This is a genomic window from Aquibacillus kalidii, from assembly GCF_014280935.1.
Lineage (GTDB): Bacteria > Bacillota > Bacilli > Bacillales > Amphibacillaceae > Aquibacillus_D > Aquibacillus_D kalidii.
In genome coordinates, this window is sequence record NZ_JACLZI010000016.1 from 57672 (window position 1) to 102148 (window position 44477).

The window sequence follows — 44477 nt, forward strand, 5'->3', positions numbered from 1 at the left end:
AGGATCAACCTTAACGTACATAAAACAAGCACTCCTAGATAATGGGTATAATATTGCTACATTTACATCTCCTCATGCAGAAATGAATGAGCACATTCAGATCAATAACCAAGCTATTGACGAACATTCTTTCATTCAATTAATGAACCGATTACAACCTATTATAGATATATTAGATAAAGAAGATAATCCTCCAACTGAATATGAATTATTGTTTATGATTGCTCTACTCCATTTTGAGGATAAAGTAGATTTCGCCATAATCGAAGCAGGCATGGGTGGTAGAGAAGACTTCTCTAATTGTCTAATTCCATTGTTGTCTATTATAACAAACATTGGCAAAGATCACGTTCGATTTTTAGGGGAAACGTATGAGGAAATAGCTTACCATAAGGCTGGTATCATAAAGCAACATGTACCTGTAGTTGTTGGGGAATTAAATCAAGCATCTGCAGAAGTTATCCACTTAGAAGCAAAAAAACTAGATGCCCCAATTAAGCAGTATGGGGTGGATTTTAGTAGTGTAAATGTAAGGATAAGCAGGGACTTAGAAGAGGCTTTTACTTTTGTAAGTGATGAACAGGAGACAGATATTGTGATTTCGATGAAAGGCAAGCATCAGGTAATTAATGCATCTGTTGCCTATATGTCCCTTTTAGAGTTAAATCGGATAATTCCGAATCAACTTGACTTGGTTAAAACAAAAGAGTCCATTCGTAAAGCAACGATTTCTGGCAGATTTGAGCGGATTCTAGAAAATCCATCTGTCTATGTTGATGCTGCACATAATCAGGAAGGAATCACGTCTTTTATTAATACTGTAAATCGTTATTTTCCAGATAAAAAGAAACATCTAATCTTTGCTGCATTCAAGGATAAGCCACTACAGCCAATGGTTGAACACTTTGATGACACCTTTATTAAAGTTTCATTTACTAGCTTTGATCACCCTCGGGCTTCTAGTTCTGAGTCATTATATCGCTTATCCAAGCACCAAAATAAACAAATGAATAATGATTGGTATAACGTTATTCAACAAGAAATAATGGAACAACAATCAGAAGATAGAATTACCTTTATCACGGGGTCCATTTATTTTATTCAATTAATTCAAAACTATTTTGAGAATTTACAGAAAATATGATATCTTTGAACTATTAGATTTCTTTTTCTTCATGGTTAATAAGTCATATATCAAAAATAGAATATTGTGTTTAGGGGATGTCGTAAGCATGGTGCCAAACTATAAAAAAATAGCTCTATGGGTAGCTTTATTGTTTATTTGGCCACTAACTATAGCTTTTATATACCAAACATCTTTCCCGGATATTGAAGGAGAGCTGTTGGCAATTATATCGTATGGATTAGTTGCCTGTATTGTTGCGTTCTTTCCATTTATCGTAAGCAACACGCCTATTTTCTTTGTGCACGGAATAGGGTTTGCAGTGTTTCTTAGTTATGGATTATTTATGGAGGTAATGCTAACGCAATTAGCTGTACTTATTGTGCTCGCTAAGGTTAAGATATCACGTTCTGACTCATACAGAATTCCGCTGAATTTATTGATGTTTTTATTTGTTTCGTTGGCTGCTGCAAGTGTGTACAAATGGTTAGGAGGTACGGTGGGTGAATTTCATCTATCTACATTCCGTGAAGTTGTACCATTGCTTGGTTATGCTATTACTGTTTTTGTGACGAATCATTTATTATTATATTGTTTCCGCAGATTCTTAGTAGGATCACAGGTCAAATTTTTGAATAAAAGTGTTATTTGGGAATTTTGTACAACTTTGGTTGTCCTTCCGGTAGGATTTGTGTTGTTTATGATGTACAGAGATTTTGATGTAGCTGGTATATACTTTGTTAGCTTTCCATTTATCAGTATTTCTATCATTTTAAAACTATTTCATTCTAGTCAACAAGTTAATGATTATCTACAGGAAACGAGTGAGATCGGACATGAGTTAACTGGGGAGCTTGAAGTTAATGAGGTAATCGACTTGTTTGTGCAACGTGTGACTAAATTGCTGGCTGTTGATTACTCGTATGTATATGAGGTAGTAGATGCAGAAACGTTAAAACTATCCAGATTATATGATGTGGAAGGTAAGATAGAATTCCCTGCAAATGATAAACTAAGGAAATTTGAAGCGGTAAGCGGTAAGGCTTGGGGAGAAAATAGGACGATTACCTATAAAAGTCAAAAAGATTGGGCACAATTTGCGGAAAGTTATTTGCCAGTACAAGGGGAAAGTATCATTTCTGTACCAGTGCAAAGGAACAATAAAATCGTTGCCGTTATAACGTTAATTTCGAAACGAAAAGGTGGCTTCGAAAAGTATCAGTTTATGATTCTTGATATTCTAGTAAATTACTTAGCGGTCGCGCTAGAGAATGCACGTAACTATGAAGAAACAAGAAAGCGCAGTGAACGTGATCAGTTAACGGGCTTGTACAATTACCGATTTTTTGATAATTACATCCAGAATTATTTTGCAAACATAAGACTGACTAAAAGGCACGAACATATCTCCTTAGTTTTATTAGATTTAGATCGTTTCAAGCATATTAATGACACTTATGGGCATCAAAGTGGAAATGAGATCCTACAAGAGTTGTCGAATCGCTTAAAACTATTAATGGATGATAAAGGAATTGTTGCAAGGTACGGTGGAGAAGAATTTGTTGTCTTACTACCTAACTGTACAAAAATGGAATCATTAAGAATCGCAGAACTCATCCGTAAAGAAATAGCAAGTAATTCTTTTGTCCTCAAACAGCACATTTTAGATAAAGAAGATCCAATACTCGTTAATGTGACAGCGAGTGTAGGCGTTGCCACTTATCCAGATAATTGTGAAGATCCAATTGATTTAATCCGACATGCTGACCGTGCCATGTATATTGGTGCCAAACAGCAGGGGAGAAATAAAGTAGCCATGTATGATAAATTGATCGGTGCTCAATTACAAGCAGAGTGATAAAAGAAGTAGATAAAGCCACCTTTTACTTGGTAAATAGTACAAAGGTAGGCTTTTTTTGTGGAGTGAATACAACTTTTGGTCATTGATGGTAGGTCAATAGTTATAATTATAAGATTTACATATTCATAGATAAAATTTATACTAAGATTATATACTGATTTGAACCGTAAATTTATGAATGAAAGGGTGAAGAAAGTAATGGGAACATTATTGAAGAGTAACAAAGGTTTCACGTTAATAGAGATACTTGCTTCTATTACAATCCTATCTATTGTGATCCTTTCTTTTCTTGCTTTCTTTGTCCAATCTGCCAAGACGAACGAAATCACAGAAGACATTTCAGACGCGACCTATTTGGCACAGGAAGAAATGGAAAAAATGTATCATATTACAACACAGTACACCTTTTCTAAGGCATTAACGGAGCTGGTGGAAAATACCGGTTATGTTGCGGGGCAAAATAATGGCGCTACAATGGAATACACATTTTCTAAAGATACAGATGAATACAAGATTGCTTTAACTTTGGATAAACCATCTTCTACTAATATCGGAAACGTTCTAGTGAAAGTATATGAAAGCAAATCAAACAAACTAGAAGCCCAAATGGAAACGATATATAACTGGAAAAAGTTAGAGGGTGAATCTGATTGAACAACGAAAAAGGGATTACTTTAGTGGAGTTATTGGCCACACTAGCAATTATGTCAATGATTATCCTCTTAATAAGCTCCGTTCATATATTTGGTCAAAAACAGTTTACTAGTCAAACAGAACAGATAGATAATCAAGCAAATGTTAGACTTGTTGTTAATACGTTGACAAAAGAGATTAGAACAGTAGGAGAAAATACTGTTTTTGTGAATGAGGGAACTCTTACTGTTGGCACAGATTCTTATAAACTAGTAAATAATGATCTTCTAAAAAATGATGTTTTATTCGTAAGTGATATTGACGAATTCAATGTAGAGAAGGATGGTAATAAGTTAACCATTTCAGTAGAAAGTTTACCGAATCAGTTTAATAAGACATCTTCCTTATCTACAGTAGTTTATATAAGAGAGTAGGTGAAGATAGATGAGGATAGTTAAAAGTCGCGGTATTGGTAACGAGCGCGGTGCTACGCTAGTTATGGTGCTTATGGTTTTTACTGTGCTAACTGTACTTGGATTAGGATTATTAGGGGTAGCAGTGAGTAATACAAAGCTTAGTACGGTGGATAGGGAATATCAAGCAACTTATTATATTGCAGAGGCTGGTATGACCAAACGATTCAGTGAAATACAAGAATGGATACAAAATAATAAAAATGCAGGTGATTTAACTGTTGAATTATTAGAAGAGAAAACTTTGCCGGCAAATACATTTGAAAAGCACTTTAATGATACTCCAACAGCAACTGTAAAAGTAGAAAAAATAGATGATGAAAATTATAAGATAGTATCAGTAGGTCAAATTGGTAAACGATCAAGAACGGTGGAAAAAGAGTTTAAGGTTAATTGGGGATCATCATCTGGCGGTGGAGGTAGTTTCCCAGTGGATATGGCCGTTTATACAAATGAGGATATTATCATGAGTGGAAGTGCAACGATTACTGGTGACGCAGGTACTAACTCAATAAAGTCAAATAGTGTAGAGCTAAATGGAAAACCAGTCATTACTGGCAATTTATATGTTCCACACCAGGCAGTAGATATAGCGTTAAAAAAGCCTAATGATGTAAATATAAACGTAGTCGGAAGAGCGACTACAATGTTGAAATTACCACAGTTTCCTTCATTTCCTGAATTTGATCCACTAGATAGTAAAGAGGTAGTGAAAAGTGATTCAGAGCGGTATTACGTAATACAAAATCATGATCTTAGAATTGATAGTTACCTAACAGATGGCTATACATTAGAATTAACTAAAAATGTAGCTTTTAATGAGATTATCGTACAGAGTAATTACTCATTAAATATTGACACAAATGGACAGGATAGATCCATGGTAGTAGACTACCTGAATATTAAGAATGGGCACATAAATATTTTGGGCGGAGGAAGCCTGACGCTCTATGTTAAAAAATCAATTGAATTAGGTTCAAGTAGTTCAATCAATAATGGAGGTATTGTTCATGATTTAAGAATCTATTTAAAGGGGGATAATGAAGGTAAAGAGTTGATGATGTCAGGAGATCAGAGAATATTTGGATTTGTATATGCAGAAAGTGCAGATTTTCAAATAACTGGAAGTGCTGGTTTAAAAGGGTATTTATTAACTGCTGGAGACGAAGTGAAAATTAGTGGTGGAACATATAGTCCATCTTTTATTTTCGCTCCAAATGCTGAAGTGGATCTTAATGGCGGTGCTCAAATTGTGGGAGCTATTATTTCCAATAGTTTCAAAGGAACAGGTGGTACAGAAGTAACCTATCAAAAAACAGATCTTGATTTTCTATCAGGTGATGAAGATGAAAATACAGGTGGAGACTTAATTGTGCCTGCACCCCAAAAAGAAACTACGAATTGAGTATCCGCTCGCTGGGAGGAAATAATATGGCTACTACAAACAGAAAAAGAAAACTCGGAGACCTACTCAAAGATGCAGGGATCCTAACCGAATTTGAAATTGTCGAAGCTTTAGAACGGAAAAAAGACGGACAGAAGCTTGGGGATGCTCTTCTTGAACAGGGCTATATTACAGAACAACAATTGCTAGAGGTTCTTGAATTACAGCTAGGTATTAAGAGTGTTTCGTTATATCGCTATCCAGTAGACAGAACATTGATGGAATTAATACCAAAAGATGTGGCCCAGAGAAATCTATTATTACCTTTAACACAACAAGATAATACGATTCTAGTAGCAATGAACGATCCTATGGACTACTATGCTATTGATGATTTAGAACTATCTACTGGGTTTGAAATCAAGCCAGTTATCGCTTCAAAAGATGATATATTACAAGCGATTAACAAATTTTATGACCTTGGTGATAGTGAGTTGGAAGAGGAAGAGGCTGAAGCACACGATGATGCTCCGGCTATCCGTATTATGGACCAGATTCTTCAAACTGGTGTACATTTAAAAGCTAGTGATATTCATATCGATCCGAATGAAGTAAATCTTTCCATCCGGTATCGAATTGATGGTGTACTTAGAACAGAGCGGACGATTCCGAAAAGGTTGCAAAACTCCTTAATTGCTAGAACGAAAATTTTGTCTAACCTAAATATTACGGAAACTAGATTACCTCAAGACGGAAGAGTAAGATTAGTTTTAGATGATAAGCCAATAGATTTACGGGTATCTACGTTACCAACCGTATTTGGTGAGAAAATTGTTATCCGTATATTAGATTTAAGTAATGTTTTTAAAAAGCTTTCCGAGCTAGATTTAAGTCCAGAAAATTTAGCTAAGTATGAAAAAGCTATTTCACAGCCCTCTGGCTTAGTGCTTTTAACTGGACCAACTGGATCTGGGAAAACCTCTACACTTTATGCTTCGATTAACAAGTTGAATCGAGAAGAAGTAAATATAATTACCGTAGAGGACCCGGTAGAATATCAGTTGGATGGTATTAATCAAGTTCAAGTTAATACTGGGATTGGGTTGACATTTGCGAAAGGATTACGCTCAATTTTGCGTCAGGATCCAAATATTATTATGGTTGGGGAGATTCGTGATCGAGAGACAGCAGAAATTGCTATTCGCTCAGCGTTAACTGGGCACATGGTGTTTAGCACGCTGCACACGAATAGTGCAGTTGCGGCAATACCAAGACTATTTGATATGGATATTGAGCCATATTTAGTTGTTTCCTCTTTATCAGCGATCATGGCTCAGCGGTTAGTTAAAAAGGTATGCAAAGATTGTAAGCATACCCGACCTGCTACGGAAATGGAAAAAAATCTATTTCATAAGTATGAGATTGAAATCGAAGAGGTTGCAGAAGGTAAGGGTTGTAATAGCTGTAAAGATACGGGATATAAAGGACGAATGGCAATTAATGAATTACTTATTATTGATGACTTTATGAGACAGATGATGATGAACAATAATTCTATGCCAGAAATTCAAAGATATATTAAAGAAAACGGAATGAAATTTTTAATAGATGATGGATTGGCTAAGGTAAAACAAGGACAAACAACTATCGAAGAAGTTTTACGAGTAGCAACGGAGGAATAGGGGAGAGCATTATGAATCGTTTAGAATCTTTGTTAAAAGCAGCTTTTTATCAAAACGCATCTGACATCCATTTAACTGTAGGAACACCTCCTGTATTCCGTATTCACGGCGATTTATTACCACATGGCGAAGAGGAATTACATCCGGTTGATACAGAAGAAATGGCAAGAAGCGTTTTAACCGAAGCACTATGGGAAGAATTTCGTACTAAGCGTGAAATGGACTTATCACATGGGATAGCTGGTGTTTCACGATTTCGTATGAATATCTTTTATCAACGAGGTTGTATTTCGCTTGCGATAAGAATTGTACCAACTGACATTCCGAGTATTGACCAACTAGATTTGCCTGATGTACTTAAAGATATTGCGGCACGCACACAAGGTCTTGTACTTGTCACTGGGCCAACAGGTAGTGGGAAAAGTACGACGTTAGCAGCAATGATTGATTATATGAATAAAACGATGAATAAACACATTATAACGCTTGAAGATCCAATCGAATATTTGCACTCTCATGGGAAATGTATTATTGATCAAAGAGAAGTAGGCTTTGATACGATCAATTTCCAAAATGGGTTACGTGCCTGTCTTCGCCAAGATCCTGATGTCATTCTAGTAGGCGAAATGCGAGATTTAGAGACAATATCAACAGCTATTACGGCTGCTGAAACTGGGCACCTTGTACTTGGTACCTTGCATACTACTGATGCATCGTCGACGATGGATCGTATTATAGATGTATTTCCGAGTCATCAAAAAGGTCAAATTAGAATTCAATTGGCCAATGTGTTACAAGCAATTGTTTCACAAAGGTTGTTCCAAACTGCCAACCGAAAAGGTAGAGTAGCAGCAACGGAAATTTTAATTAATACACCTGCTGTGAAGAATTTAATCCGAAATGAGAAAATGCACCAAATACCGAATACAATGCAAACAGCTCGCGATCAAGGTATGCATACGATGACAATGGACATTAAAAAGCTAGTTAATAATGGAGTTATTACTCAAGAGCACGCACTTCCTTATTTAAGGGAAAGAGGGTGAATAAATGACCTATTTTCGTTATAAAGGGAAGAACCGACTTGGAAAAACACTTAAAGGAAAGATTGACGCTGAGTCTAAACGGGAAGCAATTACGCTGCTAAGACAAGAAGGTACGACTGTTTTTGATATTCATGAGCTCAATAGTTTTCTATACAAAGATATCTACCTAGGAAAAGCTATTAAAAATAGGGATTTTGTTATTTTTTTAAGACAGTTTTCAACTCTCGTTGATGCGGGTATATCCTTAGTAGAAGCAACATCTATTTTAGAGGATCAAACTGCTAACAAGCAATTGAAAAATGCTTTAGCTAAGGTACAAGATTCTTTAGAAGAAGGGATTGCACTCTCAGAAGCACTGGCAGAATTTCCTAAACTATTCCCTGAGTTACTAGTAAGTATGATTAATGCAGGTGAAGTAAGTGGTAATTTAGATGAAATTTTAGAAAATATGGCAAGCTATTATGAAAAACAATACCAGTTAAAACAAAAAATCGTGACCGCCTTAACGTATCCAATGGTGATAGGAGCTATTTCAGTTTTAATAACCATTTTCTTATTAGCTTATATTGTTCCTATTTTTACAAGTATGTTTATTTCATTTGATCAAGAAATTCCGGCGTATACTGCTTTTATTTTGAATATCAGTGACGTTGTTCAGAAGTTTTGGTGGTTATTGTTACTATTAGTAATCACAGCAGTATTTGTTTACAAGTATTTAGAACAGAAGCCACATTTTGCGTATAGCTTTGACTTGGCCAAGCTTCGAATTCCAATTTTCGGAAAGTTTATTCAAAAATCATTGCTTGCACGAATGACCCAAACATTGAGTTCATTGTTAAATAGCTCAGTTCCAATCTTACAAGCAGTAGAAATTACCGAACGGGTTATTAATAATCGTGTGATTAAGAAAGTATTAAAAGCGAGTGGACAATCATTAGAGCAAGGGGAATCACTTGCTGCCCCTATGCAAGAGAATTGGGTTTTTCCGAAGCTAGTAACGCAAATGATTGCAGTTGGTGAAAGGACAGGTTCACTAGATGCCATGTTAAAAAAAGTAGCAGACTTTTATGAGCAAGATTTGGACGAAGCTTCAGATAAACTAAAGTCATTAATAGAACCTGTAATGATCGTTTTCTTAGCAACTGTTGTTGGTGCTATTGTAATGGCAATCGTTATCCCAATGTTTTCATTATTTGAAGGTATTTGACAGGAATAGTAGAATTTATAGTAAAAAAGTTATAGACAACGATGTGACTTATAGTATAATAGACGTAAGTAGAATGTTGTGAAAAACAACGAATAAATAAAATAGGACAGGATGCTATGAGCGATTATCTATATTTGGGCACTTGGATAATCAGGAGCAATTAGTGCAACCGACTGACTAGCATCATGAATCTTTATGCCTTCATGTTGGTAGTCCTTTTTTATGAAAATTTTAAACAAGGGGAGAGTGTTGACATGTTCAAAAAAGCACTTAAGAAGTTGAACAATGCGAAAGGTTTTACGTTGGTTGAATTACTTGCAGTTATCGTTATTTTGGGGATTATTGTTGCGATTGCTGTGCCTGCGATTGGTGGAATTATTGATAATGCACGAAATGATGCTAATGATGCTGAAGATGAAATGATATTAGAGGCTGCACGCCTAGCTAATGCTGCAGGAGATATAACTGGAAACACAACAGTTAATGATTTAATTACTGAAGGTTATTTGGTGGATGAAGATGTAGATAGACCTGGAACAGACAGTATTTTCTTAGATAATGGAGAATATACATTTACTAATCCTACACAATAATTTACCATTATGGATAAACTATTCTAGAGATCCCTCCCTTGAGGGATCTCATTACATATACAGGAGATAAACCATGCAAACCTTTTACCTCATCTATTTTTTTATCATCGGAATTATATTTGGTTCGTTTTTTAACGTCGTTGGGTTACGTGTGCCTGAGAAAAAAATGTTTGAATCCCAAAGATCATATTGTCCTCATTGTCACCACACACTTTCATGGTATGAACTAATACCAGTCTTCTCCTATTTGATTCAAATGGGCAAGTGTCGCCATTGTCGAAAATCTATTTCTCCTATTTATCCAGTTATGGAGTTAGTGACAGGTGTTTTATTTGCTTTTAGCTTTTATACACTTGGCTTCCAATGGGAGCTATTAACTGCTTTATTCATGTGTTCCCTTTATTCCATTATTATAGTAAGCGATTTAAAGTACATGCTAATACCAAATCGAGTATTACTGTTCTTTCTGCCTTTCTTTATAGTGATGAGGATTATTGTTCCTCTTGATCCGTGGTGGTCTCCCGTTATAGGCGCTGTATCGGCATACCTTTTACTTGCACTAATTATTATCGTAAGTAAAGGTGGTATGGGTGGCGGTGATATGAAATTATTAGCGTTACTAGGCATAGTATTAGGATTTCAAGGAGTTTTACTTGCTTTCCTTTTAGCTACCTTATATGGAACAATTATTAGTATTGCTCTATTAAGTATGAAAATCATTAAGCGAAAAGAGCCGTTCCCATTTGGTCCATTTATTGTTTTAGGGAGTTTAACGAGCTACTTTTTTGGTGAAAACATGATTCATTGGTATATAACAACTTTTTTCTAAGAGGGTGACAGCAGCATGTTGATCAATTTAAACAAGCAGGTTAATTTTGTAATTAAAGACCGAGTAGTACGCTATGTAGTGAGCAGTCAGCCGACTATTGAGGGTATCACGGACTATGGAGAGTTAGTACTAGAACCAGGTGTAATGGAAGATGGGAAAATAATCGATAACAAAAACTTCCAAACAAGCCTGGAGCAACTTGTGAAAAACAAAAAATGGAGAAACGCATCGCTTTCTTTTTGTGTTCCAGATTCTTTTGTTACAATACGTGAGCAATTGGTTCCAAAAGGACTGTCAAAGGAAGAGACGAAAAGCTATATCCATATGGAGTTAGATGCAAGTATCCGTCTGCCTTTTCAAGATCCAGTCGTTGATTTCGTTCTAACAGGGGAAGAGAAGGATCAAAGTAAAATATTACTTTTTGCTTACCCAAAAGAAAGAATAAACGAATTTCTAAAAGTATTTCATCTTTCCGGTTTGAAGCCAAAAGTTGCAGATTTATCATCGTTATCGCTTTATAGACTGTATTATAAATTAGATTTACCTAACGAAAATGAACATCTGCTTACTATACAATGGTGTAAGGATGCTACTGTTCTAACTGCTTTCAAGCAAAACAAACCAATCTTTACTAGGCACATCAAATCAAATTTAAATCGAAATAGCTGGGTTTGGGATGATACGAAAAATGAATTAGTTTGGACAGGAGAAATGGAAGATTTGGAACAAGTAATTAGTGACCAGATCGTGACAATTGAACGGTTTATGGATTTCTATCAATATTCTGTTATGGATGGAACGGAACAAATCACAAAAATACTATTATCGGGAGACTTTCCGAACTTAAATCAAGTGATTACTGCAATGAGAGAACGATTTACATTGCCGATCGAATCCATGAATAAACTAGAAGAAGCGATTCATCATCCAGCAAGGTTTGCCGAAGTAATTGGTTTAGCTATTAAAGCAAAAAAATAGTAAAAGGAAAGGAACAAGAAGATGGTAGAAATAAATTTTATAGAAAAACAGAAGATTAATGTAGTTCCTTACATAATCGCTATTGTTTTTGTCCTTTTACTCGTCGTTGCGGCTTCCATTTTATTATGGCAGCATAGTAGCAAAGAGGAACAAATAAATTCACTAGAGCTTGAAATACAGCAGAACCTAGAAAAACAACAGGAGCTAACGAGCTTAAAAAACATAAAGGAACAAAGGTTGCAATTGAAAGAGCAAGTAGTAAGTGTGGAAAATTCTATTTTTCCTACTCTTCCATTACTAGATCGGATGATAGCGTTATTACCTGAAAACACTTATTTTAGTCACTTTGCCTTTTCGATGGAAGAAGGATTATCGATCGACATACGTGTAGAAGATATGACACAAGCTGCAGCATACTCCTATGCTATTAGAGAACAAGCATTTGTTGAAAATGTTACATTTGCTAAGATGGATAGAGTTCAATCAGATGATGCGTATTACTTAGCTTCTTTTCAAATTGAAATTAATGAACAAGCATGGATAGAGGAGGTAAGGCAGCAATGATCATACAATGGAATAGAATTCATATCATTATTGTTACTGTTGCTGTGTTGCTACCTTTCGCCCTTTATTTTATAGGTCGATCTTATTATGTAGGCCCTCTTTCTGACCAAGTTAAAAGCGCACAAAATCAATTACAGATCCAGAAAAATCTATTAGCTAAAGCACAACAAGAATTGGATGAAAATGCAACACCAACAACTGAACTACAAAAACAATTACCAGTTGAGCAGGCAACAGATCAACTGTTACTTTTACTTAGTGACATCGAAACGAAAGCGAACAGCACCATTAACCAACTAGCTTTAGCGGGGCAAGACAAGCAGAACGAGGCTACGGATACGGAGCAGACTGGGATCTCCAGTGCTGTGAAAGAAGTTCAATATCAATTACAGGTTACGTCTGAAAATTACGTTGGCATGTACAACTTTATCCAAGGATTGAGCGCTGCTGAAAGACTAGTAACGATTGAACAATTGGAATTTAGCGAGGCTGCGGAGGATAGTATAGCTTTTTCTGTTACTTTTTCAGCTTATTACAACCCTGATCTAGCTGCTTTAAAAGTAGAGGCCCCTACTTACGAATTTAAACCATCGGCAGAAAAAACAACACCTTTTGCACAATAGGTGTTGTTTTTTTGCGAATATGAATAATTTGTTGAAAAATTGGGGTTTGCATTAGACAAAACTCGTCTTACTTTTTATACCTAATGTGATAGAGTGAAACAAACTCTATTAGAAACGAGGGAACAAAGTGGACAATCGTAAACCTATCTCAGTAAAAATGAACGGGAAAGAAACATTTATTCGTGACCATTCACAGCCACAACCAAAACCAAGACCACAGAAAGACTCTTGGACTAGTTCGTTTGAGGAACAAGCAGCCGCCGTTGACAAAAGTTTTAACCCTGAAGATTTAATAGAGTATGAGAAAACAGAGCATTCAGATGAAGAGGATTGGTTTAGTCAACTTCAATCAAAGAAGAAAAAGAAACCCAAAGTGCCAAAAGCCGTTAAACTATTCGGAGTAGCAGCTGCAGCCGCAGCTATTATTGGTATAACCTTAGGATTTGTCATGTTAAGAATGTTTGTCGGAATTGATAATGACGGAGAAGTTGCCCAAGGATCGGGTGCAATGCCTGCAGTTTCTTCTACTAATAATGATAATAAAGGTGGACAAGCTAGCACAACCTCATTCTCCACAGCCAGTTTAAGTGCATTTCTCATCCAAGGTGGTGTATTTCAATCGGAAGAACAGGCGAAAGCAACGCGACAAAGTTTTACGGATGCTGGATATGCATCGATGCTTTGGCAGAATGATGGTAGTTACCATGTATTTGTTGGTGCTGGTGCAACTAGTCAGGATTTAGATACACTAGAGGCAGAAATGATTGATAAGGGTCTAGAAATTTATGCTGGTAAGCCTTGGCAAACAGAAGCAACAGAAGTCTCGGTAACATCAGCGGAAGCAGAATGGCTTAAAGGTTTTGCTGAAAAATGGCAAGCGGCACTATCGATGAATCAAGCTGATCTATCCAGTGGCATATCTAGTTGGGAAGAGTGGTTAAAAACCGCTCCAAAAGATGCTTCAAAACAAGTCTCTGCACTACAATCAGTGGGAAACACTTTTGTCAAGGATGTAAAAGATGGTGCAAGTTCAAACAACATTCAAGTACACTTGCTAACTATGTGGAACAAATATGAGCAAATAGGGAAAGAATAAGTAGGGAAAATTACCTTACTTATTCTTTTTTGTTTATAGGAAATAGAAAGTTTTTATCATGTGTTTACGGATAATATAGATTTTGGACCTACTTCTCTTAATGATTTTACAAGTTTGCCTATTTGTTGAAATACGTTAAGACAAGTAAAATATCAATTATAGAAAGGGAGATAAGACAATGAATCAGTTAATATTGGCTTCCGGATCACCCAGGAGAAAGGAACTGCTAGAATTAGTTAATATTCCATTTCGTGTTACATTCAGCGAAATAGATGAATCAAAAATGGTAATAAAGGATCCAAGGCAACTCGTTGAGCAATTAGCTGTAATGAAAGGGAACGAATTGGAAATTAAACAGGATGAGGTTATTTTAAGTGCCGATACAGTAGTAAGCTTTGAAGGTGAAGTGTTAACAAAACCACAGAGTAAACAACATGCCAAAGAAATGTTAACACAACTAAATGGCAAGAAGCATAGTGTCTATACGGGCGTTATGATTAAATCTAGGGATCGTGAACAAGTATTTTCAGTTAAAACAGAAGTGTCGTTTTGGCATGTGTCTGAAGAAGAAATTGATCAATATGTAGAATCAGGTGATCCTATGGATAAAGCTGGTGGATATGGGATTCAATCGAAGGGTGCGTTCTTAGTAAGAGAAATTAAAGGTGACTATTATAATGTAGTTGGCTTACCAGTTTCAATAGTTGTTCGTTATTTACGTGATTTTAATATTTATCCTAAATAAAGGAATTAGGGAGGATGCATGATATGACTATAAATGTGATGATGAAGAATATTCCGAAGCAGGATCGACCGCGTGAAAGACTTATTAAAGCAGGCCCTACTAATATTTCTAACCAAGAACTGCTTGCCATTTTATTAGGTACAGGGACAAAGGAAGAGTCTGTCAGTGAGCTTTCACAGCGTGTGTTGATGCATTTTGAAGGCTTGAATTTACTGAGAGACTCCACTATAGAAGAACTTGTTGCAATTAAGGGAATTGGCCCAGTAAAGGCTGTCGTCATTTTGGCTGCAATTGAATTAGGTAAAAGAATGCATCAATTGAAGCCACAGGAGAAATATGTCATTCGTAGTCCTGAAGACGGTGCAGACTATGTGATGGAAGAGATGAGAATATTAAAGCAGGAGCATTTCGTTGTTTTGTTTTTAAATACAAAAAATCAAGTTATTCATCGTCAAACCATCTTCATCGGAAGTTTAAACGCCTCAATTGTCCATCCTCGAGAAGTCTTTCGTGAAGCCGTTAAACGTTCAGCTGCTTCCATTATCTGTGCGCATAATCACCCCTCTGGAGATCCTTCCCCTTCACAAGAAGATATTCATGTAACGAAACGGTTAGCGGAATGTGGTAAAATGATCGGTATTGAGTTACTTGATCATTTAGTTATCGGGGATCACAAATTTGTTTCTTTAAAAGAAAAAGGATATTTATAATACTATCTATTTTCTTTTTTTTTTCGTATAATTAATATCAACAAAGATTTGTTGGCGCCTTCTACAAGTTTAGCCTTGTATTTGGCGCTTATTCTCATTAGTTGTAAAATTTAGTCTGATTAACGTGAAAAAAGATTATGGGTTAATTTTCATGTTATGATTGAAATATAAAAGCACAACGTACATATAACTAACTGTGCAAACAACATGAAATAGTTCTAGGAAAGGGAGATTTAGTTGGCAAGATTTAGTTTATCTCAGGATTTAGGTATAGATTTAGGAACAGCAAATACGCTGGTTTTTGTTAAAGGTAAAGGAATTGTAGTTAGAGAGCCATCTGTTGTGGCTATGAACAAAACAACCGGGGAAATTGAAGCAGTAGGTAGCTCTGCTAAAAATATGATTGGACGAACTCCAGGTAATATTTCTGTTATCAGGCCTATGAAAGATGGTGTAATTGCAGATTACGATACGACTGCTGCCATGATGAAATATTATATTAAACAAGCTCAAAAAAATCGATCTTCTTTTGCGAAAAAGCCAAATGTAATGGTTTGTGTTCCATCTGGCATTACGATGGTAGAGGAACGCGCTGTCATCGATGCAACTAAACAAGCAGGTGCAAAGGATGCATTTCCAATAGCAGAACCTTTTGCAGCAGCGATTGGTGCAGGCCTACCTGTCTGGGAACCAACTGGAAGTATGATTGTTGACATTGGTGGGGGAACGACAGAAGTTGCCATCATTTCCCTAGGTGGAATTGTAACTAGTCAGTCTATTCGGGTTGCAGGGGATGATATGGATGAATCAATTACCCAATATGTGAGAAAGAAATATAACCTCATGATTGGGGAAAGATCTGCCGAGTCAATTAAGATGGATATTGGATCTGCCGGAGAACCATTTGAAAATGAAGAAATGGACATTAGGGGTAGAGATCTACTGACAGGGCTACCAAAAACGATTACAATATCAGCAGGGGAAATTGCTTCTTCATTAAAAGATACCGTTACTGCTATCGTTGAGGCAGTAAAAAATACATTAGAAAAAACTCCACCAGAGCTTGCAGCAGATATTATGGATAGAGGGATTGTATTGTCAGGTGGAGGAGCACTTTTAAAAAGACTAGATCAAGTGATCAGTGATGAAACGAAGATGCCGGTATTTGTTGCGGAAGAACCTTTAGATAGTGTTGCAATCGGTACTGGTAAATCGCTTGAGTATATTCAACATTTTAAGTCTCATCCCAATATATCCACTCGTTCCACATTGGAGTAAGTAGGTGTTTATATGTTATTTTTCCGTAAAAAAAGACTATTTATCATTCTAATTGGTTTTATCCTTCTTGTTGGACTAATCGGTTTTTCTTTACGAGATAGAGATGAACTTACAACTGCCGAACAATTTCTAAAGGACACCGTTGGGTGGATACAAGGAATTGCTCACGTTCCGGTAGAATTTACGACGACTATTTTTTCTAATATTGATGAGATAAAAAATGTTTATAAAGAAAACCAAGTGCTCAAAGAACGTCTTGGTAAATATAAACTACTTGTTCATGAGAACCAGGAATTAAAAATAGACAATGAAGAGTTACAAAGCATTTTGGATAAAACGGAGAGTATTAAGGACTTTGTTCCAATCCAAGCATCGGTAGTATCACGTAGTCATGAGCAATGGTTTAAGCTTATTACTATAAACAAAGGAAAACAAGATGGCGTAGAAGCCAATATGGCAGTTATAACAGGGGAAGGTATGATAGGGAAGGTACAAACTGCTTCTCAATTTACATCTACCGTTTTACTATTAAATGGTTTTGATCGTTCAAATAGGATTTCTGTCTCTATTGATGTAGCTGATCAGGACAAAGATCCTTCAGGCTTTATTGTTGGATATGATGAAGAAAGTGATTCTTTGCTATTAGAATTAACAGAGTATGACTCGAAAGTTAACAAGGATGACCTAGTTGTATCCTCTGGGCTAGGCGGTTTGTTTATATCAGGCTTAGAGATTGGAAAAATAAAAGAGGTTAACCCAGATCAATATGGATTAACACAAGTGGCATATGTAGAACCCTCTGCAGATTTGTACGCTATGAACCACGTAATTGTAGTGGATCGTGTTATGCCAACACCTGACGAAGAAAAGCTGGAGGAGGAAGAATAATGCAGAGATTCTATCTCCCTTTCCTTCTGTTAATGATTCTTGTTTTTCAAGGGGTTGCCCTAGATTTTTTGCCAGAAAGTCTAATCGCGGACAAATGGATTATTGTTCCGCATTGGATCCTTATTTTTCTTATCCTTATTAGTGTTTTTTACGATCTAGAAAGTACATATTACTCTATTCTATATGCAATTCTCTTCGGTTTAATGCTAGATATTGTATATACTAATGTAATAGGGGTGTACATGTTTACTTATGGGATCGTTACTTATGCTATACATGGGATCCGAAAAGTTCTACACACGAATTACTTTGTTGCGTTATTGTTAGGAATAGTTGGAGTAACAGCAGCAGATATAGGTATTTACATTGTATATTGGTTTATTGGGATTCATGCCATGTCATGGAATTTATATTTGATTGATAGGCTGGTTCCGACTATTATTTCTAACGTTATTTTTCTGATTTTGCTTTATCCAATCGTTAAACCAAAATTATTAAAATGGTCACAAGGTAAATTTGATCGTAAACAGTGAAGCTGTTCCCTTAAGAAGCTGTTAATGAATCTTTGTATATCAACACCGATCGAATTATTGTGCAGTGGAAAAATTCATAACAATGACAGCTTATAAAAACTATGGGAACAAAATATTTTTTTGGGGTGAACCTATCGTGATAGTCAACAAACAACTGATAACGATTAAAGGTACTCGAGAGGGTCTTACTTTATATATAGATGACTTATGTTCATTCGATGACGTTAAAAAGGAATTGGAAGAAGTTTTGTCTACGAAATACACAGACAAGGATGAACCAATGATCACTGTTACCATTCAACTTGGTAACCGGTATTTACATAAACATCAAGAAGATGAACTTCGTGATATAATAAGAAAAAAGAATAAACTAGTTGTTCAATCGATTGAATCGAATGTGATTTCAAAAAAGCAAGCACTGGAATGGAAAGAGGAAAGTGAAATAAAAACCATTTCAAAAATTGTGCGTTCTGGTCAAGTAATCGAAGTAAAAGGAGATTTGTTACTAATTGGTGACGTAAATCCAGGTGGGAAAGTAACGGCGAGTGGTAATATCTTCGTTTTGGGAGGTCTTCGCGGTATAGCCCATGCTGGTATTGATGGTAATAGGGAAGCTGTAATTATCGCTTCTTATATGCAACCAAGCCAATTAAGAATAGCCGATTATATTAGTAGGTCACCCGATTATGAGTCAGAAGGTGTTTATATGGAATGTGGGCTCATTGACGAGGAGAAAGCTAAGATAATCATTGATCGTCTTCAAGTACTTTCGCAAAAGCGACCAGACCTTAGCGGATTTGAAAGGAGAGTTTTAAATGGGTGAGGCAATCGTTATTACCTCTGGTAAAGGTGGGGTTGGTAAAACAACCACAACAGCTAACTTAGGTACTGCATTAGCGCTATTAGAGAAAAAAGTATGTTTAATAGACACAGATATTGGCTTGCGTAATTTAGATGTTGTAATGGGTCTAGAAAATAGAATCATCTATGATATCGTTGATGTGATCCAAAATCGTTGTAATTTGAAGCAAGCACTAATTAAAGATAAGCGATTTGAATGTTTATATTTGTTACCTGCAGCGCAAACAAGTGATAAGTCTGATTTAACTCCAGAAGGCATGGTACAGATTATTGCACAGTTAAAGCAAGATTATGATTACATATTAATAGACTGTCCCGCTGGAATTGAACAAGGTTTTAAAAATGCAGTAGCTGGTGCTGATAAAGCAATAGTTGTTACTACACCTGAGAAATCTAGTGTTCGTGATGCTGATAGAATAATAGGTTTGTTAGAGCATGAAGATGTAGAACCACCGCATTTAATTGTCAACCGTATTCGTAACCACATGGTTAAAAATGGTGACATGCTTGATGTCGATGAGATTGTTCAAGTATTATCTATTGAATTGTTAGGTATAGTAGCGGATGATGATGAAGTAATTAAGGCTTCTAACTTTGGGGAACCAGTCGCTTTTCAACCGAACACACGAGCATCTATTTCATACAGAAATATTGCTAGGAGAATTTTGGGAGAATCGGTACCTTTAATGTCTCTTGAAGATGAAAAAGGAATGTTTTCAAAGGTAAAGAAATTCTTCGGAATGAGATCATAGAATATAATGAAAAAGGGAAGTTTTATCATTTGATAGAACTTCCTTTTTTTGTGCTTAGGAAAATCTTACTAGCGTAGAATGTATGGTACTAAGAATTTGATAGGAAGCGATTGGGCCTTCTTTACTCTATAGTTAGAATAGTAATGTAAAACTGATGCATCGGACGGAATATACTCGATTATTCTGGAATACTTCTACCTTCTGGTTCGAGCAGGTTATAATCAGCTACTACTTTATGCTAAAAAACGCAAACGTTGCAGAGAATAGAGCAGATATTTAAATTGGATGGAAAAAAGCGGCAACGATTGAAGAAGAATAGAGCAGATATTTACATGCGATGAAAGAACCGCACAAATGAAACGGATTAGAAGAGATATTTTTCATTCGATGCGAATAACATACGAATGGAGCGGAACAGATAACATGCTACGGTCCATTTATAATTAACTGCAAAATATTTGCAATGAAAACAATAACCTAAATTATACATATACAGCATATCTCTACTGTTTTGTTCATAGACTTGTACAAATACCAGGTGAAGGAATGTGAAGTGCTATGAAAAAAGATATTAACCAAATAAGAAGAGATATTGCGAAAAGAAAAAAAGAAAAAACACTAGCAAGCAATCCACAAGCACCTAAGAGATACACAGACGCTATGTTTCCACAAGAAGAAGAGAAACATGGATATATGCCAACACCTACTGGTTCTGGTTCAACTAGTAACTTGAAAGACACATTTGTAGCGTCTTTCGTAATGAAATTAATCCTTTCTGCTGTATTGTTTTTTGGCGTAGCAATCTTCTTTCGAGTTGATAATACGTCGTTACAAGCGCCAAAACAATGGACAAGCCAAGCATTAACAGAAGAATTTCCTTTTGCTACGGTTAATCAGTGGTACCAGCAGAAATTCGGTTTCCCACTTGCTCTGACACCGAACCAAACGAAGGATGAAACGGAAAAAGAGCAATTAGCATTGCCTGTTAATGGTACGATAAGCCAAACATTTCAAATGAATGGACAAGGTATTATGATTTCTTCTGATAAGAAGACAGATGTGTTGTCAATGGAGAGTGGGATCGTTATTTTTGCAGGAAATGATCCAAAAACAGATAAGACAGTAATTATTCAACATCCTGACCATAGCAATACCATTTATGGTAATTTGTCTTCTATAAATGTACATCAATATCAATTAATCTCAAGCAACCAAACAATCGGAGAATACGACCCAGCTACGTCCAAGGCTAAAACCGTATATTTTGCGATTGAGAAAGATAACCAATTCTTAGACCCAGTAAAGGTGATGCAAGTTGACGAACGTCCTTAAGAATCTTCCACCATTGTATATACATCCAATTTTATGGTTTTTTCTTTTAGTCTCTGTAATGACAGGTACTTTTATGGAAATTACTATTATATTTCTTATTGTTATTATTCATGAGCTTGGACATTATAGTGTTGCAAAATTTTTTAATTGGCGAATTAGGAGAATAAGTTTATGGGTTTTTGGAGGGGTAATGGAGACGGATGAGCATGCTAGTAAACCAATTAGCCAAGAGTTTTGGATAACATTAGCAGGCCCCCTTCAACATGTTTGGATTCACGGTTTGTTACTTTTTTGTTCAACCAATCAATTGCTCCCAGACTATTTGATTTCGTTAGGGTTCCAATATAACACGACTATCTTATTATTCAATCTACTACCAATCTGGCCATTGGATGGTGGTAAATTAATGCACTTATTATTATCATCTATTTTACCTTTTAGGAAAGCCCACACCACTATGGTGCAGCTTTCTATCTTTTTTGCTTTAATAGCTACCGTTCTATTTCTCATTTTTTATCCATTTACATTAAGTACAGTAATGCTTGTGGGTTTTATATTGTGGGAAAATCGTCTAGAATGGAAACGAAGATATTATGTGTTTATTCGTTTTCTGCTTAAGCGTTATACGGAAAAACCTAATATTAAAAGAGTTAGACCTGTAGTGGTTGACTACGATATGCCTCTTAAGCAGGTTTTTTCTATGTTTAGGCGAAATTATTACCATCACATCCATGTAAAAGATGGTGCTGCTATTACAGAGTTAGTGGGTGAAAACGAGTCACTTCATACATATTTCCAATTAAAGCATTACCAATCTACAATTGGTGAACTTACAAGCCAGCGTAATTAATGGAAAAGAGGAAAATAGATGGTCTCCTTATACTTACAAACGTTGACTACAGAGCAAACAGCTGTCGTAGTGGAAAATAAAACTGTAAGAGACGTAATAATTAACCGACCTGGTTCTGACTTTCAGGTCGGAAATGTCTTTGTAGCAAAAGTAGTCAAGGTTGATAAAGGACTTCAAGCTGCATTTGTTGATATAGGAGATGAGAAACCAGGTTTCTTACAACGGAAAGAGTTACCGAAAGCAAGGCAGGATCAGCAATTAGCTATTGAATCTCTTATAACAGAAGGACAGCGAATAATTGTCCAAATTGAAAAAGAAGCATACGGCAATAAAGGAGCGCGGCTGACAGCTAATATTACTTTGCCAGGACTTGATGTTGTCTACCTTCCTTATAGTAACTATGTTGCAGCGTCAAGAAAACTTCCTAGTGAAAGTAGGGAAAGGCTAGTAAAAGAGTTTGAAGCATTTAGAGAGGGTACAGAGGGTGCAATTATCCGAACCTCATCTAAAGATAGGCAATTATCTGATGTGGAAGAGCAGTATGCCAATTTGAGAAAGAGATGGCAGGAATTAGAACAATCTGCCAAAAGGCAAAAGGTTCCCTCAAGCTTATGGATAGATGATATGCTATCTGATAGGTTGATAAGAAAGATATCCCCAGATAATATTGAGGCTATCTATGTTGATCGTAGTGATTTAGCTATGCGTATTCGGACCACCTTCCCAACTATTCAGGATAAAGTTAGCTGGGAAAAATTAATCGATCAGCAATTACCAATTACAATCGAGCAGCTGTTTGAATCGATCATGAATCCTGTTGTGTTGGGACCAAAGGGAGTCGAATTGTATATTGAAGAAACAGAAGCATTGACGGTTATTGATGTCAATACTGCAAGGTTCATTGACAAGGGCGACAAACAACAAACCGTTACAAAGGCAAATTGTATTGCGGCTATAACAGCAGCTGAACAAATTCGATTAAGAAATATTTCTGGTATAATTATCATTGATTTCATCGGGATGAAAACGATCCAACAACAAGAGCTTGTGTTAAAGGCGTTGCGCGATGAGCTAAAAAAGGATAGTACGCGGACAGAGGTTTACGGGTTTACTAAACTAGGATTAGTGGAAATGACAAGAAAACGTGAGTCACAATCACTTACTCATTTAATTGGTGACAAAACGACAATCACTACTCCGATGTCACAAAAAACCAATGCTTATATGTTGGAACGCACTATACTAGGATTTCAGAATAGTAAGGTGGAAGCTATTCTAATCGATGTAAATGAATCTTTATACCGTACATTCAAAGGTTGTATAAGTTTCGAAAAGCTAAGAGAAATACTCTCGCAAGAGGTTTATTTTCATATTGTAGATGACATAGCTTCCTATCAGGTAAAATTAACTGGAACAACAACATTAATCGATCAACAAATTGCTTCGATTTCTGCTGATAGCATTGACAAAGTCTAATGATTCATGATAACATCAATACGTTATTCATCGTAGCACCTGTTGCTACAACCGCACAGAACAGGTATGTATAAGCCTAATGGCACCTGTATGGCGAGTCTTAGTCTATGAGGAGGTGCAAGAGTATGTATGCTATTATTGAAACTGGTGGTAAGCAAGTAAAAGTAGAAGAAGGTCAAGCTATCTACGTTGAAAAACTAGAAGGCGAAGCTGGTGAGTCTATCACATTTGATAAAGTACTTTTCGTTGGTGGCGATGACGTTAAAGTCGGAGCTCCTTACGTTGATGGTGCTTCTGTTACAGCTAAAGTTGAAAAACAAGGCCGTGGCAAGAAAGTAACTGTTATCAAATTCAAAGCTAAGAAAAATTACCATCGTAAGCAAGGTCACCGTCAGCCTTATACAAAGGTTACGATTGAGAAAATCAACGCGTAAGGATTTGTATCATGATTAAGGTGATTATTTACCGCAATAATAAAAGTATCTATGCTTTTGAACTGAGTGGTCATGCTGAAAGTGGCCCTGTCGGACATGATTTAGTTTGTGCCGGCGTTTCTTCAGTTTCTTTTGGAGCTGTAAATGCAGTGATTAAGCTTTGTGAGATCGAGCCTATCATTGATCAAGGTGGCGAAGGTGGTTACTTACGTGTAGAACTCCCGACACAGTTGGGGAAAGCTACACGAACCAAAGCGGAATGGCTATTGGAAGGGATGTTAGTATCCCTAGAAACCATTGAGCGAGACTATGGTCAATATATATCCATCTCTGAAAAATAAGGAGGTGCAAACCAATGCTACGTCTAGATTTGCAATTTTTCGCATCTAAAAAAGGTGTAGGTAGTACAAAAAACGGTCGTGATTCAGCTGGTAGACGTTTAGGTGCTAAACGTGCTGATGGACAATTCGTTACTGGTGGATCTATTCTTTACCGTCAACGCGGTACAAAGATCTATCCGGGTGAGAACGTTGGCCGTGGTGGAGACGATACACTATTTGCTAAAACAGATGGTGTTGTAAAGTTTGAGCGTTACGGACGTAATCGCAAGAAAGTTAGCGTTTATCCAGTAGCTCAAGAAGCTTAATTTGACTTTCTTAAGGACTCTAGCCTTTTGGTTAGGGTCCTTTTTTACCTTTAATCAGTAAATCATACGTTCAAGCCGAATTATTATGACTATTTATGAAGCAATTTATCAATAATAAGCTAAGAATCTTACAGAAATTTTTCTTATGTTATTTTTTTTGCTATAATTTGCTTAATGCTTTAGGGGGAACGAGAAATGATGAAGGAAGAAGATATGGTTGAACTTTTACGTCATTATCGCCACGATTGGATGAATCAAATCCAGTTAATAATGGGATATGCATCCATGGGGAAATTAGATAAAGTTAAAGCAAAGCTAGATGATTTTGTAGCGGAAGCTGAGAACGAACGAAAACTACAAAACTTAAATATGCCAAAAACGATAATATGGCTAATGAGCTTTAACTGGCGATATGATAATTTTAGAATCAACTACCAAGTTGACTTAGAAGATACGACGATCCCAATTAATGATGATAAGATACATACAAGATTAAACAAAATGATGGGGATATTAATAGATCATAGCTCTAAGATGGAGCTTTATAATGGAGAATTCACGCTGAAAAAACAATTAGAAACAGGAAACGTGCAAATTTTCGTTTCGTTTCAGGGTGATTTTCAGAATGTTGATAATTTGCAACAATTACTATTAGAAGATCAAGCAATTCAAGAAGTAAAAATAGAACAATTAGCAAATGCTAACTACCAATGTACGATTACATGGATTAGCAGCTAAAGAGGTGAACAAAAATGTTTGTCGATCAGGTTAAAGTATATGTGAAAGCAGGAGACGGTGGAAACGGTCTCGTTGCTTATAGACGTGAAAAATATGTTCCAATGGGTGGCCCAGCCGGCGGTGATGGTGGAAACGGTGGGGATGTTGTATTTGAAGTAGACGAAGGATTAAATACCTTAATGGATTTCCGTTATCAACGTCACTTTAAAGCGAAACGTGGAGAAAATGGGATGAGTAAAGGACAACATGGAAGAAACTCAGAACCATTGGTCTTACCTGTTCCACCGGGTACGACAGTACGTGATGAGGATAGTGGTCAAGTCCTTGCAGATCTTATTGAACATGGTCAACGTGCGGTAATTGCTAGAGGAGGACGTGGAGGACGTGGAAACATACGTTTTGCTTCGGCAAGAAACCCTGCCCCTGATATCGCTGAGAATGGTGAACCGGGTGTAGAAAGAGATATCCAAATTGAATTGAAACTTATTGCGGATGTAGGGTTAGTAGGTTTTCCTAGTGTTGGAAAATCAACACTTTTATCTGTTGTAAGTGCGGCTAGACCGAAGATCGCTGATTATCATTTTACAACCTTAGCACCAAATCTAGGCGTTGTTGAAACAGAGGATCAAAGAAGTTTCGTCATGGCTGATTTACCTGGTTTAATTGAAGGAGCCCATGAAGGAGTAGGTCTAGGTCATCAGTTCTTACGTCATGTTGAGAGAACGCGTGTTATTGTTCATGTTATAGACATGGCATCAACAGAAGGCCGAGATCCATATGAGGATTATGTAACCATTAATAAAGAATTATTCGAATACGATGAAACGATGAAAGATCGTCCACAAATTATTGTGGCAAATAAAATGGATATCCCTGGATCAGAAGATAATCTGGAGATGTTCAAGGAACAGTTAGAGGAAGATTATCCTGTTTATCCGATTTCAACTGTAACGAGAGAAGGGGTAAGAGATCTTCTATTTGCAGTGGCTGATAAATTGGCTACGATTCCAAAACACACCAAACCAATCGAAGAAAAGGAAGAACGTGTCGTTTATCGTCATCAAGAAGAGGAAGCACCTTTCCAAATCACAAGGGATCCGGATGGAGCTTTTGTGCTATATGGACATCGCATCGAAAAGTTATTTAAAATGACTGACTTCAATCACGATGAATCTGTACAACGTTTTTCAAGGCAGCTTCGAGGAATGGGTGTAGATGAGCAGTTACGTGAAAAGGGAGCCAAAGATGGCGATACCGTCCGCTTACTGGAATATGAATTCGAGTTTATTGAATAGGTTTACAAGACAGTCAATCTAAAAGGGGAATGCGAGATGGCTGAGGAAAAAGAGGGAAAGTTTTATCTAGTAAGAAGTGATTTTTTACCAGAAGCAATGAAAAAAACAATTGATGCGAAAGAGCTTATTGAAAGGAAAAAAGTTGACTCCGTGTTTGATGCAGTGAAACAAGTTGGATTATCGCGAAGTGCCTTTTATAAGTATCGGGATGCTGTCTTTCCGTTTCAAGCAATGGTTAAGGAAAGAATGATTACACTTTTCTTCCACCTCGAAGACCGAACCGGAACGTTATCGAACCTGTTAGCTACTGTAGCTAGTGCCGGTGGGAATATTCTTACCATTCATCAAACGATCCCGTTGCAGGGTAAGGCTAATGTAACCATTTCACTCAATACATCCGGGATGTCTACAGATATCGAAACACTACTTCATGATTTGCAGCAATTAGACTTTGTTGATAACGTTGAGATATTAAGTTCAGGTGCATAGTTAGAGGGGGAGGGGAAAAGCTTTGGCTAATAGAATAGGCTATTTAGGCCCTAAAGGTACATTTACAAAGATTGCGGTAGATGCCATGTTTAATGGAGAAGAAAAAGATGGCTATACGACAATACCAGAATGCATGGAAGCGGTTGGAAACGGTGAAATTGATTATGGTGTCCTACCATTAGAGAATGCAATAGAAGGAACTGTTAATTTAACGTTGGATTACTTAATACAAATGAAGGAACTGCAAATTGTCAGTGAGGTTGTCGTACCAATCCGGCAACATTTAATGGTACATCCTGATAATGAAAGTGATTGGGAGAGTATCGATACCGTATATTCCCATCCTCATGCTATTGCCCAATGTTATCATTTCCTTCATAGTGATTTAAAGCAAGTGTCTGCAGAGACCATGACATCTACTGGGGCAGCAGCTAAATTTGTTAGCGAACATCCTGATAGGAAAATTGGTGCAATTGCTAATCACTTGGCTGCAGAGGAGTATGGACTATCAATTGTTCAAAAGGACATTCATGATTTTACAAACAACCATACTCGTTTTGTTGTACTTCACAAGGATGCTGGCGAATTCTACTCTAAAAAAATAGAGTTGAAAGGATATAAGACAACGTTGATGATTACTTTACCTTCAGACCATGCAGGTGCCCTTCATCAGGTTTTATCCGCATTTGCTTGGAGAAAATTAAACCTTTCTAAAATTGAATCGAGACCGATGAAAACAGGATTAGGTAATTACTATTTTCTAATAGATGTAGAGCAAAAAATAGACGACGTGTTGATCCCAAATGCCATTGCAGAAATGGAATCACTTGGCTGTACGGTGAATATATTGGGGAGTTATCCTTATTATCTATATAATGGACTTTCTTTAAAAGTTTAGTGATAAGTGTTAGAAGCTTGAGGTAATTCCTCAAGCTTTTTTAATGAGATGACCTAGTAGATTTTGATAAAAAAGGATGGCGGTTAGAATAGGAAGCTTATGAAGCAAAAAAAGAAAATTCGCGAAGTGAGAAGTAAATAAAAAACAAAAAGCTCTGCATAACCATTTCAACATTAACAGACTATATAGAAAACAACTGAGGTGATGAATGTTGAAAAAGGTATTGTCAGGTTTATTTGTTACGGCACTGCTGCTTATGTCCAATCCACCATTTTCATTTGGGATTGAAACGGTACATGCACAGAAACAAATCCCTTCTTATGCTAAATGGGGAATTGTCGCTATCAAAGAAACAATGAAGAAGTATCCGACATCAAGAATAGAAGATTATAGCTATATGGGAAAGAAAACAAAAGATAGCAAAACGGAAGAGAAGTTTAAATTATGGTTGAAAAACTACAATAATGAAGATGAATTTGGTGTCATTGTCAGGATTAAATATGAAACGAAAACAGAAAAAGTGTTGGAAGTTAAAATAGACGAAACTAGGATATAAATTAGAAAAGCACATTCCCTCTCTCTGACATGGTTGAGAGAGGGAATGTGCTAATATAAATGATTGACTTTATTCGATGATAAAGCTAGCTTCTTGTAAAGATTGATAGGCCAATGCTAATTTTTCCTCTGAATCAGATTCAAGAGTGTGAAGGTGAATCCCACCAGTAAGTTGCAACAAATAAGGAGAATTAGTTTCATTAATTTTGTTAATGAATTGATCAACTTCCCTACGATTACTTACCATCACGGAAGCCGTTAAATCACCATATACAGGATGTTCAATGAAGACGTTTTTTACTGTAACACCATGATCCACAATAATATACAGCTCTTCCACTGTTTGTTCCGGTGTATGGATGCAAGCAATTACACGCTCAAACATCTTTTGCTCCTGTTCTGCTTGTAAATACAAATAGCCATTAGACGTTGCTATAATAGGCTCTTTTCGTGCTTTCAAAAGGGAAATGTCTTGGACGATCACTTGACGGCTTACATTTGTTCGATCTGCTAACTCAGCTCCTGTTATCGGTTTCTTACTTTCTTTTAACCAAGTGAGGATTTGTTCCTTTCGGTTATTGCCTTGAATCTTACGTTTATCACCCATATCATTCCATCCTCTTTCTTTTACAAAATAGTTATAAGGGCATCAAGTACTTTGTCTAATTCATGTTTACTAGTATGTTTTCCCATTGATAATCGTATAAACCGTTTTGCTTCTTCTTCTGTATAGCCAAGAGACAAAAGTGTTTTTGACGGTTTTTGTTGACCAACACTACAAGCACTTCCAGTAGAAACAGCAATATCAAGGCGATTGAGCTCGAGCATCGCATAATCTCCTTGGACACTATCTAGCACAATACCAATAATATTGGGCAATTGCTGTGGACTTGCTACTATTTTTCCCTTTATACCCAACTCTTTAAATTGTTTGGCAAACTCTGCTTGTAATTGAACAAGATAATCATGCGTATCACTATATGACTCACAGATCTCTTGTGCTGCAGTGACAAAAGCTGCGATTCCAGGCGTGTTAATGGTTCCTGGCCGAAATCCATTTTCCTGACTTTGATTGAATGGATCGGTTTTCCATGAAAGAAGAGGATTAACGTAAGCAGCGCCTACACCTTTAGGACCGTATATCTTGTGACTCGATATAGACAAACTATCCAGGTTTAAAGCTTGAATATTGATTGGTAATTTACCAAACGATTGTACACAATCACTATGAAAAAGTATGTCATGCCGCTGGAGTATCTCACCTATTTCGCTTAATGGTTGAATGACACCTACCTCTGAATTGGCATGATGGATGGAAGCAAGGATTGTATTGTCCTGGATCGCATCCCTCACAGCTTGTGTACTTATCTGTCCCTCTTGATTTACTTCTAAGTACGTAACTTCAAAACCCCATTCATTCTCCAAATACTGAAAATAATTGTATAAAGAGGAATGTTCCATGGTTGTTGTAATTAGATGATTCCCTTTATGTTGTCTCGCTCTCAATAATGCTCGAATGGCAAGTATGTTTGACTCCGTGCCACCACTAGTAAAGTAGACACCCTTTGTAGGAGCGTCGATTAAATGTGCTAAACTTTCTCTGCAGTGATCAAGTAAGCCCTTAGCTGAGCTTCCAACATCATGTAAACTACTAGTATTTCCATAAAAATTGGTTGAAACTTCTGTAAACACTTTAAGTGCACTTTCACTTACTGGAGTTGTTGCAGCGTGGTCCAAATAGATCATTATTCCTTCCCCTTCCATCTGGTAGCAAGCTTATATTTTTCTTCCCTATCATACCATTTACAAAAAAGTCTTGTCATCTATATACTTATGTGTAAATATATGTGTAAAGACACTTTGGATAGGTGTGAGAAAAAAATGAATAAAGAGAATGTAATCATTATCGGAAGTGGATTGGCTGCTTTAACACTTGCCAATCGTTTAGTAAACTTTAAAAATGTGATTCTTTTAACAAAAGGAAATAGGGACCAGAACAATTCGTGCAAGGCTCAAGGTGGAATAGCGGCTGCTGTTTCAAAATCTGATAACTGGAAGAGCCATATGGCAGATACAATGACAGCTGGTTGTCAATACAATAATAAACAAGCGGTTAGGGTGTTAGTACAAAAGGGACCTAATTTGATAAGGGACCTAGTCGAACAAGGTCTTGAATTTGATCATGATGCACAGGGTAATTTTTTGTTAGGTAGGGAAGGTGCCCATCATGAAAGAAGGATCCTTCATGCTGGAGGCGATGCAACGGGTAAGGTACTAATGGAATTCATGCATGCACAATTAGTTGATAAGGTAGCGATTAAAGAAGGGGAAACAGTAATTGACCTGCTTGTTAACAATGGACGGTGTATTGGTGTTATTACTAGTAATCAAGAAGGAGAAAGATCAACCTACTATGCTCAACATACCATCCTAGCAACAGGAGGCTGTGGAGCATTATATCAAGTTACATCCAATGACTCCTCAGTAGCTGGAGACGGGCTGGCATTGGCTTATCGTGCTGGTGCTTCACTTTCTGATCTGGAGTTTATTCAATTTCACCCTACGATGTTATATATCAATAATCAGTGTTATGGTCTTGTATCGGAAGCTGTTCGAGGTGAAGGGGCAATTCTTAAAACAGGGAATGGTCACAACATCATGAAGGGTGTTCACGTGTTAGAGGATTTAGCACCTAGGGATGTAGTAGCTAGAGAAATACAAAAACATATTTCCAAAGGGGAGAATGTTTATTTAGATATTAGTATGATTGTTAATTTTGAAGAAAAGTTTCCAACTATTACTCAGTTATGTGAATCTGCAAACATAGATTTGGCAGAAGCAAAAATCCCGGTTGCTCCAGGTGCCCATTTCCATATGGGTGGGGTGAAAACAAATCAATTGGGAGAAACAACATTGCCAGGGCTCTATGCTATAGGCGAGGTTGCATGTAATGGGGTACATGGAGCCAATCGACTTGCTAGTAATTCCTTGTTGGAGGGGATTGTATTTTCGAATTTACTAGCTGAGCATTTGTTAACACAGACAAATGCTCAGCTAGTACGGTTCAAGATCAAAGATCCATCTACATCCGCTAAGAATAAGCAGTTAGTTCTCCCGAATGCCAGTGATTTAAAAAAATTGATGACTGATTATGTTGGGATCGAGCGGAATCAATCAGGATTAATGCATGCCAAACAATGGTTGGAAAAGTACGATTTCCTGGATGTTAATAGTCTAGATATCCCATACCTGACTAATGAGGAGATAGGAATAATAAATCGACTAACTTGCTGTTGGCTAATCGTCACCTCAGCACTCTCAAGAACGGAAAGCCGTGGTGGACACTTTCGTAGTGACTTTCCATATAGGGATTCAAGTCGATGGGGTGATCAACAAATTATCCGTAATAACAAAGAAGTAACACGTTTTGAAGAAATGAAATATATCGAGGTGGGCAATGGATGAATTCTATTAAATTAAGAAGTGAGCTACAACGTTTTTTGCTAGAAGATATCGGTGATCAAGACATTACTAGCTCAACAATTTTTCCTATAAAAGAGCAGGGAACGGGACATTTTAAAGTCAAAGATGAAGGTGTTTTAGCGGGTACTCAAATAATAGAAGAGGTTTATCAGATTCTTGATCCCTTCATAGAAATTAACTTGTACAAAAAAGACGGAGAACAAGTCAGTAATGGGGATCTAATTGCGACGGTAAATGGTTCCGTACAGGCAATTCTCACCGGGGAAAGGGTAGTTTTAAATTTGCTCCAACGTATGAGTGGAATCGCAACATTAACCAATCATGCAGTTACCATTTTAAATAGTAACGTGACAAAAATTTGTGATACTCGTAAAACCACTCCTGGGTTAAGAATGTTCGAAAAGTATGCTGTTACGTGCGGAGGTGGCTATAATCACCGTTTTGGGTTGTACGATGGAGTGATGATAAAGGATAATCATATAGCATTCGCGGGCTCAATCACAAAGGCTGTTGACTGTGTTAGAAGTCGTGTTGGTCATATGGTGAAAATAGAAGTGGAAACGGAAAGTGAAGCGCAAGTAAAAGAAGCTGTTGCAGCGGGTGCAGATATAATTATGTTGGATAACCAGAGTCCTGCCAACGTGGAGAAACTAGTTAAGTTAATACCAGACACTATAATCTCTGAAGCATCAGGGAATATAAATTTAACTAACTTAGACGGATACCGGGACTGCGGTGTTGATTATATTTCGCTAGGCTTCATCACGCATTCTGCCAAAGCTTTAGACATAAGTTTGGATGTATTTCATAAGGGGGAGCAATAAAAAATGAATGTTTTAGATACATTGAAGAAAACCTCACATAATCAAATGCCAGAAATTTATAAGACGTTATCTGTTGAAAGAATGGAACAACGTGTAAAGGATATTAAAGAAAGATTTGGAACTCGTTTATTTATACCAGCACACCATTACCAGAAGGACGAAGTAGTCCAATTTGCTGATGCAACAGGTGACTCTCTTCAACTAGCACAAATATCTGCTGAAAATAAAGATGCGGAGTATGTTGTATTCTGTGGTGTTCATTTTATGGCGGAGACAGCAGATATCCTGACAGATGAATCGCAGAAGGTTATTCTGCCAGACATGCGTGCAGGGTGCTCCATGGCAGACATGGCAGACATTGAGCAAACCGAACGTGCTTGGGGAATTTTGGAGCAAACATTCGGTGATACAGTTCTTCCATTAACATATGTAAATTCTACTGCTGCAATTAAGGCCTTTGTAGGTAAAAATGGGGGCGCGACAGTTACATCATCCAATGCTAAAGAGATGGTTTCTTGGGCGTTTACACAAAAACAGCGTATTCTTTTCCTACCAGATCAACATTTAGGAAGAAACACTGCCTACGAGCTTGGGGTGCCATTGGACCAAATGGCTGTATGGAATCCTTACACTGATAGTTTTGAGTATGAAGGAGCGATAGAGGATATTAAAGTGATTTTATGGAAAGGGCATTGTTCCGTACATGAGAACTTTACAGTAAAAAATATTGAACAGGTTAGGGAAGAACATCCTGATATGAATGTACTAGTTCATCCAGAATGTAGTAGGGAAGTGGTTAGTTTTTCTGACTATGCTGGATCAACGAAATACATTATTGACATGATAGATCAAGCTCCTATAGGCAGTAAGTGGGCTATAGGTACAGAAATGAATTTAGTGAAGCGTTTAATAGATACTCACCCGGATAAACAGATTGTTTCACTTAATCCACATATGTGTCCGTGCTTGACCATGAATCGAATTGATTTACCACATTTGTTATGGACATTAGAAGAATTAGACAAAGGAAATGTGATAAACCAAATTATAGTTGATAAGCAAATCTCCTCTCAAGCCAATTTGGCCCTCGATAGAATGTTAAATAGATCCATATAAAAGGAAAGTGTCAGATCTACCTATAGATTTGGCACTTTTTAAATTGTAAATTTTCCCATTATCATTTCCTCGCTTTATGGGTCTGTAACAAGATATGGTCTTCTAAATGGGAAGTTACAGACAAGCTAGAATACAAAAAGATTGGATATCGTTCAATTTTTCATTCAACTTTTTGGGTCATTCGCATATGTTGATAGTGAATTAATCTGTTTTAGTGCTGTTCAAATATTTGCAAAAAGTTCATTAGGGTTTACTTTTTGTTAGGTGTTTGAACCCTATCAATGTAGATTAGATGGGAGTTAATAAAGAAGGGAGTTTCAGTAGTGAAAATTCATGTAGTCCAAAAAGGTGAAACATTATGGAAAATTGCTCAAAAATATGGGGTGGACTTTCAAGAGTTAAAGAAAATGAATACACAATTGTCTAACCCAGACATGATTATGCCGGGTATGAAAATTAAGGTACCATCCACTTCAAAACAGGTAAAGAAAGAACAGCCTATTGATAAGGAAATGAAAAAGTATCCAGCTAATCAAGTGAAGAAAGAAGAACCAAAGACAACACATCCTTACAAAGATACTACAGAAAAAGCAATGCCAGTTATTAAAGAAGATGATAAGAAAAAGCCATCTCCAGTGAAAAAAGAAATACCAATGGAACCTGTAGAATTACCTAAGGTACCAATGATGGAGCAGCATATGGAAAAGTATCCGACTAACATAAATTTACCGAAGGCACCTCATATCGAACAAACTAAATATGATGTGGATGTTGACTTTGATGTAAACCAAACAGATATTGATGTAAACCAGACAGATATTGATTTGAATGACTATCACACAAATCCTTACCCAACACAGCCTATACAGCAACCAGTACAGTACCAACCAATACAACAACCTGTTATGAACTATTACCAACCAATGCCACATTGTATGTCAGCATCAGGCATTCCATATGGTTATCCTCAAATGAATCCGGTACAGACACAACCTAATTATTATAGTCCTTATGCTCAACCGCAAGTGCAACCAAACACAAGTGTAGATGCAAATAATTACACTGCCCAAAGTTACCATCCAACAACCTATCCATCAATGCAAGGATACGAAGATTTAATGGAGTCTTCTTCATCTAGTATGGAAATGCCTCAGATGCCGAGTTATTTAGCTGGTGTACCGCAACAAGAGGAGCAAAATGTCAATTACCCAATGTATGGTCAAGGATATATGCCAGTTCCAGGTGTTAATCAACAAGGATATGGATACCCACAAGTAACTAATCAAATGCCGGGTTATCCACAAGGGTTTAATCCTCAACAGATTAATCAATTACCTGTAGGACATAATCCTTACGGCTATCCTCAGCAACCAGGTTTTACAGGTGGGCAAGGATATCCATATGCACAACCTGGATATACGATGCCAAGTTATGGCCCAGAATATGGCTATCGAAATGATCAAGGAAAAACGAATGAATAAGGGAAAAAAAGGAGACGATTCTATGAAGAATCGTCTCTCCTCCTTTTTATGGACGGAAGCAGGTGTAAATACAAACTGGATCAAGCCAATAAAAACAACCGTATTTCTCATTCAAACTAATGCTGGTTCGAAGTACATTTTAAAGGGGAAGAAAACCAAAGAGATCATTGATCAGCAATGGGCGTTTTTTGAACAATACCAGGATCGGAAAGTAATTCAGTATAGTCGTTTTCCAAATAATAAAAAGGTGATAGAAGGATTTGGATATTATTGGACTTGGACACCTTATATGAAAGGTGAAGCTTTAAATTATGATAGTTCAGTTGATCGTGAAGATGCTTTCAATAGCTTACAGCATTTTCATGATTGTGCAAAAGGGATTAAAGTGGACGATCCGTTATTATTAAAACCGCCATTATATATGAAAGGGATAACCCGTTTGAGTAAGCTTGACAAAACAAAATCGATCTTTGAAAAAAACGGCTTTAGCGAGTTGTATAGTGATTTGAATAGTTTAATCCAAAATCAACTTGAAATATTCACCAACTTAGATTGGTATCAAATAGAAAAGAATGCTGTTGATAACAACAGTTGGATTCATGGTGACGTTGCAGCACATAATTTCATTCGGACAGATGAACAGGAAATTTATTTAATTGATTTAGATTTACTAACGCTTGCACCACCAATTTATGACTATATCCAACTTGGACAACGATTTTTGCCTTTTCTCAATTGGGACATCAATCAACTCTTAAAGTATGCACATACAGATAATGAGGAAAGTCTGAAGACGTGGTTATTAGGTATTTCAGTTCCAACTGATTTAGTTCGTGAATGGTGGTTGTTTTTAAAGCGTCAATCATCAAATGAAGAAATAAATCGTTATTTGAAACAGTTCTCTTATGAAGTATCAAAGAGGATTCAATTTGTAGATGAATTAGAAAGAATGATGGGTTGAATTAGTAAGAAAACTTCTTGCTAATTACTGCATGGCTATTAATGCAGAAAAAGTGGTAAGTTAGTTAAGTGTACTTCCATAATGTTACAGATTAAAAATACCTTCCTAACTAATCATAAGAGTAAGGGAGGTTTTCTTATGCGTAAAACGTTTCTAACAATACTAATTATCCCTTTCTTTCTGTTTGTTGGTTGTGCGAATAAAGAGGGTCAAGAAACTAGTGAGCAGGATCCTGTTAATGAATACCCACTTACCTATCAGACACAGAAACAAAAGGTTAACCAAGAAAATGTGGATCCGGAAAATATTAGTAATAACCGAAGTCGAGAAAACTACTTAGAGGGATACCAAGGTGATTTGCCTACTCCTGACCAAAGTAACCATACTATCGACGAGAGGTATCCAGAAAAAAGTAAGAGGATTGCAGAGGCTGTAAATGATATAAGTGAAGTCAAGCTAACACAGGTAACATTTGTTGATGATCAAGTCCAAGTTGCCGTTATGCTTGAACAAGAAGAGTACAAAGTCAATATTGAGGACATCATTGAAAAGATCGAACAACGTACAGAACAACTAGTTCCAAACAAAGAAGTTAGGGTATTTACAGATGCAATTTATTGGAATCAAATGCGGAATAGGAACGCAGGATGGATAGATTAGAGCGAGCAGAAGACCTTTGTCACGTTTAGATGTGACAAAGGTTTTTAAATCTCATTTATTAAATATATTTTGCTAATTGCAACCTAGGACAGTTCAAACGTAAAAATTTAAAGTCATTTACATAGTATGGTAAGGTGGATAAAGATATAATATTCAACTAAAGAGGAGAGGGTAAAATGGCTGGACATTCTAAATGGAAGAATATTCAACGCCGTAAAAATGCTCAAGACGCTAAACGAGGAAAGATTTTTATGAAATTAGCAAAGGAAATTTATGTAGCTGCTAAACAGGGTGGTGGGGATCCTGAAATGAATCCAGCTTTGCGATTAGCAGTCGATAAAGCAAAGGCCAATAATATGCCCAATGACAATATAGATAGAGCTATTAAAAAAGCAACAGGTGATTTGGACGGAGCAAACTATGAAGAGCTTACTTATGAGGGATATGGACCCGGTGGCGTAGCTGTAATGGTCGAAGTGCTTACAGATAATAAAAATAGAACTGCTTCAGATGTCCGCCATGCTTTTAATAAAAAAGGGGGTAATCTTGGCGAAAATGGTTGTGTAGCATTTATGTTTAACCGAAAAGGATATTTTGTCGTTGAAAAAGAGAAGGTTAAAGTAGATGAAGACACGATAATGCTTGAAGCAATCGAGGCTGGGGCAGAAGAAATGGAAACAAATGACAATACTTATGAAATCTATACTGATCCCGAAAGTTTCGATGATGTTAAACAGCAACTGGAGGAAAAGGGAATAACTTTTGAAACATCTGAAATTTCCATGATTCCTCAAACGCATACAAAGCTTGGTTCTGATGAGGCAGAACAAACGATTCAATTGGTCGATATGTTAGAAGACCTGGAGGATGTCCAAGAAGTCTATCATAACCTTGATGCAGAGGATGAATTTTGGGATAGCTTATAGGTTAAAAGCTGCGTCATAATATTACTGACGCAGCTTTTTATCTCGATAACCAATCGAAGAAATATCGAATACTTTAACATATGCAGAACTAGCATAACTGGGTAGTTTTTCACGGTGTTCTGCGTAAGCATAACTCATATAATCATCCATACCTCTGCAATGACGTTTTTCTTGAATCTCAAAAACGAATTTGATTTTAATGATACGTTCATCAGCAGTTAGTTGGTGACTTAGAATTTTGAATTTAGTCATCGTTTTTTTTAAGTGCTTTTTAGTAAGTAGGAAAGTGTAGTTATCAGTGGGTAAAATCAGTTCTGACTCACCAATAAACTGTATCATAACGTCACCCCGTCCACATTATAGCATAGAATAAATACTTTATTTTAACGTTCTGTTCATGAAGTATTGGTACTGCTACCATAAATTCTATAGATTCATTATAATTGGATATTTTCCCTAAAGAAGCTTTCCTCAAGCACCTAAATTCGACCATTATAATTTTTTACCGCTGCGGGTACCCTCTTAGCTTGCTATCCTTCTGTTTCTCTAATTTAAATGGCCTCTTTCGTTGAGAATTTCTTCCGTTTTTCCTTTTCTTCTTCGGTAGACTGCTCCTCGTGCCTAGAGGATTTTTATAAAATAGTTGCCCGCCACACTTTGTTAAAGATATTGTCATATTCCGTTCACATTCCTTAAATCAATTATCAATAGTTCCTTGTTACAATAGGGGAGAAATAAACATTAACCAATTTTAAAGAGGTGTTTAAAATGGGTGTTAAAGAAGAACTATTAGAAAAAGGTATAGAAGGAAATTGGAAAGATGCATTAAAACTCTTAAATAACTTTTCAGAAGATAGTAATGAGTATTTTCTAGTTTATAAGAGGGCAAACCAGACGAGTGAACACGAATTCAAATTTAATCGTGTTAACAAGATAGATAACGAAACTTTTGTTGTAGCATTTCATAATGAAGCTACAGATGATGGAATTAGATATTATAGTGGCGAAGATATGAAACTAAATCAAGCAGAAATAGTTGGTGTAAAGGTAATTGATCCAAGTAAATATGATTTCGTAGTATATACCGACTAATTCTAGTCGGTAATTTTTTTCCCCTTTTATAGATTATTTTCTTTGTTTTTTACAGTTTTTTTAGGATAGAACTACTATTATTGGTCAAACTTTAAATAGAAGTTCTTATCTTTCTCTTTTATGTAAAAGAAATTATCTTAGGACGGGGTGAAAATATGAAACAACATGTTGTACTGTGTCTAATCTCATTAACTATATTTATAGGTGGACTGGGAATAGCAAACTTTGTTCAAGCAGATGATAAAGAAAGTGCTGATAAAAGCCGCAGCGAGGAACAAGCAGTGCCAGTTCAAAAGGATCCACTTCAGTTAAAGGTTACTTTACGAAAACATTATATAGACGGTAAGATTGAGGAAGAAACACATACAGAGACGATTTGGTCTATGCAAGATTTCTGGGCTTATTACGATGGTTGGCAAGTAGTTAACCAGGAGCAGGGACAAATTGTATTTAAAAAGCAAGTGAAGGACATATCACCTTTCATGAAAGAGAATGGTTACTTTGGATTGTACAATGATATATTGACAATATTTGAAGGAAGGCCGGATGATCAGCAAGTTATCCAATCGTTTTATCAAATTGATACGAGTGAACTTGAAAGCTATCAAGCAGACCAGCTTCAAAGCGGTATAAAAATTGATTCAAAAGAAATTTATCAGTATGTACTGGAAGCATACCGAGAAATGACGCCATCAAAATCTGTTAACGGCTGATTCAAGGAGTCTAACTGAAATAGTTAGACTCTATTTATTTAGGTTAAATTAATCTTCTGTTATGCGAACATACGCTTGTATGATAATATAGTATAATAGGATCGATTAAGGGGAGACATGAAAAAATGATTGCATACATAAAAGGAATGCTTGAATCCGTAACGGAGACAGCTACAATAGTAGAAGCAAATGGAGTAGGATACGAAATATTATGTCCTAATCCGTTTGCCTTTCAGGATAAAATAGGAGAACAAGTTAAGATATTTACCTATCACTATGTACGTGAAGATATTCAAGTGCTTTATGGCTTTAAGAAAACAGACGAGAAAATCTTATTTTCTAAAATACTGAATGTATCTGGTATTGGACCAAAAGGTGCGCTATCTGTTTTGGCAACTACTAGTGTGCAAGATTTTGTTATTGCTATTGAGGAAGAGAATGAAAAGTTTTTAACTGGATTTCCAGGTGTAGGAAAGAAAACAGCAAGACAAATGATTTTGGACCTTAAAGGCAAGTTACCGTTTGATTATAGTATTACAGCATCAAATGTACCAGAAGGTAAAGGAATGTCTAAAGAACTTCAAGAAGCGCTAGAAGAAGCAATGGAAGCATTGAGGTCTTTAGGTTATTCAGATAAAGAAATTAAAGCAATTAAACCACTATTACAAGAAGAAAAGCATGCTAATCCAGATGCGTATGTTCGTAAAGGCTTAGCGTTAATGATGCAAAAATAAGAAAGGGTGAGTTTAGTGGACGAACGAATGATATCAAGTGAAATACAAGAGGACGACCAATCCATTGAGCTTAGTTTACGCCCTACGACTTTAAAGCAATATATAGGTCAACATAAAGCGAAAGCCAATTTAAGTATTTTTATAGAAGCTGCCAAGTTAAGGAATGAACCTTTAGATCATGTGTTGTTATATGGTCCACCGGGGTTAGGAAAAACAACGATGGCTGCTATTATAGCTAACGAAATGGGAGTTCAATTTCGGGCAACATCCGGACCGGCAATAGAAAGGGCGGGGGATCTTGCGGCAATACTATCTTCTTTAGAAATTGGTGATGTGTTATTCATTGATGAAATACATCGCCTACCAAGGGCTGTGGAGGAAATATTGTACCCGGCAATGGAGGACTTTTGCCTAGATATCGTGATTGGATCTGGTTCAAGTGCACGGTCGGTAAGGCTGGATTTACCCCCATTTACTTTAGTAGGTGCTACTACTAGAGCAGGATTGCTAACCGCGCCATTACGTGACCGTTTTGGAGTATTAAGCCGTTTAGAATTTTACGAGACAAAGGACCTTTGTTCGATTGTTGAACGAACTGCAGATATATTTGATGCTCCCATACAAAAAGACGCCGCAACAGAGATTGCCAGACGTTCCCGAGGCACCCCAAGGATTGCTAATCGTTTATTGAAAAGAGTAAGAGATATCTCGCAAGTTCGTGGCGAAAAAGAGATATCAGGTGAAACGACAAAACAAGCGCTTGAAATGTTACAGGTAGATCCAGCTGGTTTAGACCATATTGATCATAAGCTATTATTAGGTATTATGGATGGCTTTAGTGGAGGTCCTGTTGGCCTAGATACGATTGCTGCTACGATTGGGGAAGAATCACAAACGATTGAGGATGTTTATGAGCCATTTTTATTACAGATGGGCTTTATCACACGAACACCAAGAGGAAGAATGGTTACTAGTAAAGCCTACCAACATTTTAACCGGGAGGTGCCAGAGGCTTGACTGACTTCGGGAAACTATTTATTGTTATAGGGGTTGTATGTATCATTATAGGACTCCTATGGGGTATAGTTGGTAAGCTTCCAGGTGATATTAGTTTTAAGAAGGGAAATGTATCGTTTTATTTTCCTATCATGACTTCTATCGTCGTAAGTATCATTTTGTCCTTGATATTTTATATTATTGGTAAGTTTAGATAAAGAAAGAGTTGGGAGATAGCTATGGAAATAAACGAATTTGATTTTGATTTACCTGAGGAATTAATTGCACAAACACCATTGAAGGATCGCACATCCTCTCGCCTGTTGGTGCTTGATCGAAACAATCAGAAAATGGAGCATACTCATTTTTCTGAAATCATTTCTTATTTGCGAGATGGGGACTGCCTCGTTTTAAATGATACACGTGTGTTACCTGCAAGGCTATATGGTAGTAAAAAGGATACTGGTGCGAAAGTCGAAGTGTTACTTCTTAAGCAAGAAGAAGAGGATTTATGGGAAGTGTTAGTGAAACCGGCTAAGAAGATTAAAGAAGGAACGGTTATCACTTTCGGAAACGGAAAACTAATGGCTACATGTACAGGTACGAAAGACCATGGTGGAAGAATGCTCCAGTTTAATTATGATGGAATCTTTCTAGAAGTGTTAAATGACCTTGGAGAAATGCCGTTACCACCTTATATTAAGGAACAGCTGCCTGATAAGGAACGCTATCAAACAGTGTACGCTCGTGAAGAAGGTTCTGCAGCAGCTCCAACAGCAGGGCTCCATTTTACTAATGAATTACTACAACAGTTAAAGGATAATGGGGTAGAGATAGCTTTTATTACGTTACATGTTGGGTTAGGGACCTTCCGCCCTGTTAGTGTTGATTCTGTAGAAGATCATGATATGCATGCAGAGTTTTATCATATGACAGAAGAAACTGCAGAACAACTTAATAGAATCAAAGCTTCTGGAGGTCGAATTATATCTGTGGGCACAACATCCACGAGAACACTAGAAACAATTGCAAGGGATCATGACGGTAAGCTAGTTGCAGCAAGTGGTTGGACAGATATTTTTATCTATCCACCTTATCAATTTAAGGCTATAGATGGATTAATTACAAACTTCCATCTTCCCAAATCAACCTTAATCATGCTCGTCAGTGCCTTTGCAGGAAAATCCTTTGTATTAGACGCTTATCAAGAAGCAATCGCTAATCGTTATCGTTTTTTCAGCTTTGGCGATGCGATGTTAATCATTTAAATATAGATTTTGAAAAGAAAGGGTATGAATATGCCAGCGATCACCTATGAATTAATTAAAACATGTAAACAAACAGGTGCAAGATTAGGAAAAGTACATACACCACATGGTTCCTTTGAAACACCAATTTTTATGCCTGTGGGCACACTTGCGACAGTAAAAACTATGAGTCCTGAAGAGTTAGAGGAAATGGGAGCGAAGATAATTCTTTCCAATACCTATCACCTCTGGTTAAGACCGGGAGAAGATATCGTTAAGGAAGCAGGTGGACTTCACAAGTTCATGAACTGGGATGGTTCTATTTTGACCGATTCTGGAGGCTTTCAGGTTTTCAGTCTAAGCGATTTACGTCAAATCGAAGAAGAAGGCGTACACTTTAGAAACCACATTAGTGGAGAAAAGTTATTCCTTTCTCCAGAAAAAGCTATGCACATTCAAAATTCATTAGGCTCTGATATTATGATGGCTTTTGATGAGTGTCCACCTTATCCTGCTGAACATAAATATATGAAGGATTCCGTGGAACGGACTAGTAGATGGGCAGAGCGTTGTTTAGAAGCACATCAAAGACCGGATGTTCAAGGTTTATTTGGAATTGTTCAAGGTGGAGAATACGAAGATTTACGCCGCCAAAGTGCACGAGATCTTACTTCTATGGATTTTGCAGGCTATGCAGTTGGTGGATTATCAGTTGGAGAACCGAAAGATGTGATGAACAGGGTACTGGACTTCACAACCCCACTGTTACCAACTGATAAAGCCCGTTACCTTATGGGAGTCGGCTCTCCTGACTCATTAATTGATGGGGCAATTCGTGGTATTGACATGTTTGATTGTGTTCTTCCTACTAGGATTGCAAGAAATGGTACTTGCATGACATCGAATGGTAGACTAGTAATTCGTAATGCCAAGTATGCCCGTGATTTTGGTCCAATTGATGAAAATTGTGACTGTCATGTATGTCGAAATTACTCAAGAGCATATATCCGTCACCTAGTAAAATGTAATGAAACATTTGGTTTCAGGCTTACTACTTACCATAACTTATATTTTCTGTTAAAATTAATGGGGCAAGTACGCGAAGCGATTAAAGAAGATCGTCTTGGCGATTTCAGAGAAGAATTCTTTGAGCAGTATGGGTTTAATAAACCAAATGCGAAAAACTTTTAAATAAAGGGGGGAACTAGATGGCTACTTTGGTCAATCTTTTACCAATAATATTAATGTTTGTAATCTTCTACTTTCTATTAATTCGTCCGCAGCAAAAGAAACAAAAGGCTGTGCGCCAAATGCAATCGGAAATGAAGAAGGGTGACAAAATTATTACTATAGGCGGTATGCATGCTACTGTTCATGCATTAGATGAAGATACAGTAGTATTAACCGGACAAGATGGTACGAAACTTACATACGATCGTTCGGCAATTAGAGAAGTATTAAGCCAAGATTAATAATAAAAAAGGAAGGATTCAATCGAATCCTTCCTTTTTTCGTTGGCAATTGTCATTTTGTATGACGCAATTGAGATAAAATCTGCAGTAACTTTATTAAAACCTTTTGGATGTGTGCTTGAACTCGTTCCGGCAGAATACTCCGCTTTCCGTGGGCACGGCCTCAAGCCTTCCCGTGACGCAAAGAACGCTCTTCCGGG

The 44477-nt window shown here is 36.8% G+C and carries 50 protein-coding genes, 1 riboswitch and 1 other annotated feature (1 of these 52 only partly in view); of the genes, 47 read left to right on the forward strand and 3 right to left on the reverse strand.

Annotated features, from left to right (window positions below; all coding sequences use genetic code 11):
* The 32 genes from H7K77_RS03090 to H7K77_RS03245 all read left to right on the forward strand — a co-directional run.
* Positions 1-1144 carry the 3' portion of a bifunctional folylpolyglutamate synthase/dihydrofolate synthase gene (locus H7K77_RS03090; protein WP_186576252.1) on the forward strand. It extends 155 nt beyond the left edge of the window, so 1144 of the gene's 1299 nt are visible here — the last part of the coding sequence; its start codon lies beyond the left edge, outside the window; it ends in the stop codon at positions 1142-1144.
* Between the two features lie 91 nt (positions 1145-1235).
* Positions 1236-2981, forward strand: a complete 1746-nt coding sequence (locus H7K77_RS03095) for a sensor domain-containing diguanylate cyclase (RefSeq protein ID WP_222599189.1) — start codon at positions 1236-1238, stop codon at positions 2979-2981.
* Between the two features lie 201 nt (positions 2982-3182).
* Complete coding sequence (locus tag H7K77_RS03100; RefSeq protein ID WP_186576254.1) at positions 3183-3638, forward strand: type IV pilus modification PilV family protein; 456 nt, start codon at positions 3183-3185, stop codon at positions 3636-3638.
* The gene (locus H7K77_RS03105) at positions 3635-4051 is read left to right on the forward strand and encodes a PilW family protein (RefSeq protein WP_186576255.1); all 417 of its coding nucleotides are present in this window, start codon (positions 3635-3637) and stop codon (positions 4049-4051) included. The genes H7K77_RS03100 and H7K77_RS03105 overlap by 4 nt, the downstream gene beginning before the upstream one ends.
* A 10-nt stretch (positions 4052-4061) precedes the next feature.
* Complete coding sequence (locus H7K77_RS03110; RefSeq protein WP_186576256.1) at positions 4062-5495, forward strand: DUF7305 domain-containing protein; 1434 nt, start codon at positions 4062-4064, stop codon at positions 5493-5495.
* Between the two features lie 26 nt (positions 5496-5521).
* Positions 5522-7156, forward strand: a complete 1635-nt coding sequence (locus tag H7K77_RS03115; protein WP_186576257.1) for a GspE/PulE family protein — start codon at positions 5522-5524, stop codon at positions 7154-7156.
* A gap of 8 nt (positions 7157-7164) precedes the next feature.
* Positions 7165-8202, forward strand: a complete 1038-nt coding sequence (locus tag H7K77_RS03120) for a type IV pilus twitching motility protein PilT (RefSeq protein ID WP_186576298.1) — start codon at positions 7165-7167, stop codon at positions 8200-8202.
* Positions 8203-8206: 4 nt separating this feature from the next.
* Positions 8207-9409: a type II secretion system F family protein gene (locus tag H7K77_RS03125; RefSeq protein WP_186576258.1), complete on the forward strand. Its 1203-nt coding sequence runs from the start codon at positions 8207-8209 to the stop codon at positions 9407-9409.
* A gap of 100 nt (positions 9410-9509) precedes the next feature.
* Positions 9510-9592, forward strand: a riboswitch (cyclic di-GMP riboswitch).
* A gap of 71 nt (positions 9593-9663) precedes the next feature.
* Positions 9664-10002 carry a competence type IV pilus major pilin ComGC gene (locus tag H7K77_RS03130; protein WP_186576259.1) on the forward strand — a complete coding sequence of 113 codons (339 nt, stop codon included), beginning with the start codon at positions 9664-9666 and terminating at the stop codon, positions 10000-10002.
* A 73-nt stretch (positions 10003-10075) separates the two neighbouring features.
* Positions 10076-10831: a prepilin peptidase gene (locus H7K77_RS03135; RefSeq protein WP_186576260.1), complete on the forward strand. Its 756-nt coding sequence runs from the start codon at positions 10076-10078 to the stop codon at positions 10829-10831.
* 15 nt (positions 10832-10846) lie between these two features.
* On the forward strand, positions 10847-11809 hold the full coding sequence (pilM, locus tag H7K77_RS03140) for a type IV pilus biogenesis protein PilM (protein ID WP_186576261.1): 963 nt from the start codon (positions 10847-10849) through the stop codon (positions 11807-11809).
* A 21-nt stretch (positions 11810-11830) separates the two neighbouring features.
* Positions 11831-12373 carry a PilN domain-containing protein gene (locus tag H7K77_RS03145; protein WP_186576262.1) on the forward strand — a complete coding sequence of 181 codons (543 nt, stop codon included), beginning with the start codon at positions 11831-11833 and terminating at the stop codon, positions 12371-12373.
* Entirely contained in the window at positions 12370-12996 is a 627-nt protein-coding gene (locus tag H7K77_RS03150; RefSeq protein ID WP_186576263.1) for a hypothetical protein, read from the forward strand. The genes H7K77_RS03145 and H7K77_RS03150 overlap by 4 nt, the downstream gene beginning before the upstream one ends.
* Positions 12997-13123: 127 nt before the next feature.
* Positions 13124-14092 (forward strand): hypothetical protein, encoded by a 969-nt coding sequence (locus H7K77_RS03155; protein ID WP_186576264.1) that lies wholly within the window; start codon positions 13124-13126, stop codon positions 14090-14092.
* Positions 14093-14270: 178 nt separating this feature from the next.
* Positions 14271-14837, forward strand: coding sequence for a Maf family protein (locus tag H7K77_RS03160; protein WP_186576265.1), 567 nt, complete (start codon positions 14271-14273; stop codon positions 14835-14837).
* Between the two features lie 23 nt (positions 14838-14860).
* Positions 14861-15547 carry a RadC family protein gene (gene radC / locus H7K77_RS03165; RefSeq protein ID WP_222599191.1) on the forward strand — a complete coding sequence of 229 codons (687 nt, stop codon included), beginning with the start codon at positions 14861-14863 and terminating at the stop codon, positions 15545-15547.
* Between the two features lie 237 nt (positions 15548-15784).
* The gene (locus H7K77_RS03170; protein ID WP_186576266.1) at positions 15785-16825 is read left to right on the forward strand and encodes a rod shape-determining protein; all 1041 of its coding nucleotides are present in this window, start codon (positions 15785-15787) and stop codon (positions 16823-16825) included.
* A 12-nt stretch (positions 16826-16837) separates the two neighbouring features.
* Positions 16838-17713: a rod shape-determining protein MreC gene (mreC, locus tag H7K77_RS03175; protein WP_186576267.1), complete on the forward strand. Its 876-nt coding sequence runs from the start codon at positions 16838-16840 to the stop codon at positions 17711-17713.
* Entirely contained in the window at positions 17713-18246 is a 534-nt protein-coding gene (gene mreD, locus H7K77_RS03180; RefSeq protein WP_186576268.1) for a rod shape-determining protein MreD, read from the forward strand. Before mreC ends, mreD begins: the two co-directional genes overlap by 1 nt.
* A 136-nt stretch (positions 18247-18382) precedes the next feature.
* Positions 18383-19069 carry a septum site-determining protein MinC gene (gene minC / locus H7K77_RS03185; protein WP_328701015.1) on the forward strand — a complete coding sequence of 229 codons (687 nt, stop codon included), beginning with the start codon at positions 18383-18385 and terminating at the stop codon, positions 19067-19069.
* A complete protein-coding gene (gene minD, locus H7K77_RS03190) occupies positions 19062-19859 on the forward strand; it encodes a septum site-determining protein MinD (protein ID WP_186576270.1) in 798 nt (265 codons plus the stop codon). Before minC ends, minD begins: the two co-directional genes overlap by 8 nt.
* A gap of 558 nt (positions 19860-20417) precedes the next feature.
* On the forward strand, positions 20418-21191 hold the full coding sequence (locus tag H7K77_RS03195; RefSeq protein WP_186576271.1) for a M23 family metallopeptidase: 774 nt from the start codon (positions 20418-20420) through the stop codon (positions 21189-21191).
* Positions 21192-21249: 58 nt separating this feature from the next.
* Positions 21250-22041, forward strand: a complete 792-nt coding sequence (locus tag H7K77_RS03200; protein WP_222599192.1) for a M50 family metallopeptidase — start codon at positions 21250-21252, stop codon at positions 22039-22041.
* A gap of 18 nt (positions 22042-22059) precedes the next feature.
* Positions 22060-23517, forward strand: a complete 1458-nt coding sequence (locus H7K77_RS03205) for a ribonuclease E/G (protein ID WP_186576273.1) — start codon at positions 22060-22062, stop codon at positions 23515-23517.
* A 39-nt stretch (positions 23518-23556) separates the two neighbouring features.
* Positions 23557-23628, forward strand: a sequence feature (ribosomal protein L21 leader region).
* Positions 23629-23642: 14 nt separating this feature from the next.
* On the forward strand, positions 23643-23951 hold the full coding sequence (rplU, locus tag H7K77_RS03210; protein ID WP_186576300.1) for a 50S ribosomal protein L21: 309 nt from the start codon (positions 23643-23645) through the stop codon (positions 23949-23951).
* 11 nt (positions 23952-23962) lie between these two features.
* Complete coding sequence (locus H7K77_RS03215) at positions 23963-24292, forward strand: ribosomal-processing cysteine protease Prp (RefSeq protein ID WP_186576274.1); 330 nt, start codon at positions 23963-23965, stop codon at positions 24290-24292.
* Between the two features lie 14 nt (positions 24293-24306).
* Entirely contained in the window at positions 24307-24597 is a 291-nt protein-coding gene (rpmA, locus tag H7K77_RS03220) for a 50S ribosomal protein L27 (RefSeq protein WP_186576275.1), read from the forward strand.
* A gap of 195 nt (positions 24598-24792) precedes the next feature.
* Complete coding sequence (locus tag H7K77_RS03225) at positions 24793-25335, forward strand: Spo0B domain-containing protein (protein ID WP_186576276.1); 543 nt, start codon at positions 24793-24795, stop codon at positions 25333-25335.
* Between the two features lie 14 nt (positions 25336-25349).
* Positions 25350-26630: a GTPase ObgE gene (obgE, locus tag H7K77_RS03230; protein ID WP_186576277.1), complete on the forward strand. Its 1281-nt coding sequence runs from the start codon at positions 25350-25352 to the stop codon at positions 26628-26630.
* 36 nt (positions 26631-26666) lie between these two features.
* A complete protein-coding gene (locus H7K77_RS03235) occupies positions 26667-27119 on the forward strand; it encodes an ACT domain-containing protein (RefSeq protein WP_186576278.1) in 453 nt (150 codons plus the stop codon).
* A gap of 22 nt (positions 27120-27141) precedes the next feature.
* The gene (pheA, locus tag H7K77_RS03240) at positions 27142-28017 is read left to right on the forward strand and encodes a prephenate dehydratase (RefSeq protein ID WP_186576279.1); all 876 of its coding nucleotides are present in this window, start codon (positions 27142-27144) and stop codon (positions 28015-28017) included.
* 211 nt (positions 28018-28228) lie between these two features.
* Entirely contained in the window at positions 28229-28573 is a 345-nt protein-coding gene (locus tag H7K77_RS03245) for a DUF3889 domain-containing protein (protein WP_186576280.1), read from the forward strand.
* Between the two features lie 69 nt (positions 28574-28642).
* Here the strand turns inward: H7K77_RS03245 and H7K77_RS03250 are convergent, their stop codons facing one another.
* Together H7K77_RS03250 and H7K77_RS03255 are read right to left on the reverse strand one after the other, a co-directional pair.
* Positions 28643-29179: a transcription repressor NadR gene (locus H7K77_RS03250; RefSeq protein ID WP_186576281.1), complete on the reverse strand. Its 537-nt coding sequence runs from the start codon at positions 29177-29179 to the stop codon at positions 28643-28645.
* 20 nt (positions 29180-29199) lie between these two features.
* Positions 29200-30318 carry an IscS subfamily cysteine desulfurase gene (locus H7K77_RS03255; RefSeq protein ID WP_186576282.1) on the reverse strand — a complete coding sequence of 373 codons (1119 nt, stop codon included), beginning with the start codon at positions 30316-30318 and terminating at the stop codon, positions 29200-29202.
* A 135-nt stretch (positions 30319-30453) separates the two neighbouring features.
* Here H7K77_RS03255 and nadB point away from each other — a divergent pair, with 135 nt between their 5' ends.
* The 7 genes from nadB (at position 30454) to H7K77_RS03290 (ending at position 38023) form a co-directional block, all read left to right on the forward strand.
* Positions 30454-32037, forward strand: coding sequence for an L-aspartate oxidase (gene nadB, locus H7K77_RS03260; protein ID WP_186576283.1), 1584 nt, complete (start codon positions 30454-30456; stop codon positions 32035-32037).
* A complete protein-coding gene (nadC, locus tag H7K77_RS03265; protein WP_186576284.1) occupies positions 32034-32879 on the forward strand; it encodes a carboxylating nicotinate-nucleotide diphosphorylase in 846 nt (281 codons plus the stop codon). Before nadB ends, nadC begins: the two co-directional genes overlap by 4 nt.
* Positions 32880-32882: 3 nt before the next feature.
* Positions 32883-33995, forward strand: coding sequence for a quinolinate synthase NadA (nadA, locus tag H7K77_RS03270; protein ID WP_186576285.1), 1113 nt, complete (start codon positions 32883-32885; stop codon positions 33993-33995).
* A 323-nt stretch (positions 33996-34318) separates the two neighbouring features.
* Positions 34319-35476, forward strand: a complete 1158-nt coding sequence (safA, locus tag H7K77_RS21875) for a SafA/ExsA family spore coat assembly protein (protein ID WP_328701016.1) — start codon at positions 34319-34321, stop codon at positions 35474-35476.
* Between the two features lie 22 nt (positions 35477-35498).
* Complete coding sequence (locus tag H7K77_RS03280; protein ID WP_186576286.1) at positions 35499-36437, forward strand: phosphotransferase; 939 nt, start codon at positions 35499-35501, stop codon at positions 36435-36437.
* A 138-nt stretch (positions 36438-36575) separates the two neighbouring features.
* Positions 36576-37097, forward strand: a complete 522-nt coding sequence (locus tag H7K77_RS03285) for a YhcN/YlaJ family sporulation lipoprotein (protein WP_186576287.1) — start codon at positions 36576-36578, stop codon at positions 37095-37097.
* A 176-nt stretch (positions 37098-37273) separates the two neighbouring features.
* Entirely contained in the window at positions 37274-38023 is a 750-nt protein-coding gene (locus H7K77_RS03290) for a YebC/PmpR family DNA-binding transcriptional regulator (protein WP_186576288.1), read from the forward strand.
* Positions 38024-38044: 21 nt separating this feature from the next.
* Here the strand turns inward: H7K77_RS03290 and H7K77_RS03295 are convergent, their stop codons facing one another.
* On the reverse strand, positions 38045-38362 hold the full coding sequence (locus tag H7K77_RS03295; protein WP_186576289.1) for a hypothetical protein: 318 nt from the start codon (positions 38360-38362) through the stop codon (positions 38045-38047).
* A 429-nt stretch (positions 38363-38791) separates the two neighbouring features.
* Between H7K77_RS03295 and H7K77_RS03300 the strand changes: the two genes are divergently transcribed.
* From H7K77_RS03300 to yajC, 8 genes are all read left to right on the forward strand, one after another.
* Entirely contained in the window at positions 38792-39115 is a 324-nt protein-coding gene (locus H7K77_RS03300; protein ID WP_186576290.1) for a hypothetical protein, read from the forward strand.
* A gap of 155 nt (positions 39116-39270) precedes the next feature.
* Positions 39271-39828, forward strand: a complete 558-nt coding sequence (locus tag H7K77_RS03305) for an intercompartmental signaling factor BofC (RefSeq protein WP_186576291.1) — start codon at positions 39271-39273, stop codon at positions 39826-39828.
* A 125-nt stretch (positions 39829-39953) separates the two neighbouring features.
* The gene (gene ruvA, locus H7K77_RS03310; RefSeq protein WP_186576292.1) at positions 39954-40562 is read left to right on the forward strand and encodes a Holliday junction branch migration protein RuvA; all 609 of its coding nucleotides are present in this window, start codon (positions 39954-39956) and stop codon (positions 40560-40562) included.
* A 15-nt stretch (positions 40563-40577) separates the two neighbouring features.
* The gene (gene ruvB / locus H7K77_RS03315) at positions 40578-41579 is read left to right on the forward strand and encodes a Holliday junction branch migration DNA helicase RuvB (protein WP_186576293.1); all 1002 of its coding nucleotides are present in this window, start codon (positions 40578-40580) and stop codon (positions 41577-41579) included.
* The gene (locus H7K77_RS03320) at positions 41576-41776 is read left to right on the forward strand and encodes a DUF2905 domain-containing protein (protein ID WP_186576294.1); all 201 of its coding nucleotides are present in this window, start codon (positions 41576-41578) and stop codon (positions 41774-41776) included. Before ruvB ends, H7K77_RS03320 begins: the two co-directional genes overlap by 4 nt.
* A gap of 21 nt (positions 41777-41797) precedes the next feature.
* Positions 41798-42826: a tRNA preQ1(34) S-adenosylmethionine ribosyltransferase-isomerase QueA gene (gene queA / locus H7K77_RS03325; protein WP_186576295.1), complete on the forward strand. Its 1029-nt coding sequence runs from the start codon at positions 41798-41800 to the stop codon at positions 42824-42826.
* A 30-nt stretch (positions 42827-42856) separates the two neighbouring features.
* The gene (tgt, locus tag H7K77_RS03330; RefSeq protein WP_186576296.1) at positions 42857-43996 is read left to right on the forward strand and encodes a tRNA guanosine(34) transglycosylase Tgt; all 1140 of its coding nucleotides are present in this window, start codon (positions 42857-42859) and stop codon (positions 43994-43996) included.
* 17 nt (positions 43997-44013) lie between these two features.
* Positions 44014-44277: a preprotein translocase subunit YajC gene (gene yajC / locus H7K77_RS03335; RefSeq protein WP_186576297.1), complete on the forward strand. Its 264-nt coding sequence runs from the start codon at positions 44014-44016 to the stop codon at positions 44275-44277.
* Positions 44278-44477: the final 200 nt, after the last annotated feature.

Excerpts from the sequence above, each read along its gene's own strand:
- minD (WP_186576270.1), top strand. The coding sequence starts at position 19,062 with ATGGGTGAGGCAATCGTTATTACCTCTGGTAAAGGTGGGGTTGGTAAA.
- H7K77_RS03200 (WP_222599192.1), top strand. The coding sequence starts at position 21,250 with ATGACAGGTACTTTTATGGAAATTACTATTATATTTCTTATTGTTATT.
- nadC (WP_186576284.1), top strand. The coding sequence starts at position 32,034 with ATGAATTCTATTAAATTAAGAAGTGAGCTACAACGTTTTTTGCTAGAA.
- H7K77_RS03160 (WP_186576265.1), top strand. The coding sequence starts at position 14,271 with ATGAATCAGTTAATATTGGCTTCCGGATCACCCAGGAGAAAGGAACTG.
- H7K77_RS03280 (WP_186576286.1), top strand. The coding sequence starts at position 35,499 with ATGAAGAATCGTCTCTCCTCCTTTTTATGGACGGAAGCAGGTGTAAAT.
- H7K77_RS03145 (WP_186576262.1), top strand. The coding sequence starts at position 11,831 with ATGGTAGAAATAAATTTTATAGAAAAACAGAAGATTAATGTAGTTCCT.
- H7K77_RS03130 (WP_186576259.1), top strand. The coding sequence starts at position 9,664 with ATGTTCAAAAAAGCACTTAAGAAGTTGAACAATGCGAAAGGTTTTACG.
- H7K77_RS03150 (WP_186576263.1), top strand. The coding sequence starts at position 12,370 with ATGATCATACAATGGAATAGAATTCATATCATTATTGTTACTGTTGCT.
- mreC (WP_186576267.1), top strand. The coding sequence starts at position 16,838 with ATGTTATTTTTCCGTAAAAAAAGACTATTTATCATTCTAATTGGTTTT.
- H7K77_RS03205 (WP_186576273.1), top strand. The coding sequence starts at position 22,060 with ATGGTCTCCTTATACTTACAAACGTTGACTACAGAGCAAACAGCTGTC.
- pilM (WP_186576261.1), top strand. The coding sequence starts at position 10,847 with ATGTTGATCAATTTAAACAAGCAGGTTAATTTTGTAATTAAAGACCGA.
- H7K77_RS03100 (WP_186576254.1), top strand. The coding sequence starts at position 3,183 with ATGGGAACATTATTGAAGAGTAACAAAGGTTTCACGTTAATAGAGATA.
- yajC (WP_186576297.1), top strand. The coding sequence starts at position 44,014 with ATGGCTACTTTGGTCAATCTTTTACCAATAATATTAATGTTTGTAATC.
- H7K77_RS03125 (WP_186576258.1), top strand. The coding sequence starts at position 8,207 with ATGACCTATTTTCGTTATAAAGGGAAGAACCGACTTGGAAAAACACTT.
- nadB (WP_186576283.1), top strand. The coding sequence starts at position 30,454 with ATGAATAAAGAGAATGTAATCATTATCGGAAGTGGATTGGCTGCTTTA.
- H7K77_RS03290 (WP_186576288.1), top strand. The coding sequence starts at position 37,274 with ATGGCTGGACATTCTAAATGGAAGAATATTCAACGCCGTAAAAATGCT.
- rpmA (WP_186576275.1), top strand. The coding sequence starts at position 24,307 with ATGCTACGTCTAGATTTGCAATTTTTCGCATCTAAAAAAGGTGTAGGT.
- H7K77_RS03255 (WP_186576282.1), bottom strand. The coding sequence starts at position 30,318 with ATGATCTATTTGGACCACGCTGCAACAACTCCAGTAAGTGAAAGTGCA.
- H7K77_RS03305 (WP_186576291.1), top strand. The coding sequence starts at position 39,271 with ATGAAACAACATGTTGTACTGTGTCTAATCTCATTAACTATATTTATA.
- queA (WP_186576295.1), top strand. The coding sequence starts at position 41,798 with ATGGAAATAAACGAATTTGATTTTGATTTACCTGAGGAATTAATTGCA.
- radC (WP_222599191.1), top strand. The coding sequence starts at position 14,861 with ATGACTATAAATGTGATGATGAAGAATATTCCGAAGCAGGATCGACCG.
- nadA (WP_186576285.1), top strand. The coding sequence starts at position 32,883 with ATGAATGTTTTAGATACATTGAAGAAAACCTCACATAATCAAATGCCA.
- H7K77_RS03285 (WP_186576287.1), top strand. The coding sequence starts at position 36,576 with ATGCGTAAAACGTTTCTAACAATACTAATTATCCCTTTCTTTCTGTTT.
- H7K77_RS03235 (WP_186576278.1), top strand. The coding sequence starts at position 26,667 with ATGGCTGAGGAAAAAGAGGGAAAGTTTTATCTAGTAAGAAGTGATTTT.
- H7K77_RS03195 (WP_186576271.1), top strand. The coding sequence starts at position 20,418 with ATGAAAAAAGATATTAACCAAATAAGAAGAGATATTGCGAAAAGAAAA.
- H7K77_RS03110 (WP_186576256.1), top strand. The coding sequence starts at position 4,062 with ATGAGGATAGTTAAAAGTCGCGGTATTGGTAACGAGCGCGGTGCTACG.
- mreD (WP_186576268.1), top strand. The coding sequence starts at position 17,713 with ATGCAGAGATTCTATCTCCCTTTCCTTCTGTTAATGATTCTTGTTTTT.
- obgE (WP_186576277.1), top strand. The coding sequence starts at position 25,350 with ATGTTTGTCGATCAGGTTAAAGTATATGTGAAAGCAGGAGACGGTGGA.
- H7K77_RS03295 (WP_186576289.1), bottom strand. The coding sequence starts at position 38,362 with ATGATACAGTTTATTGGTGAGTCAGAACTGATTTTACCCACTGATAAC.
- H7K77_RS03215 (WP_186576274.1), top strand. The coding sequence starts at position 23,963 with ATGATTAAGGTGATTATTTACCGCAATAATAAAAGTATCTATGCTTTT.
- ruvA (WP_186576292.1), top strand. The coding sequence starts at position 39,954 with ATGATTGCATACATAAAAGGAATGCTTGAATCCGTAACGGAGACAGCT.
- H7K77_RS03225 (WP_186576276.1), top strand. The coding sequence starts at position 24,793 with ATGATGAAGGAAGAAGATATGGTTGAACTTTTACGTCATTATCGCCAC.
- H7K77_RS03135 (WP_186576260.1), top strand. The coding sequence starts at position 10,076 with ATGCAAACCTTTTACCTCATCTATTTTTTTATCATCGGAATTATATTT.
- rplU (WP_186576300.1), top strand. The coding sequence starts at position 23,643 with ATGTATGCTATTATTGAAACTGGTGGTAAGCAAGTAAAAGTAGAAGAA.
- H7K77_RS03250 (WP_186576281.1), bottom strand. The coding sequence starts at position 29,179 with ATGGGTGATAAACGTAAGATTCAAGGCAATAACCGAAAGGAACAAATC.
- H7K77_RS03300 (WP_186576290.1), top strand. The coding sequence starts at position 38,792 with ATGGGTGTTAAAGAAGAACTATTAGAAAAAGGTATAGAAGGAAATTGG.
- H7K77_RS03115 (WP_186576257.1), top strand. The coding sequence starts at position 5,522 with ATGGCTACTACAAACAGAAAAAGAAAACTCGGAGACCTACTCAAAGAT.
- tgt (WP_186576296.1), top strand. The coding sequence starts at position 42,857 with ATGCCAGCGATCACCTATGAATTAATTAAAACATGTAAACAAACAGGT.